This window comes from Streptomyces sp. NPDC002133, assembly GCF_040296405.1.
Taxonomy (GTDB): Bacteria; Actinomycetota; Actinomycetes; order Streptomycetales; family Streptomycetaceae; genus Streptomyces.
In genome coordinates, this window is record NZ_JBEOXF010000004.1 from 226656 (window position 1) to 283502 (window position 56847).

The window sequence follows — 56847 nt, forward strand, 5'->3', positions numbered from 1 at the left end:
GTGGCGCCGCGCCCGCTCACCGCCCGGTGCGACTGCTCGTCGGCGACGAGCGTGGCCAGCCAGACCCCGAGCGCCGTCACGGCCACGGTGAGTGCCGCCTCGAGGTGGTCGGGTTCGTCCGTCTCGGCGAGCGCGACCACGACGGCGGTCAGGGTGATGGTCGCGTAGATCCGTTCCTTGAGCCGTGCGGCTGCGGTGTCACCGGCCCGAGCCGCCGTTGCGGCGGTGCTCGGCTGCGAGGTCATACATGCGCCCTTCCGCGGCAATGCCACTGTGCCGGAGCGTCCACTCCAGCGAGCCGGACCGCCCACTCCAGTGACACAACGTAGCCGAACGGACACATGGATGCCGTCGTCGGCTTGACGGCTTCCCACCGTGTCCGCCCGGCGCCACCCTTGCGGCATCAGCGTGCGCGCTGTCGCCTCTGCCCTCGGGGAACCGGGCGACGATCATGGACGCCGTTCGCCCGCATGCCGCCGGTTCCACCTCGTTCACATCCGCGTGGAGGAGACGAAGACGCGGATACGCCTGCGCCGCCCCGACGACGGGCTGTCGCTCACCACGTTGACAGCGGACTGACGGACTCAGCGGGCGCCGACGCCATGGGTGCGGTGCTCGCCGCCATCGCCGGCGCGCACATGGCGTACCGGCAGGGGGACGCCGGGGTCGCCGCCGTCCGCTCAGCTCATCACTGCACCGAAACGATCAGGCCGGAGGGCCGCAGCCCAACCGTCGGACCATGGTCCGGGACGCTGCGGCCGGCGCGCCGGGCCCCGGTGGCAGAGCCGCAGGGGCCCGGCCCGTACGCTCCGCTCGCCGACCGCAGCGGCTCGGATAGGGTGTTTTGATAAGAAATGCACCCGGTCAAACGCGTCGCCCGGGAGCGGCCGTCGGGCACAGCGCCCCGGGGTTAGGTCGTTGCGTTGGACACACACAAGCCGACGAGCGATGTGCCGGACCAGCCCTTGTCGGTGGTCGGGTACGCGGGAGTGCTCAGCGAGCTGCTTCCCATCGCGCTGTGGCGAGTCGACGCGCAGGGGCGCATCGCGGAGTGGTCGCTCGCCGCCCAGGACCTGCTCGGCTGGTCACCGGACCAGGTGCTGGGCAGGGACGCGCTCGCGGTACTGGTGCCCGAGGCCAACTGGCACCTGGCCGACGAGCTGAAGGAGCAGGTCCTGGCCGGCGAGGCGGTCGTCGGAACCCTCCCGGCGCGGCACCGCGACGGGCACCCGGTGCACATGGAGATGTGGATCTGCCCGGCTCCCGGTGCGCAGGGCGACAAGGGGATGCTCATCATCGCCGTGGAGACCTCCGCGGTGATGCGCATGCGGGATTCGCTGGCCGCCCTGGAGGGCCTGTTCACCCAGTCCCCCATCGGTCTGGCCATGGTGGACCCCGATCTGCGGTTCATCCGGGTCAACGACGCGCTGGCACGGATGAACCGGGTGCCGGCCGCCGGGCACATCGGCAAGCGCCCCACGGAGGTCGCGCCCGGCGTCAACGCCGTGGCGCTGGAGGCGGTGATGCACCAGGTCATGGAGGGCGGTGAGGCAGTCGTCGACGTACGCCGCGCGAGTCGTCCCCGTTCCGGTCCCGGATCCCGATCGGGTGTCGCCCCGGAGCCCGATTCCGACCGGACCTGGTCCTGCTCGTGCGCTCCGCTCGTCGACCGCACCGGGCGGCGGCTGGGGCTGATCACCTCCCTGATCGACATCACCGACCGAGAGCAGGCGCAGACCGCCGCCGAAGAGGCGCGGCGGCGCTTCGCCCTGCTGGCCGAGGCGGGCACCCGTATCGGAACCACCCTGGACCTGCGGCAGACGGCCGAGGAGGTGGTGCAGGTGCTGGTGCCCCGGGTGGCCGACTCGGCCGATGTGCAGGTGCTGGCGGAGGTGCTCGATCCCGACGAGGCCACCGCTTCGGCACAGGGCGTGGTGCGCCGTCTGGCGGCCACCTTCCCCGATCCGTCCGCACCCACCGCACAGCTCGTGGCCGGCCAGACCTTCCAGGTCCCGCTCGGCTCCGTGTACGAGCGGGTCATCGCCGAAGGGCTGCCGATGAACCTCTCCCTGACCGACCTTCCGGCACTGATGCCCGGGCCGAACGCCGAGCCGCTGCGCGATTACCTGGGTGCCCGCATGAGCTGCGGGCGACTGGTGCCGCTCGTCGCCCGCGGCAGGGTGCTCGGCGCCGTGATGCTGGCGCGTACCCGCGGCCGCGAGCCGTTCGACGAGCAGGACTTCGTGCTCATCGACGAGCTCGTCGCCCGCGCGGCGCTGAACATCGACAACGCGCGCATGTACACCGGCCAGCGAGCCGCGGCCCTGACCCTGCAACGCAGCCTGTCGGACAATCTGCTGCCCGACGTGAGCGGCCTGGAACTCACCGGACGCTACCTCCCCGCCAGCGACCACGAGGTCGGCGGCGACTGGTTCGATGCCATCGCTCTGCCCGGTGGCCGCACCGGGCTGGTCATCGGTGATGTGATGGGGCACGGGATCCATGCGGCAGCCGTCATGGGTCAGCTGCGCACAGCGGTCCGCACGCTGGCACGTCACGACGTCCCCCCGGACCGGATGCTGCACTCCCTCGACGCCGCCGTGGCCGACCTGGGCGAGGACGAAATGGCGACGTGCGTGTACGCGGTCCACGACCCGGCCGCGGGCCGCTGTCTGCTCGCCAGGGCCGGCCATCCGCCCCCGGCCGTCGCCGACGCCCGGGGGACGATCGCCTTCCTGGACGGCCCCTCGGGGACACCGCTGGGAGCGGGCGGTCAGGACTTCCTGACCGAGCAGGTGCCGCTGCCCCCCGGCAGTCTCCTGGTGCTGTACACCGACGGCCTCATCGAGACACGTCACCGTGACCTCGACCAGGGCATGCAGGAACTCGCCCAGGCACTGCGGCACCTCGACCGCCCGCTGGAGGAGATCTGCGACCGCGTCCTCGACAGGCTGCTGCCCGCCACGGCGCGGGACGACGTGGCCGTGCTGCTCGCCAGAGCCCTGCCCCTTCCGGGCTCGGTCGCGACCCATCCCGGGCGGCGGAATCCGCACGGTCCCGCCCGGAACGCGCAAGGGCAACGGTGGTAACCATGGGCGCACCCCTGACGGCGTTCCACGAGAGCCCGGACGACCCGTTCGCGGTGGAGCGGGCGGCCTCGGCGGTGCTGGACGACCGCGGGAACATCGTCGGCTGGAGCGAGCGGGCCGAGGCGCTGTTCGGCTACCCGCCCGAGCAGGCGCTCGGGCGTCCGGCGTGCGGTTTCCTGGTCCATCCCCGCGACCGCGGCATCGTCATGGATGCGGTTGCCGCCTGCAGGCACGGCCGCGGGTGGTTCGGAGTCGTCCCCGTGCGGCACCGCGACGGCCACCGGATCGCGGTGGGCTGCCGGGCCCGGGTGCTCACGAAGGGCGGCTCCCGGGGCTCGCACGACTCGTACCAGGAGTGGTATCTCGTCGCCGCGCCCGCCGAAGAGGTGATCCAGTGGGAGACGGACCGCTCCGTACTCGACGGAGTGTTCAGCCGCTGCCCGATCGGCGTGGCCGTCCACGCGCCGGACCTGACCATCCTGCGGGTCAACCGGGCGCTCGCCCGCTTCAGCGGGCTCCCGGTCGAGAAGCACCGCGGACTGCGCATCGGCGACTTCCTGATCCCGGAGGACACCGAAACGGTGGAGCGGGAACTGCGGAAGGTACTGGAGACGGGCCGGTCCTCGGTCTTCGCCGAACAGCACTGCCGTACGCGACATGATCCCGTCCAGGACCTGTTCGTCTCGGTGTCGGCGTTCCGGATGGAGGACGCCTCAGGACGGATCCTCGGCGTGACCGAGACGATCGTGGACGTGACCGAACGCCATCGGGCGAGGCGCCGGCTCGCCCTGCTCAACAAGGCCAGCGCCCACATCGGGACCACGCTGGACGTGGGGAGAACCGCGAGGGAGCTGACCGAGGTGGCGGTCCCGGACCTGGCCGACTGTGTCTCCGTGGATCTGCAGGAGCCGGTGATCCGCGGTGAGGAGCCGGTGCAGGGCCCGTTCACCACGGTGCAGCGGGCGGCGGTCCTCAGCATCCTGCCGGACGGCGGGGGCATGATGTACCCGGTGGGCCGCACGATCGACATCCCGCCGGAGAGCACGCAGGCGCGCAGCCTGGCCGCACGGCGTCCGGTCCTCGACACAGAGATCGAAGGCATCGTGAGGTGGCTGTCCGGCGACCCGGAGCGGGCCGTGCGCGTCCGGTGCCTCCTCGGTACTCCTTCGCTGATGGTGGTGCCGCTGATCGCGCGTGGACTCGTGCTCGGCGTCCTGAGTCTGTGGCGGTGGCACCGGACCGAGCCGTTCGAGGAGGACGACCTCAGGCTCGCCGAGGAGTTCGCGTCCCGTGCCGCGGTCTGCATCGACAACGCACGCCGCTACACCCAGCAGCAGTTGGCGGCCCTCACTCTGCAGCACAGCCTGCTCCCGCACGAGGTGCCGGGGCACCCCGCGGTCGAGGTCGCCCACCGCTACGTGCCGGCCGATGCCACGACGGGCGTCGGCGGTGACTGGTTCGACGTCATCCCGCTCTCCGGGCTGCGCGTCGCGCTCGTGGTCGGCGATGTGGTCGGCCGCGGCATCCACGCCGCCGCCACCATGGGCCGGCTGCGCACCGCCGTGCACACCCTGGCCAATCTCGACCTCGCGCCGGACGAGGTCCTCTCGCACCTCGACGATCTCGTGGACCGCCTGGCCGCCGAGCAGGAGCCCGCCGACGGGGCCGAGGAGCCCGACGGCTCCGGCCCACGCCGTCCCCAGATCGTGGGCGCGACCTGTCTGTACGCGGTGTACGACCCGGTCTCGCGGAACTGCTCCCTGGCCCGCGCCGGGCATCCGCCGCCGGTCGTGGTGACCCCGGACGGAGAGGTGCACCTCCTCGACGTGCCCGCGGGTCCGCCGCTGGGGCTGGGCGGGCTGCCGTTCGAGACCGCGGAGCTGGAGCTGGCGGAAGGCAGCCTCCTGGCCCTCTACACCGACGGACTCATCCAGGCCCGCAAGCGGGACGTCGACGAGAGCCTGGCGGATCTGTGCGGCGCACTGGCCATGCCCGCGGACTCGCTGGAGGACACCTGCAGGACGGTGGAGGGCAGGTTGCTGCACGACCGGCCGACCGACGACGTCGCCGACGACGTGGCCCTGCTCCTCGCCCGAACGCGCGTGCTGGCGCGGGAGAAGGTGGCCGTGTGGGAGCTGCCCGTGGAGGCCACCGCCGCTGCCGAGGCCCGGACGCTGGCGGCCGCCCAACTGGCCGAGTGGGGGCTGGAGGAACTGGTCTTCACCACCGAACTGATCGTCAGTGAGCTCGTCACCAACGCCATCCGGTACGGCGGCGGCCCGATCGGTCTGCGGCTCGTCCGCGACCGCCGGCTGATCTGCGAGGTGTCCGATGGCAGCAGCACCTCCCCGCACCTGCGCCGGGCCCGGACCACGGACGAGGGCGGCCGCGGGCTCTTCCTGGTGGCACAGCTCACCGAGCGCTGGGGCACCCGGTACACGCGCGACGGCAAGACCATCTGGGCCGAACAGCCCCTGGAATCCCCGTAGGTCCCGGTCCCGCCCCGGCGACCGGACGGGAGCCGACGGGACAGAAGTCGTCATACGGCGGCCGGTCGGTCGACGCATCGATCCTGCGGGAGCCGATCCGGCGGGATCAGTCGCTACTCCCCCGTATCAGCGCCTCTCCCACACTCGTGCGCGCATAGAGCACCACCCGCCCCGTGCGGTGGGCGCGCACGAGACCCGCCGCACGCAGTGCCGTGAGGTGCTGGGACACGCCTCCCGGGGAGTGGTCGATGCGGCGGGCCAGGTCTGTGGTGGAGGCGGGGGCGGCCAGCTCGGCGAGCAGCAGGGCGCGGGTGCGGCCGAGCACGCCGGACAGGGCGTCGGAGCACGGCTGCGCACGCTGCTCCCACAGCGTGCCGACGCCGCGTGGCGGGTAGCGCAGAGTGGGCTGCCAGTCCGGGCTGCCCAGCGTCGAGAAGATCCGCGGCCAGGTGAAGGCCGAGGGCACGAGCAGCAGCCCCCGGCCGTCCAGCCGGCGCACGCCGCCGGTGCAGCCGTGGTTCATCTGCAGGGTGCCCGACTCCCAGGCCAGCTGCGGGTCGAGGTCGTCGAAGAGGCGCCGGGCGCCGCCCTCGGCGAAGTGTCCGGCGCGGTGCAGGATGTCGCCCTCGAAGAGGGTGAGGATGCGCGGCCAGTACGGCGCGAGCGCCACCTCCCAGTACGAGCTGATCACGTCCGCGAGCCGGCCGAGTCCGCGCTCCGGGTCCTCGCGCAGCGCAGCGACAGCGGCCTCGGCGCCGGGAGAGGTCGTACGGAGCAGAGCGTGGGGTGTGGCCCGCAGCGCGGCGAGTTCCACGTCGAGCGAGGGCTGCGGGGTGGTCGGAGGCGGCACCAGGAATCCGGGGATGCCCACGGTCGGCACGGCGATCAGTCCGAACAGCGGCGCAAGGTCCAGCTTCGCCGCCGCGAGCCGCGGGCGCACCTGCTCGGCCCAGCGCCGGTGCATTCCCTGCAGGTCGGCGCCCTTGAGCACCCGCACGCTCGCCACCACCTCCCACAGCGGGGAGACGGCGAAGCGCGTGCGGGCCACGTCCTCGGCGGAGAACTCGATTTCCACCAGCATTCGGCCGAGGCTAAATCATTGGTACGCGGGGTGCGCCCGCGGCACCGTACCGATCATGCCCACGCAGAGCCCCTGGCGGACACCCGGCTTCCGCACCCTGTTCACGGCCACCGCGCTCAGCCAGCTGGGCACCAACATCGGTTACGTCGCCGTCCCGTTGATCGCCGTCTCCGCTCTCGACGCGAGCCCGGCCCAGGTGGGGCTGCTGGCCACCCTCAGCACGGTGGCCTTCCTCGTCATCGGCCTGCCGGCCGGGGCCTGGGTGGACCGGATGCGCCATCGCCGGGTGCTGATCGCCGCGGAGCTGGCAAGGGCCGGGGTCTTCGCTTCCGTGCCGGTGGCCTCGTCGCTGGACGCACTGACACTCGGTCAGTTGTACGCGGTCGTCCTGCTGAACGGCTGCGCCACGGTCTTCTTCGACGTGGGCTCACAGAGCGTGCTGCCGGAGCTGGTCGGCCGCCGAGGGCTGGTGCGGGCGAACACCGCGGTGGTGAGCCTCCAGGCGGCCGGCAACGTGGCCGGCAGGGGCGCGGGCGGCGGACTCGTGCAGCTGCTGACGGCACCGGTGGCCGTGGTGGGCGTGGGCGTGCTCCATCTCGCCTCGGCGCTTCGGCTCGGCGGGGTCGGCCGGGCTCGGCCGGCATCGGCGGGGTCCGGGCCCGCGCGGCCGCCGGCCGGGCTGAGGGCGCAGATCGCCGAAGGGCTACGTCATGTCCTCGGCAACAGGGAGCTGCGGGCGCTCGCGCTCACCGCGTCCCTGAACAACCTCGGCGCGCAGCTCGTCAACACCCTGCTTCCCCTGCTGTTCACCCGTGAACTGGGGCTGTCCGCAGGCGTGCTGGGCCTGTACTGGGCTTTCGGCGGGGTCGGTATCTTCCTCGGCGCGCGCTGCGCCCGCCGCGTCGCCCGCCGACTGGGTCACGGCCGCGCGCTCGGCCTGGTCGGTCTGTGCATGGCTCCGGTGGCACTGGTCGTCCCGCTCGTCGACCGGGGCCCGTGGCTCTGGCTCGCGGCGGCCGGCTGGATGCTCGCCACCTTCAAGATGGGCATCGACAACGTGCTCGGGGTCAGCCTGCGCCAGGGCCTGACGCCCGATCCGCTCCTCGGCCGTATGAACGCGACCTTCCGCTTCATGCTCACCGGTGCGCTGGCGGTCGGCTCGGCCCTGGCCGGCCTGATCGGTGAGTTCGCCGGAGTGCGCACCGCGCTGTGGGTGGGCGGCGGCTGTCTGACGCTCGCCTTCGTGCCCGTCTTCCTCTCCCCGGTACGCACGCGGCGCGAGCTGCCGCGGCAGCCGTCCCCCTCGCCCGGTGTCGACGGTGCGGCAGTGGCACAGGCCTGAGGCGTCGTCGCCTCCGGGTGCACGGCGCGGCGGAGGGCCCCCGACACCCGAGCGCGGGCACTGAAGAGCTCATGCGCGGGCCGGACCGAGCAAGCGTCACGGGCTTCCTTCCGCTCTGTTGCCGGTCGTGGCCGACGCGTTGCGGTGGCGTGAAATCGTCGGTGTCCGGATCGCAGGCTTCGGCCGGTCCTGGGCTTGTCGCGGCGCGCAGTGGTCCTGACCGGTGAAGTCTCAGGTCAGGGACCGTTCGACAGCCCTGGGAGCAGCACCGCGAGGCCGGCGGCACCGGCCCCGATTCCACCAGTGGCGACCCACCGGACCGGCCTCCGACCGCCCTTGACCGGCGCGGCGGGCCGCTGCCACGCTCCGGGCCATGTCCGCGACGAGCATTCCCGTTGCGCGGCTCCACGACCTGTGCCGACGCCCTGCGTCGGAGGCGTGTACGAGCCGCTGTACGGCCATGCCGCGCGTCTGAGCACCGCGCCCCGCCGGTCCGGCTTCGCCTGCTGCGCACTGCGGAACGCTCCCGGACCGCATGACTCCCCTGTAACGAACCCATCCCCCGTCCTGCAGCACCCCCCTTCCCGTCGCCCCGGGCAGCGCCCGGCAGGCCGGCACGGAGGGGGGTGAGTGAGGAGCACACCATGACTTCAGCGACGACCACCGACGTCCGCACCACCCGGGGACCGGCCGTGGAGAAGGTCGGCGGCCGGCTCGGCGCCGTGATTTCCGGGGTCCGCCTCGGTCCTGACCTCGCTGCCGAGACGGTCGCGGCCGTGCGGGCCGCGCTGCTCGCCCACAAGGTCGTCTTCTTCCGCGGCCAGGATCACCTCGACGAGGAGAGCCACGAGGGGTTCGCACGCCCGCTGGGCACCCCGGTCGCCCACCCCACCGTGCCGTCCGCCGACGGGCGTTACTCCCTGGGCATCGACTCCGACCACGGCGGGCGGGCCAACCAGTGGCACACCGACGTCACGTTCGTGCCCGCCTACCCGGCGTTCTCCATCCTGCGGGCCGTGACGATCCCGCCCTACGGAGGCGACACCCTGTGGGCCAACACGGCGACCGCGTACGAGAACCTCCCCGCCCCCTGCGCACGCTCGCCGACAGCCTGCGCGCCGTGCACTCCAACGACTACGACTACGTGGCGCTGCGTCCCGACGCGCTGCCCGAGGCGCTCGCGCAGTACCGCGAGGTCTTCACGTCCACCACGTTCCGCACCGAGCACCCGGTCGTCCGGGTCCACCCGGAGACCGGCGAACGCACCCTGCTGCTCGGCAACTTCGTGCAGCGCATCAGCGGTCTTCCCGGCATCGACTCGCGGGCCCTCCTGGCCCTCTTCCAGTCGCACATCGAACGCCCTGAGAACACCGTGCGCTGGCAGTGGCGGGAAGGCGACGTCGCCATCTGGGACAACCGTGCCACCCAGCACTACGGCGTGGACGACTCCGACGACCACGAGCGCAAGCTGCGCCGCGTGACCATCGACGGCGACGTCCCGGTCGGGGCCGACGGCCGCGCCTCGCAACTGCTGGAGCCGGAGCGCGTGCCGGAGCCGGCCTTCGGCGTCCCGTCGGGCGCGTCGCACGGCGTCTGACCGAACGCGGGCCGGTGCCGCGGCACCGGCCCTCCGCGATCCGCTTCACCCACACACCGAACGCCCGTTGAAGGAGACCGCGTTGTCCAGGCTGCTCGCCATTTCCGGAAGCCCGTCCGCCACCTCACGCACCGCCCTGGTGCTGGAGCACATCGTCCGGCGGCTGTCGCGCGCCGGGCTCGACGCAGCACACCTGGCCGTACGGGACCTTCCGCCGGCGGAGCTGCTGGCGGGCCGGACCGGCCACGCCGCGCTGTGCCGGGCGCTGCACGACGTGGAGGCCGCCGACGGCCTCATCATCGCCACACCGGTCTACAAGGCCTCGTACACAGGCCTGCTCAAGGCGTTCCTGGACCTGCTGCCGCAGGCCGGGCTCGCCGGCAAGACGGTGCTCCCCCTCGCGACCGGCGGCAGTCCGGCTCACGTCCTGACCATCGACTACGCCCTGCGCCCGGTGCTGTCCGCCCTCGGTGCACGGCACGTCGTCGCCGGCCGGTTCCTGCTCGACACGGCGATCGAGCGCCGGCCCGGCGGTGGCGTCCGTGTCCAGCCCGAGGCGGAGGGGGAACTGTTGCGGGCGGTCGAGGACTTCGTCGACGCGCTGCCCGCCGACTCCAGCCTCGGCGCCGTTTCCGCACCCGGCGCCGGTTCAACCCTCGGCGCCGCTTCCGCCCTCAGCGCCGCCTCCTAGCACGGCACGAACCCGCCGCGCTCCCGCCCCGCCTCGAAAAGGGAACCACCCATGCCCACGTTGACAGCGACATCCCGACGCCAGTTCCTCACCCTGCTCGGCATCTCGGCAGCCGCGGTGAGCTGCGGCCGGGCGACCGCCGGGGACGCCGCCGGCTCGGCTCGGACGAAGACCCTGCGGTACCAGGGAGCGGCAGGCCAGGTCACACTGCCGGAACTGGCCGAGGACCTCGGATTCCTCGGGGACGTGACACTCCGGTGGATCGGTAACACGATCAGCGGCCCGCAGGACATCCAGTCCGCCGCCACCGGCCAGACCGACTTCGGCGGGGCGTTCAACGGCGCGGTCGTCAAACTGGCCGCGAGCAAGGCCCCCATCAAGGCCGTCGTCAGCTACTACGGATCCGACCGCCACGCGTACAGCGGCTACTACGTCCTGGACGACAGCCCGATCCGTTCGGCCCGTGATCTGATCGGCAGGAAGGTCGGGATGAACACGCTCGGGGCCCATGCCGAGGCGATGCTCACCATCTATCTGCAACGCAACGGACTGTCCCCGGCGGACATCGACAAGGTCGAGCCGCTCGTGGTGCCGCCCGTCAACACCGAACAGTCCCTGCGCAGGCGGCAGATCGACGTCGCCGTCCTCGGTGGCATCCTGCGCGACAGGGCCCTGGCGACGGGGGGCATCCGCCCGCTGTTCACCGACCATCAGCTGCTCGGCGCCTTCAGCGCGGGGACGTACGTCATGACCGACCGCTTCATCGAGCGCAACCCCGACACGGCCCGGACCTTCGTCACCGCCGTGGCCAGGGCGATCGAGTGGGCCCGCACCACGCCGCGCGAGGAGGTGGTGGCCCGGATGACGGAGATCGTGAACAAGCGGGGCCGCAACGAGGACACGGCAACGCTGAAGTACTGGCGCTCCTACGGCGTCGCCGAGACGGCAGGGCGGATCACGGACGAGCAGTTCCAGCTGTGGATCGACTGGCTCGGCGAGCGCGGCGACATCGCCAGGGGCCGGATCAGGGCGTCCGACCTCTACACCAACGAGTTCAACGCGTACGGCAAGGGAAGCGGGAGCTGAGGGCATGAGCGGGTCCACCACACCGAAGATCGTGTTCGAGCGTGTGCGCAAGACGTTTCCCCTCAAGGACCGTACGGGCGCGCGGCAGACCACCGGGTTCACTGCGCTCGACGGCATCGACCTGCGGATCGGGGCAGGCGAGTTCGTGGTCGTCGTCGGCCCCAGCGGCTGCGGCAAGTCGACGCTGCTGGATCTCCTGGGCGGCCTGACTCCGGTCACGTCCGGGCGGATCCTGCTGGACGGTGTGCCGGTCACCGGACCCGGCGTCGACCGGGGCATCGTCTTCCAGCAGTACGCGCTGCTGCCCTGGCGCACGGCACAGGGCAACGTGGAGTTCGGGCTGGAGGCGACGGGCGTGCCGCGCCGTGAGCGCGCGGAGCGGGCGAGGGCCCATCTGGAGCTCGTGGGCCTGTCCGGCTTCGAGGACCGGCATCCGCACGAGCTGTCGGGCGGCATGCGTCAGCGGGTCGCCATCGCCCGCAGTCTCGCGTACGACCCCGATGTGCTGCTGATGGACGAGCCGTTCGCGGCCCTGGACGCCCAGACCAGGGAGTCCCTGCAGGACGAGCTGCTGCGGATCTGGCAGCGCACCGGCAAGACGATCGTGTTCATCACCCATGGCATCGAGGAGGCCGTTTATCTGGGTCAGCGGGTGGCGGTCCTGACCTCCCGGCCGGGGCGCGTCAAGGAGGTCGTACCCATCTCGTTCGCCTCCCGCGGCGCGACGGACGATCTGCGGTCGAGCCCGGAGTTCGCGCACTACCGGCACACGATCTGGGAGCTGCTGCACGACGAGGTGGCCAGGGCCCAGCAGTTGGAGAAGGAAGGCGTTGCCGTATGAGTCCCGTGAGTCCCGTGAGTCCCGTGAGTCCCGTGAGTCCCGTGAGTCCCGTGAGTCCCGCAGCCGACACGCGTACGGCGCCGCGAGGTGCCACCGCAACCGCTGCCACCACCGCGAACCCTGCCACCACCGCGACGACCGCGCCGGAGAAGTCCGCGGAGCGGCCGTCCGACGTCATCGCTGCGTCACCCGGCGGATCGGGGCGCCGTGCCGACCGGATCCCCCGTCCCCTGCGCCGGCCGCTCCGGCTGATGCTGTCCGCCGCCACCAGGTCGGCCGCGGTCGTGGCACTGCTCCTCGTGTGGGAGACCGCGCCCAGGCTCGGGCTCGTCGACGCGACCTTCCTCCCGCCGTTCAGCGACGTGGCCGTCGCCTGGTGGGAGCTGCTGGCCGACGGGCAGCTCGCCGACGACGTACGGGCCAGCCTGGTGCGCTCGTTCAGCGGATTCGGCCTGGCGGTAGCCGTCGCCGTACCGCTGGGGCTGCTGATCGGCTGGTACCGGCCGGTGGCGGATCTGCTGGGGCCGCTGCTGGAGGTGTTCCGCAACACCGCGGCGCTGGCTCTGCTGCCGGTCTTCGTCCTGCTGCTGGGAATCGGGGAGACCTCCAAGATCTCCATCGTGGTGTACGCGTGCACCTGGCCGATCCTGCTCAACACGATCAGCGCGGTCCGCAACGCCGATCCGACGCTGGTGAAGCTGGCGAGGTCGATGGATCTGTCCGCGCCCCGGCTGTTCCAGAAGGTGATCCTGCCGTCATCCGTGCCCGCGATCTTCACCGGCATCCGGCTGGCCGGGGCGGTGTCCATCCTGGTGCTGGTGGCCGCCGAGATGATCGGCGCCAAGGCGGGGCTCGGCCATCTGATCAACGCCTCGCAGTACAACTTCGCGATCCCGCAGATGTACGCGGGCATCATCACGATCTCCGCGATCGGAGTGATCTTCAACCAGGTACTGGTGGCCCTCGAACGGCGGCTCAGCTCCTGGCGCGTGCCCGCCTCTGGCTGATCCCGTGCCGCCCGCCGGCTCCGGACCGACTTCGGGGCCTGACTTCTCCACCCCCTTCCGTCTCCGCTCCTGCCGAGGAATCCCATGCCGTCGCACCCCCGTCACCTGCATCTCAACGCCTTCCTGATGAACACCGGTCACCATGACGCCGCCTGGCGGCACCCCCGTACCCAGCCCGAACGGGTCACCGATCTGCGTTACTTCCAGGAGCTCGCGCGCACCGCCGAGCGCGGCAAACTCGACTCGATCTTCCTGGCCGACGGCCTCGCCCTGTGGGGCAAGGTCCGGCACAACGCGCTCGGCGGCTTCGAACCGCTCACCCTGCTGTCCGCGCTGGCCGCCGTGACCGAGCACGTTGGCCTGATCGCCACCGTCTCCACCACCTTCAACGAGCCCTTCCACACCGCCCGCAAGTTCGCCTCCCTGGACCATCTCAGCGGCGGACGGTCAGGCTGGAACATCGTCACCTCCGGCACCGTCGACGAGGCCCGCAACTTCGGGCAGGAGGAGCATCTGGAGCACAGCCTGCGCTACCGGCGGGCGCGCGAGTTCGTCGAGGTGGCGACGAAGCTGTGGGACAGCTGGGAGGACGACGCCGTCGTGCTCGACCGGGCGGGCGGCATCTACGCCGACACCGAGAAGGTGCGGCGGATCGACCACCGCGGCGAGTACTTCGGCGTACGAGGGCCGCTGAACGTGCCGCGCGCGCCGCAGGGCCATCCGCTGCTGGTGCAGGCCGGCTCCTCCGAGGACGGCAAGGAGTTCGCCGCGGAGTACGCCGAGGCCGTCTTCACCGCCCAGCAGAGCCTCGCCGGCGGCCAGGCCTTCTACAAGGACCTCAAGTCCCGGCTGGCCAGGTACGGCCGGACCGAGGACGAGCTGAAGATCCTTCCCGGGATATGCCCGGTGATCGGCTCCACGGAGACCGAGGCCCGCGCCCTGGAGGCGGAACTGACCGAGCTCCAGGTACCGGAGTACGGGATCGCGCAGCTGTCCGGCATGCTCGGCGTGGACCTCGGCGGGCTGCCGCTGGACGGCCCGCTGCCCGAGCTGCCCGACGAGCGGGACATCAACGGCAACAAGAGCCGCTTCACCCTGGTCGCCGAGCTCGCGCGCCGCGACGGCCTCACCCTCCGGCAGCTCATCGCCCGGCTCGGCGGCGGCCGTGGCCATCGTGTCTTCGCGGGCACACCGGAGCAGATCGCCGACCAGTTGGAGGAGTGGTTCACACAGGGCGCCGCCGACGGCTTCAACATCATGCCGCCGCTGCTGCCCAGCGGGCTCGTGCACTTCGTGGACCAGGTGGTACCGGAGCTGCAGCGCCGGCGCCTCTTCCGTACCGACTACACCGGACGCACCCTGCGCGAGCACTACGGCCTGGCCAGACCCGCGAACCGGTTCGGCAGGACACCGGTCGGCGTGCGGGGTCGCGCCGGTTGACCGGGGCGCGGGTCGTCCGGTTCACGCCCAGCCCCGGCGGGCGGCGTGCCGGCCCAGCTGGACCCGTGTGTCGATCGGCCTCAGGTCGAGGTCCCCCACGGCGTCAGTCCCCAGCGGAGCACGTGCCGGGAGCCGGGGTCGAGGGCGGCGACCGCCGTGCCGCTGCGGAAGGCGTCCGGCGGGCAGGACATGGCCTCGACGGCGACGCTGCGGCGGCGCTCGGCCTCCGGAAGCGTGTCCCCGGTGAACACCTGCACGTACTCGGCGCCTTCACCGAGCCACAGCTCGACGCCGTGCTGACCGGAGGGATGCGCCAGCCGGACGGCGACCCGGCCGGAGGAGTCGCGGTCGAGCCCCGCGAACGCCGTGTCCAGGGCCAGGTCGCCGATGGGCCTGGCGGTACGGAAGTCGTAGGACGTGCCCTCGACCGGCTCGCCGGCGACCGGCAGGCCCCGCTCGTCGGTGCGCAGCCACTGTCGTGCGGGCACGGTCAGCACCGCCTCGTCCACCAGGTCGGTGCCGACCGTGAGATAGGGGTGCTGACCCGCTCCGTACGGCGCCACGGTCTCCCCCAGGTTCGTCGCGGTGACGGTGACGGCGAGTCCTCCGGGGCCGAGCCGGTACTCGGCGGTGATGCGGAGAAGGAAGGGGTAGCCGGGCTGGGGGAAGAGCGTGGTGCCGGCTCGCACCACGTCCTCACCGTGCTCCAGCAGGTTCCAGGGGGTCCAGCGGAGCAGGCCGTGGATGGCGTTGCTCCTCGTCGGCTCCGTCAGGGGGAGTTGGAGGTCCAGGCCGTTCCAGGTGTAGCGGCCGCCGCCCACTCTGTTGGGCCAGGGTACGAGGAGTTGGCCGCGGCCGCCGGTGATCGGTGTGTGGGCGTCGAAGCCGGCCAGCACGGGCCGCCCGCCCACCGAGTAGTGCCGCAGGGCGCTTCCCAGCTGTGCCACGACGGCCGTGTGGGGGCCGTGGCGCAGTTCCCACTGCTCGCCGGTGGCGTACGCCGCGGCCTGGCCCAGGAGCGGGACGACGGCTTCGACGACGGCCTCCGGCGGCCGGTCCACCGGCACCACCCACACATCTTCGTCGGGGGTGGGCTCCTCGAGGTCGGCGAACTGGCTGTCCAGCAGTTCGGCGGGGAAGAAGTGGCCGTGCCTGGCGGCCAGGCGGGAGCGCAGGAGTTCCCGCGAACCCTTCAGGTACACCAAGCGTGTGCGGGGGCGGCCGGTGAGCAGGTAGTCCCGGTAGGCGCGTTTGAGCGCGGAGCATGTCACCACGACGGGGCGACGCGCGGCGACCGCCTCGTCGATCCGCCCGGCAATGGTGTGGAGCCATGGCCGGCGGTCCTCGTCGGTGAGCGGCACGCCGGCAGCCATCTTGGCCCGGTTCGGCGGGGGATGGAGGTCGTCCCCCTCCAGGAACGACCACCGGAGCCGGTCCGCGAGCATGCGCCCGACGGTGGACTTTCCCGATCCCGACACACCGACGACGAGAAGCGCGAGGGGTGGCGTCACGGCGTTCGGTGTCAGGTGCCCGACGGGCGCGGAGCCGCACAGAGCGCCCAGATGATGAAGGCGTCGACCGCGATGAGGACGAGGGCCCAGAACGGCGTGTAGGGCAGCCACATGAAGTTCGCGAGCATGGCGAGTCCGGCGAGCACGACACCGACGGCCCTCGCCCAGGTGGCGCCCTTGAACAGCGCGAGCCCCGCGACGATGAGGACGATCCCGAGGATCAGATGGATCCAGCCCCAGCTCGTCAGGTTGAACCTGAAGACGTAGTTGCGGGTGGCGAAGAACACATCGTCGTTGGCGATGGCCGATATGCCCGCGAAGAGGGCCATGAAGCCGCCGAAGACCATCAGGACCGCGGCGAACACCATCCACCCCGTCGCGAAGCCGTTCCCGCGGGCAGTGGGCGCTGCGCTGCCTTGTTGGCTTCCGCTCACATGACTGGCCATGGTCGCTCCTTCCGCGCGTCCCGCCGGTTGCCGGCGGGACGCGAGCGGACGTTCGGTTACCTCCAATCTCGGCCACGGCGGCGCGGATCGCACCTCGAGCACCGCCCTGACGTACCGAACGTGATCAGCCGGCTTCGAAGGGCAGCGCCGCAATCACCTTGCCCAGCGCGGGCGGCGGCGCCGGGTCGCCGGTCACGACCTCACGGCCGCCGTGGCTGATCGCGTACACGCGCCCGTCCGGGACCGGCTCGCCCATCGCGATCCGGGGCAGATGCGGGAAGTCGGCGTCCGCCAGCGCCGCGCGGAGCGCGGCGAGTTCGACCGGTTCCATGCGGCCGGACGCCACGGTCTTGCCGCGGATCAAGCGGGTGTACGAGCCGTCACCGCTCACGATGACACTTTCGTGGCGGCCGTCGATGCCGCCCGTCAGGGTCGCGGCGACCAGTTGCTCCTCCTTGCCGGTGAGCGCGGCGGTGGGCGAAGGGGACACCGACGGCGGCTCGGACGACGGAGGCCGGGACGGAGGCGGCGGCGGGGACGTGGTCGCCGGCGGACTGCTCGCGGTGCCGTGCCCTTCGTCCGTCGCCGCGTCCGTCCAACTGCACCCCGACAGCAGCAGAACCGCTGTCAGGAGCCCGGTGGCGCCCGGCCTACGTCTCATGCCCCCACCCTGCTTCCCTGTACCGCATCGACGGTCACGCGCCGCTTCCGCAACGCGCGCTTTCCGCAACGAGGATGCCCGAGCATGCGTTCGTGCAGGAAGCGATTCGGCAGGCGCCGTCAGCCGGAGACGTAGGCGATCAGTTTGGCCATGTTCCCGGTGAAGGCCGAGGAGGTGATCCCGAGCGCGCTCTCCTGCGGCTGGTAAGGCGCCTCGCCGGCGAAGTCGTGGATGTAGTTCCAGCCGCCGATGGGCAGTTGGGCGTCGACGAGGGCGAGACCGGTGCGCTCCGCCGCGCGGTAGAACGCCTCGTCGCCGGTGGCGTGGTAGGCGTCGAGCATGCTGTGGCCGACGGTCGGGGTACCGGGCGGCTGGACCCAGCACATGGTGCGCCGGGCCTCCATCTCGCCCCAGGTGGTGGAGAGATCGGACAGGTAGCTCCACACGTACGCACCCCGGTACGACACGTGCTCGTCCATGAAGACGGCCGCGCGCCTCATGGCGGCCGGGACGGTGCCGGTGGCGGCACTGGCGGAGCCCGACTGCCGCAGCTCCGCGGCCTGCGCCTGGCCGGACTGCAGGCCGCCGGCCAGGGAGGCGAGGACGGGCGCTGCGGCGAGCCGGGCGAAGGTGCGGCGGGACATGGCGGTGCCGGTCGGGCCGGCGGATCCAGCGGTTCCGGTAGGTCTCAAGGAGGTCGCCTCCAGGCATGACGGAACGGTTCGCGGGGGGTGGGATCGGCGCCGGGCTCAGGCCTATCACCCGTCGTTCGCGGGACTCAAGGGTTCGCACAGATGAATCTTGTTCAGATAGCTGATCCATGTGAACCGTATGACCGATCCAAAGCAACCGCGGTTCATGTACCTGAACCGAGAGGGGCTCCGAAGCGCACCTCCCGAACCCGGCCCGACCTGCCGCGAGGCGGCCACTACGATGCCGACGGGGCCGGCCCCGGAGACCGGAGGCTGCGAGCCCGCAGGACAGTCGAGGGTGGGAGCGAGCGGATGGACGGTGACGTCGGCCGGGGGGCGCGTGCTGGTCGTGGACGACGATCCGGCGATCCGGCGTTCGCTGGAGCGAGGGCTCCGGCTGGCCGGTTTCGCCGTTTCGCTCGCCGAAGGAGGAGGGCCCGCCCTGGCCCACGTACGGCACCGGCAGGCCGATGTCCTCGTCCTGGACGTCTCCATGCCGGACATCGACGGCATCCAGGTGTGCCGAACCCTGCGTGACGACGGCAACGACGTGCCTGTCCTGATGCTGTCCGCACTGGATGAGACAGCGGACCGGATCGCGGGACTGCAGGCAGGTGGCGACGACTATCTGGTCAAGCCGTTCGCGTTGCAGGAGCTGGTGCTGCGACTGGAGGCGCTGCTCCGTCGGCGGCCGGCGAGGGACACGGACGTGGTGCGTGTCGGTCCGCTCGTGCTCGATCCGGCGGCCCGCGAGGCCCGCCTGGGCGGGGAGCTGCTGTCGCTGACCCGACGGGAGTTCGAGCTGCTCGAGGTCCTCGCGCGCAATGCGGGGATCGTGCTCACCAGGGACCAGCTGCTCGACCGCGTCTGGGGATACGACTTCGGGGTGCGCACGGACGCCGTCGACACCTTCGTCAGTTATCTGCGGCGCAAGCTGGAGAGCGGCGACCGTCCACGGTGCCTCCGCACGGTGCGCGGAGTCGGTTTCGTCCTGCGCTGGGACGACAGGGGGCAGGGCTCATGAAACTGTCCACCCGTATCGCGCTCGCCGTCGGCATCACCGTGCCGCTGCTGGTCCTCGCGGCCGGCTGGGTGCTGCTCCAGCTGGTCGCGCGCGATCTGCATGCGGAGCAGGACGCCCATCTGCGGGAGCGGGCGGCGCACGTCGCGGCGGATGCCCGCCGGCTGCTGCGGGTCACCGCGGCCGACCGGTCCGCGGCGGTCGCGCAGGCGCGCGAGCGGCAGCTGTACGCCTCCGCGCTGGACGTCGGCATCCGGCTGACCGGGCCGCAGGGAACCGTGTCGGGCGGCCCTCAGCCCAGCGCTTCCGTACCCCTCCCGGCCGGCGCAACCGGGCCGGTCACCGTGGAGGACGGGAACGACGGCTGGCGCGTCCTGTCGCTCCGCGTACGCGGAGCCCGGCCGGGCGTCGACGGCACGCTGTGGCTGTTCTCACCCGACACCGCGAGCCGGGCCCAGCTGACACTCGTCCGGAGGCGCGTGGTGACCGTGGCCCTGCTGGCCGCTCCCGTGGCAGGGCTGCTGGGCCTGGCGGTCGCCTCCCGCGCGACCCGCCCGCTGCGCCGGCTGCAGCAGCGCACCAGCGGACTCGACCCGACGGCCGATGCGGCGAGGCTCGAGCACGCTCGGACCGGTGTCACCGAGGTCGACGACCTCGCCAGGACCCTGCAGACGGTGCTCGCCCGGTACGACGAGCAGGCCGCCAGAACCACGGGCGCTCTGGCCACAGCCAGGTCGTTCGCCGCCGCCGCCGCGCACGAGCTGCGCACCCCCCTGATGAGCATGCAGACGAACCTGGAGATCCTGACCGAGCACCCGGACCTCGGAGCGTCGGAACGGACGGAGGTACTGGCGGATCTGCACAGCGAGCACACGCGGATGCTGGGCCTGCTGGTGATGCTGCGCGAACTCGGACGGGGCGACCTGGTCGAGGCCGATGCCTTCGGCCCGGTGGACCTCGCGGAGGTGATCGACGCAGCGGTGGCCGACGCCCGGCGCAGGCATCCCGAGGCGGAGATCGTGATCCCGGACGCGCCGCGACCGAGCGTGCACGGATGGGAGCCCGGGCTGCGTACGCTCGTCGACAACCTCCTGGCCAATGCCCTGGTCCACGGGCGGAGCGCCGACGGTCGGGCGCGCATCGAGCTGGGGCTGAGAGCGGGCGGGCACCCTTCGCAACCGGTCGCCGTCCTGACGGTGGACGACCGCGGCCCCGGCATCCCGCCCTCGCGGCGCGAGGCGGTGTTCCACCGCTTCACACGCGGACCGGACAGCCCGGGCTCCGGACTCGGCCTCACCCTCGTCGCACAGCAGACGGCCCTGCACCGCGGCAGCGTCCGGGTTCAGGACCGGCCGTCCGGCGACGGCACCCGGTTCGAGGTCAGGCTCCCGGTACGCGGGCAAACCGTGCCGTCGCTCCCGGCCGATCGGGACTGGCTGATCGGAACGGCTCAGCACCCACAAGGTTTCCACAAAATCGGCTCCTAACTTCTGGCCGGGCGGCGGGCACAAGGGCTTCGCCGCCGTTTCAGAAGGGAGACCGCCATGACGACCGCAAAGACCGCTGCCACTCTGGCCTTCACCGCCGTCGCGGCCCTGCTCGCCACCACGGGAGCGGCCTCGGCCGACACCGGGACACCGGCGCCGGCGAGCACGCCGACCGGCGATGGAGCGAAGGCGCTGTGCAAGCGGGTGCCGAAGATCGACAAGCGGCTGGAGCGGGCCCTGGACCGGCTGGGCGGCGACGCGACGCAGCGCGGTTCCATCAGCCGGCTGGAGAAGCGCGTCGAGAACGCCGGGAAGGCCGGTCACACCGAGATCGAGACCTACCTCAACGACAAGCTCACCTTCCGCCGTGCGCTCGTCCCGACGCTGGAGAAGCGCCGGAAGGACCTGGCCGCGGTGAAGTCCTGGTGCGAGGCGAACAGCGACGGAGCCGGGAAGTGACGGCCGTCCGGCGCACCGCCGTCGCCGTGGCGGCTGCCGCCGTCTGTCTCACCGGCCTCATGGGCATCACCGGCTGCGAGCAGGGTGGCGACGGAAAGAGCAGCGGGCCGGCCGGTGATTCGGCGACCACCCATCCGGCCGAGGTCGCGGAGATGCAGGAACTGGTGGATGCCGCGGAATCGGCCGCCGCCGCTGCGGAATCCGCAGCGCGCGATGACGACTGAGAAATCGGATTCAGGAAATTCCGCTCAGGGGATAACTCGGGACCGCGTGTTCGAGGATCGTCGCAAACTTTGCAGGAATTTTCCTGCCGGAGTCGACAACGGCGGGGAATAGCGGTCCCGAATTCGTCGTTGATCATGGTTGTATGCATGCTGGTCGGCATCAGTCCCGGGTTACTCCCGGGTCGGCCCCCACGCCGCCGGACGCTCTCTGCCGGGGCGTCCGGCCCAGGCGGGCGCCCCGGGCGCGGGCGACAGCCACCCCATCACCCGTACGATCGAGTTCGAGTGGCAACCCGACGGTGGACGACGGAGACTGGAGATCGTCGTTTTGTGACCCAACAAGGGCTCACGACCTCGCGGCTTCGGGATTACCGGCTCCGCCCGCCGCCGGAGCGCGAGGACACCGGATGCCGGCCTTGCCGGACGACGGTGGCCGACATCTCCTCAAGGAGCTCGCATGGCGGAAAAATCTGTCGAGGTGGTGACGCCGGGGCCGGATGAACCCGCGATTGCGGATCGCGGATATGCGGGCCCTGCGACGAGCACCGAGAAGAATCTTGCCGAGGTGCTGGCTGACGTCGTGGCTGTGAAGCGAGTGTCGGTCAACAGCGACTTCTTCGAGGACCTGTGTGCTAACTCGCTGGTAATGGCCCAATTCTGTGCACGGGTCAGGAAGCGGGACGACCTGCCGTCGGTGTCGATCAAGGACATCTATCACCACCCGACGATCCGGAGCCTGGCGACAGCCCTCGTCGACACGGCCGCCACGTCGGTGGACTCACAGGTGCCGACGCCTGCCGAGGAAGTGCCACCGGGCAGCACCGTGCGGTTCGTCCTCTGCGGAGCGGCACAGTTCGCGATTTTTCTCGGCTATTGCTCCCTCGCCGGAGTTGTCGCAGACCAGGGCTACGCGTGGGTATCCGAAGCGACAGGTCCGGTCGACACCTACTTGCGGACGGTTGTTTTCGGCGGCACCGGCTTCGTGGCCATGTGCGTCTTCCCGATCACGGCCAAATGGGTCCTGATCGGCCGGTGGCAGACTCGTGAATTCCCGGTCTGGGGTCTCACCTATATGCGCTTCTGGACCGTCAAGGTACTCATCCACGCCAACCCGATGATCTTCTTCCCCGGAAATCCGCTGTACGTCCTGTACCTGCGGGCTCTCGGGGCGCGGATCGGCGAGGGTGTCACGATCCTCTCCCGCACCGTTCCTGTCTGTACCGATCTGCTCACGATCGGCGCCGGCACGGTGATCCGCAAAGAGGCGCACTTCCTGTGCTACCGGGCGCACGCCGGACGTATCCAGACCGGCCGGGTCACGCTCGGCCGGGATGTCTTCGTCGGCGAGAAGACCGTGCTCGACATCCACTCGTCCATGGGCGACGGTTCCCAACTCGGCCACACGTCCGCGCTGTACAGCGGTCAGACGGTGCCGGCCGGTGAGCGCTGGCACGGTTCCCCGGCCCAGCCCGCGGACGTCGACTACGTGCGGGTCGCACCCGCGCAGTGCGGCACGCTGCGGCGGGCGGGCTACGGCCTGGTGACCGTGCTCCAACTGTTCGTGTTCTACCTGCCGCTGACCATCGGGGGCGCCTACATGGTGCTGACCGAGATTCCGGCCCTCAAAAGGGTACTGGGCCCGGGAATGGTGGAATTCACGGCGGCCGGAATCTATGTGGACGCGCTGGCCCTGTCCTTCGTACTGTTCTTCGGCTCCCTCCTTCTGGGCCTCGCCGTGCTGCTCACCGTTCCGCGCCTCATGCATGTGGCGATCAAGCCGGACAAGGCCTATCCGCTGTACGGCCTGCAGTACTCGCTGCACCGGGCCGTTTCCCGTATGACCAACGTCAAGATCTTCATATGGCTCTTCGGTGACAGTTCCTACATCATCCATTATTTGCAGGCTCTCGGATACGATCTGTCCCGGGTCGAACAGACCGGATCAAATTTCGGTTCCAGGGTTCTGCAGGAGTCGCCGTACCTGAGTGCGGTCGGCAGCGGGACGATGGTGGCCGACGGGCTGTCCATCATGAATGCCGACTTCTCGAGCACATCCTTCCGGATTTCTCGGGCATCGATCGGTCCGCACAATTTTCTCGGGAACAACATTGCCTATCCTTCGGGAGGCAGGACCGGCGAGAACTGTCTGCTCGCCACGAAGGTGATGATTCCGCTCGACGGCGACGTACGCGAGAATGTGGGCCTGCTCGGCTCGCCGTGCTTCGAGATCCCCCGATCGGTGGAGCGCGACTCCCGTTTCGACCATCTCAGGTCAGGGGGTGAACAGCACCGCCATCTCGCCGCCAAGAACCGTTACAACATCCGCACGATGGGATTCTGGCTGTTCGTGCGCTGGATGCACGTCTTCGGACTCACGCTGCTCGGCCTCGCCACCGTCGATATGTATGGAGTATTCGGGTTGCTGATGATCGCCTTCTACCTGGCAATAGCCCTTGCCTTCACCGCGGTCTACTTCACCCTGGTGGAGCGCCTCATCACGGGGTTCCGTCGGCTCGAACCGCAGTTGTGCTCCATCTACGATCCGTACTTCTGGTGGCACGAGCGCCTCTGGAAGGTTCCTGACGAATACCTCGCCGCATTCAACGGAACCCCGTTCAAAAACATCGTCTGGCGAATGCTGGGAGTCCGGCTCGGCAAGCGTGTCTTCGACGACGGATGCGCTCTGACGGAACGTACGCTCACCACGATCGGGGACGACTGCACCCTGAATCTGTCGAGCAAGGTCCAGTGCCACTCGCAGGAGGACGGCACGTTCAAGTCCGAATACAGCACGATCGGTGCGGGCTGCACCCTCGGCGTACAGGCACACGTCCATTACGGCGTGACGATGGGCGACGGCTCGGTACTCGCCGCGGACTCCTTCCTCATGAAGGGCGAGGAAATGCCCCAGCACGCACGGTGGGGCGGAAACCCGGCCACGGAATTGCGAGATGCCCCCTATCAGCCTGCAGTGGCAGAGCGGTGAGAAAGGGGTGGATCCGATGGGAGCGTATGTGAGCGGTTTGGATGCGGGCCGGGAGTTCTGGCGTGGTGTGCTGATGGGTGGGGGTTCCGCGCCGGTGCCGCGGTGGACGGTTGATCCGGTTCCGGGTAGTGCGGTGTATGAGGTGCAGGTGCCGGGTGATGTGGTGGCGGCGTTGCACGGGGTGGCGGATGAGCTGGCGGTGCCGCCGAGTTCGGTGTTGCTGGCGGCGCACGCGAAGGTTCTTGCGGCACTGGTCGGCGAGAGCGAGGTCACGACGGGCTACGCCGCCACCGCGGGTGGCGGGCCTTTGCCGTGCCGGCTGACCACCGCTCCGGCTTCGTGGCGGGGGCTGGTGCGGGGTGCCGGTCGTGTCGTGTCCGAGTTGCTGGTTCACCAGGATTTTCCGGTGGGTGGTCTCGCGGGTGAGCTGGGTTTGACGGGGCCGTTGTTCGAGACGGTCTTTGACGCATCCGGCGCCGGTACGGATGTCGTGGGGGATGAACACACTGCGTTGTGGGTGGGATTCACTCGGTGTGTCGACGGGCTCGTGTTGCGGTTGCGGTATCGGACGGACGTACTGGACGGCGACTGTGCGGCCCGGATTGCCGGGTATCACGTCGCTGCGCTGGGGTTGATCGCTGCTGATCCGGATGCCGAGCATGGGCGGTTGAGTCTGCTGTCCGCCGAGGAGCACCGTTTCCAGGTGGAGGGGCTGGCGGGGCCGCGTCGGGAGCTGCCGGATGTGCGGGTGCACGAGTTGTTCGAGGAGCGGGTGCGGGTGTGTCCGGGTGCGGTCGCTGCGGTGCATGGGGGCCGTGAGTGGACGTATGACGAGTTGAATGCGCGGGCGAATCGGTTGGCGCGGGCGCTGGTGGGGCGGGGGCTCGGGCGCGAGGGTGTGGTCGCGGTCGTGATGGAGCGGAATCTGGACTGGCTGGCGGCGGTGCTGGCGGTGTTCAAGGCGGGTGGGGTGTATCTGCCGGTCGAGCCGCATTTCCCGGCCGGGCGTATCGCCACGACCCTTGCGCGTGCCGGCTGTGGTCTGGTGCTGACCGAGCGGGGCAGTACGGCCACTCTTGACCAGGCTCTTGTTTCGTTGCCGGGTGCCCGGAAGGTGCTGGTCGATGCGGCCTTCGAGGAGGAGCACCCCGACAGTGATCTGGGAGTCGACGTCGCCGCGGGTCAGTTGGCTTACATCTATTTCACGTCGGGTTCGACGGGTGAGCCGAAGGGGGCGATGTGTGAGCACGCGGGGATGCTGAACCATCTCTTCGCCAAGATCGATGATCTGGGTATCGGTGAGGGGCAGGTGGTGGCGCAGACCGCGCCGCAGTGTTTCGACATCTCTCTGTGGCAGTTGGTGGCGGGGTTGTTGGTGGGTGGGCGGACGCTGCTGGTGGAGCAGGACGCGATCTTGGATGTTCCCCGGTTCCTGGACACGGTGGTCCGTGGCCGGGTGGGGGTGTTGCAGGTGGTGCCGTCGTATCTGGAGGCGGTGCTTGCCGAGCTGGAGCGGCATCCGCGCCCTTTGGCGGATCTCCGGTGCGTGTCGGTGACGGGTGAGGCGCTGAAGCGGGAGCTGGCGGACCGGTGGTTCGCGGCTCAGCCGCAAATCAGGCTGGTCAACGCCTACGGGCTGACCGAGACGTCGGACGACACGAACCATGAGGTGATGGACCGGGCGCCGGAGAAGGTGTTGCTGGGCCGGCCGGTGCGGAACGTGCATGTGTATGTGGTGGACGAGCAGCTGGCTCCGGTGCCGCTGGGTGCTCCGGGTGAGATCGTGTTCTCCGGGGTGTGTGTGGGCCGGGGGTATGTGAATGATCCCGGGCGGACGAACGCGGCGTTCCTGCCGGATCCGCACCGTGCGGGTGAGCGGTTGTATCGCAGTGGTGATCACGGGCGCTGGCAGCCCGGGGGGAAGCTGGAGTTCCTGGGGCGCCGCGATGCGCAGGTGAAGATCCGTGGGTTCCGGATCGAGATCGGCGAGATCGAGAACACCCTGCTGCGTGTCCCCGGGGTGCGTGATGGTGCGGTGGTGGTCGCCGAGCGGGCCGATCACAGTCAGCACCTGGTGGCCTTCTACACCGGGCCGCGGCTGCTGGAACCGCAGGTGCTGCGTGACGGGCTGGCCGGGTCGCTGCCGGGTTACATGATTCCGGCGGTCTTCCACTGGCGCGAGAGCCTGCCGCTGACCGCGAACAGCAAGATCGACAAGAAGGCGCTGGGCACGCTCGCCGCGCAACTCGACACCGCCGACACCCGCAGCGCCGACGGCGGGAACGAGGGCCGGCTGCGTGATGCTCCCTCGACCCCGGCCGAGCAGCGCCTCGCGGCCGCCTGGGCCGAGGTCCTCGGCATCCCGGCGGAACAGGTCGGTCGCGGAGACCACTTCTTCGACCGCGGCGGTACCTCACTCTCCGCGGTCAAGCTGGCCATCGCCCTCGACCGGGCCGTCTCCCTCAAAGACATCACCCGCCACCCCCGCCTCTCCGACCTCGCCCAACTCCTCGACAACACGGCCGAGCAGCGCTCCGGACTGCTCCAGCTGCTGTCGTCGTCGGACGGCGCGCAGACCGGTGCCTCCCTCGTGTGCTTCCCCTACGCCGGAGGCAACGCCGCGAACTTCCAGCAGATGGCCAGGGCACTGCCGGGTGGTGGGCCGGCGGTCTATGCGGTCGAACTACCGGGCCACGACCTGGCCGTCGGCACCGAGAGCGAGCCCTTCGCCCCGATGTCACAGGTGGTCGAACAGGTCGTCGACGAGATCGCGCGGCTCGGCCCGACCAGGGTCCTGCTGTGGGGCCACTCCTCGGGCACCGCGTTCGCCGTGGCGACGGCGAGGAATCTGCAGGAGCGCGGGGTGGACGTCGAGCGGGTGTTCCTCGCCGCGCAGCTGCTCGGTGACGCCTCCGACCGACGCGCCGCCATCACCGAACTGAACGGGCGGAGCAACGCGGAGATCGCGGCAGAGCTGAGCGCAGACAGCGGCTACACCGAACTCGGTGAGCTGGTGACGCAGCACGCCGCGCACATCGGCGCCGCCTACCGACACGACTGTGTGTCCGCACACCACTACTTCGCCGACGTCCTTGATGCACCACCGGCGGTGAAACTGTCGGCGCCGGTGACCGTGGTCGTCGCCCCCGATGATCCGTACACGGCCGCGTACCCCGTCCGACACCGCGACTGGCAGCTCCTGGCCGAGCACATCGACCTCCACGAGCTCGCCGACGGCGGCCACTACTTCCTTCGTACCCGTCCGACCGAGGCGGCCAAAGCCGTGCTGAGCGCCGCCGAATGGCCGGCACCCTCCTGAGCCGCGACTGAAAGGAACAACGAGATGTCGTCCTCATCCTCGGCATCACTGCTCGACGTGGAGTCCGAACCCGGGAAGCCACCGGTGCTGCGGGTCGAGACCCCCGTCGACGCGACCGCCTGGGCGGCAGAGCAGCGGGACGCTCTGCGCGCCGTGGTCGCCGAGTACGGTTCGGTCCTGGTCCGTGGTTTGGGTTTGTCCGATGCGGGCGTGGTGGGTGGGGTCTTTCGCCGGCTGGCCACGGGTCTGATGGCCGACCGGGAGGCGTTCGCGCCTCGTCAGTCGTACGCCGAGGGCGTGTACTCCTCATCGACGTGGCCGCCGAACCAGCCGATGTGCATGCACCACGAACTGAGCTACACCCTCCAGCCCCCCGGCCTCATGCTGTTCGCGTGTCTGACCGCACCCACCACCGGCGGGGCCACCGCCGTGGCGGACGCCCCCACCGTGCTCCAGGCACTGCCCGCGGAGCTGGTGGCACGGTTCGAACGGGAAGGCTGGCTGCTGACACGCTCGTACAACGACGAGATCGGCGCATCGGTGGCAGAGGCATTCGGCACCGACGACCGGCCCACGGTCGAGGACTACTGCCGCACCAACGGCATCGAATACGCCTGGCAGCCCGACGGCAGCCTGCACACCCGCCAACGCAGGAGTGCCGTGGTGGCCCACCCGGCCACCGGACAGCGGTGCTGGTTCAACCAGATCGCCTTCCTCAACGAGTGGACCATCTCACCCGAGGTCCGCGAATACCTGATCGAGATGTACGGCGCCGACGGCCTGCCCTTCAACACCCGCTACGGCAACGGCGACCCGATCGCCGAGGACACCGTCCAACTCCTCAACAAGGTGTACGAGGAGAACACGGCACGCGAACCGTGGCAGAGCGGCGACCTCCTGCTCGTCGACAACCTGCGCACCGCACACAGCAGAGAGCCCTACGAAGGACCACGCGAGGTACTCGTCGCGATGGCCGACCCGGTACACCTGGCCGACACGGCACCCACACTCCAGGGAGGTGCGGCATGACCACCGCCCACTCCACCTCCACCGCAAGGGAGTCCGCCATGGCCCAGCCGGTCACCGTGCCCCCGTTCGCCGTGATCTCCGGCGCCCAGGTGCAGAACGTCCTCGCCGGCCGCGAGAAGGACATCGTCGAACTGATCGAGGCCACCTACCACCTGCACGCCGCGGGCGACTCGGTCAACCCGCCCTCCTACTTCCTGCGCTTCCCCGACCGCCCCTCCTCCCGCATCATCGCCCTGCCCGCATCCATCGGCGGACAGGTACGCGTCGACGGCCTGAAATGGATCTCCAGCTTCCCCAACAACGTCCAGGCAGGCATCCCCAGAGCCTCCGCCGTCCTGATCCTCAACGACCACGACACCGGCTACCCCTTCGCCTGCATGGAAAGCTCCATCATCAGCGCCACCCGCACCGCCGCCTCCGCCGCCCTCGCCGCAGACCGGCTCTCCCACGGCCGTCCCCGCCCCACCCGCATCGGATTCTTCGGCACCGGACTGATCGCCCGCTACATCCACACCTTCCTCACCAGCACCGGCTTCACCTTCGAACAAATCGGCATCCACGACCTGTCCCCCGACAGCGCCGCCGGTTTCCGCACCTACCTCGAACAGACCGGCACCACCGCCACCGTCAGCCTCCACGACAACCCCGAGGAACTCATCCGCGTCAGCGACCTCATCGTCTTCGCCACCATCGCCGGCACCCCCCACGTCACCAACCCGGCATGGTTCGACCACAACCCCCTCGTCCTGCACATCTCCCTGCGCGACCTCGCCCCCGAGATCCTCCTCACCTCAGCCAACATCGTCGACGACGTCGAACACTGCCTCAAAGCCGACACCTCACCCCACCTCGTCGAGCAACTCACCGGCAACCGCGACTTCCTCACCGGCACCCTCGACGACGCCCTCACCGGCCGCCTCACCCTCCCCACCGACCGACCCGTCATCTTCTCCCCCTTCGGCCTCGGCGTCCTCGACCTCGCCGTCGGCAAGTACGTCTACGACGAAGTCGCCCGCACCGGACAACTCCACATCGTCAACGACTTCTTCCACGAACTACGACGCCACGGATGAACGTGCGCAAGCCCTGAACGGGCGAGCACGATTCCGCGACCTCGTTGCCCGATGAAAGGAATGGAGGCTCATGCAGCACTTATCCCTCGCAAGACCGTCGGTCAATTCGCCGCGGGTCAGCACACGACGCCACGGCCGCTGACGCAGGGTTCCCCGTCCCGCCCGACTGGGCGGAGGTTCTCGCCCGCAAGGACGAGAAGCCCGCTGCCACGGTCGTCGGACGTACCGGCAAGTGCCCTGCTGCAGATGAGGAGGCCATCGTGCCAGTCATATCCGTTCCGTATGACTTCAACGAGGACGAGCTGTATGTCGACCTTCAGTCGATATTCGGGCACTCGCTCTTCCTGAAGTGTGAGGGCTTCAACTTCGCGGGCTCGATCAAGTTGAAGGCCGCGATCGAGATGGTGGAGACCGCCGAGCGGGACGGAGTCCTGACGCCGGATTCGATCCTGGTGGAGTCCTCGTCCGGCAACCTCGGCGTGGCACTGAGCATGATCGCGGCGAGCAAGGGCTACCAGTTCCTTTGCGTGACGGACTCCCGCTGCAATCTGTCGACCAGGCTGATGATGGAGGCTCTCGGCAGCCAGGTGCACGTCATCGCCGGACAGGAGGCCAACGGCGGCTTCCTCGGCGCCCGGATCGACTACGTCCGCGCGCTGTGCGCATCGGACGACCGGTACGTCTGGCTCAGCCAGTACACCAATCCGAACAACTGGAAGGCGCACTACCGCAGGACGGCGCCGGAGATCGCCCGCGACTTCCCGGGCCTGGACGTGCTGTTCGTCGGTGCCGGTACCACCGGAACACTGATGGGCTGTGCACGCTACTTCCAGGAATGGCACCGCCCGGTGCGGATAGTCGCACTGGACAGCGTCGGCTCGGTGATCTTCGGTGGTGCGGCAGGCCGCCGGATGATCCCCGGACTGGGCATGAGCATGCGCCCGCCACTCCTCGACGAGGCGTGCGTGGACGAGGTGATCCTGGTCGAGGAGGCGGACACCATCCGCGCCTGCCATCGTCTGGCCAGACACGGATTCCTGTTCGGCGGCTCCACTGGCACGGTGGTCAGCGGAGCGATGGACTGGCTGGACCAGCACGGCCGGCGCGGACTCACCGCGGTGGCCATCGCCCCCGACCTCGGCGAGCGCTACCTCGACACCGTCTACCACACCAACTGGCTGCACGCTCTCTACGGTGAGGACGTGCTCGACGACGTGCTCGACGACGTGCTCGACTACGAGGACGAGCCGTCCACCGACGCCCCGGCACCCGACCCCGCGCCACCGACCCCGTACCCGGGCAGTCGGCAGCAGTAGGCAGTGGTGCAGCGCCCTGGGACGGGCACAGGTCCGTCCCCCCACTACAGCGGGATGTTGATGTCGAACACGCGTCCGACGGCACGAGGGGGCGGTGCGTCCAGGCTCTCCAGGACGTGGAGCATCGGGACGTTGTCCGCGGCGACCGCCGCGGTCAGGGTGTGGTGGCCCGCGCGGCGGGCCACCTCGGCCGCGTGCGCGGCGAGTGCGGTGCCCAGTCCCTTGGACTGCCAGGCGTCCTCGACCAGCACGGCGAGCTCGCCCACGCCCTGCCGGTCGGTCCGCATCACGTTGGTCATGGCGATGATGTGATCCGTGTGCTGCGCCGGGGTGGTCACCAGTGTGGTGCCGCGCTCCGGGTCGGACAGCAACCTCCACCCGGCGGACGAGAGCTCGGGTTTGCCGGCGTGGTAGCGCTGGGCCCGGCTGCCGGGGGAGCAGCGCCGGTGCAGCGCCTGGACCGGTTCGAGGTCGGCGGGGGTCACTTCACGGGTCCGGGTGGCGGTGCCGTCGGTCAGCGTGATCGGGTACACGGCGTCTCGGCCGGCGTCGGGCATGCGACGGTCTCCTGAAAGTGGCATACGGGAGTGGTGTGCCGGCGGACCCCGCGGGACGGGTGTCCGCCTCGGCACACGAGCAGTCTTTTGCCACCTCCCGCCCGACTCAAGGCAGGTTCTCGCCAAAGCGATTACGCTTCGCACTTCAACCATTACTGAGTGGAGTCGATCGCCGGTCCGGATCGCAGGGCCGCGGCCGACCGTCGCCGTTCCCCCGTACGGTGCCCGGGCGGACCGTCCGGCGGCGAGGGTGCGGGACGCCCGCCAGGCTGTGCCTCCGGCGGGGCGTCGTGGACCGGAGGCGGACGACCGCGTTGAGGCCGCCGCCCGGGGCAGGGATGAGGAGGGCCTCGCCGCCGCCGGCGAGGGTGAGGCGCTGTACGAGGGCGAGGCCGAGGCCGGTGCCGCCCTTGGGAGCGTCAGGGGCGCGCCAGAGGCGGTCGAACGCGAGGCGGCGCTGCTCGGCGGTCATCCCTGGCCCCTGGTCCTGGACCTGCACCTCCGCTCCGGTGGCGGTGAGTCGCCGGGAGACAGTCACGGCGCTGCCCTCGGGAGCGCTGCGCAGGGCGTTGGACAGCAGGTTGTCCAGAATCTGCTCCAGGGCCCCGGGCAGCGCGAGGACGGTGGCGCCCGGCTTGCCGATGAGGTCGAGGCGTACGCCCTGGCGCGCGTAGAGGCTGGACCAGGCGACCAGAACGGGGTCCAGGTCGACGGGTTCGGGGGCGTGCGCGGTCTCCTCCATCCGGGCGAGGGCGAGCAGGCCCTCGACCATTCTGGCGAGCCTGTCGGTCTCGGTCGTCGCCGCGGTCAAACTGCCGTGCAATTGAGACGGGATGCCGGGTTCCATGGTGTCCAGGCGCAGCCGCAGCGCGGCGAGCGGGGTCACCAGGACCCGGCCGCCGATGCGCTCCGCGCAGCCGTCGAACCTTCCTCCGGCTGCCGAAGCTGATCGACGCTCTGGAGACGGTCGCCGCCGCCGGGACGCCGAGGATCCGGCTCGATCTGACCGGGGTGGCGCACTGGGACCGTGCCTCGCGCAGCCGGATCGAGGAGTTCGTGGCCCAGCTCCGCGGCTCGGACGTGCGGGTGGAACTGCTGCGCCCGAGTCTCGGCGGTCCCGCCGTCGGGCCTATTGACGGACATCCGGGGCCGGTTCGAGAATGACACGTCATTCCGCCTTCCGTGTTCCGCCGACGTAAGAGGTGTCCCCGTGCCCAGAGGCGTGGTCGACAAGCGGGACGCGATCCTGCACGCCGCGGGGAAGGTCTTCGCCGAGCGCGGCTACCACGCGACCGGGATCTCCGACATCGCGCGCGAACTCGGCGCCGGACACGGCACGTTCTACCGTTACTTCAAGAACAAGGAGGACATCGCCCGGAGCGTGGTGGCGCGAGCGCTCGGCCGGGTGTCCGACGCCCTGTCCGACGAGGATCCCGGCTCCTGCGAGACCCTGCCGCAGTACCGGGAGCAGGTCAGGCGGATCGGCCACAAGCTGTTCGACCTCGTCGCAGCGGAACCGGAGTTGTGCCGCATTCTGTTCTACGACGCGATTGCGATCGACCGGTCCGAGCCCTCCGTCGCCGGCCGGGCGATGGAGGCGGCGGCCGCGTACACCGCCGCCTTCATCCGCAACGGACAGGACCGCGGCTTCCTGCGCCGCGATCTCGACGCGCACGTGGTCGGGCTCGCGGTGAACGGGATGATCGTGACCGGGGCCGTGCGGCTGCTGCATGTGCAGAACCCCGGGGCCCTGCGTGACCCGTGGATCCACACGGTGGAGTCCCTCATGTTCGACGGCCTCGGCTCCTCCTGAGCCGCAGGCTCGCAACGACCGTTCATTTCTTCTGCCCTCGAAGCGGAATGACGTGTCATTCCGGAAGGGAGAGCACGATGGTCCAGGTCGACGTCTTCTGGTCGTACGGCATCGGCGCGAGCTTCGCCACCGCCGCCGCCTACCGGCTCGGCAGCGACGCCGGCGCCCCCGGCCGCCGCGCCTTTCGATGGTCGGACCCGTATCTGATGGTCACGGTCCTCTACTGTGCGGTGCTGTTCGCGCCGAGCGGTGCATGGCTGCTGTGGGACTTCCCGGACTGGGAGACCATGCAGGTGGCGCACGGGCACGGATCGCTGCCCGCCTGGCTGGTCGCGCTGTTCGCCGCGACCAATGTGAGCCAGGGCGTGCTCGGTTACCGGGTCGCGGCGAGGCTCATCGAGGCCGGCCGTGTGTACGCCGCCTATCTCCAGGCCGGAGTGGGGTATTTCGGCATGTTCTTCATCCTCGTCCACGGCTGGGACGGACGGGGCTACCAGCGGTTCTTCTCCGCGGACCGGGAGACCTTCGCACACTGGCCGGAGAGTCCCGGCCCGGGAGAAGCCCTGTCCCGCGTGGGCGACTGGCTGGTCTCGCCGGTCGCGCTGACGCTCTACGGGATGGGAGCGGTGCTCGTACCCGTGATGCTGGCCGTGATGGCCTCGTGGCTCCGCTCGGGACGGAGTGAGTCGGGCACCGGTGCGGCACCGGGTCGACTCCGCATCGTGGGCGGGGTGCTGGGTGCCGTCTTCGGAGTGGCGCTGGGCAGTGCCGTGGCCTCCAGCGTCCTCGTCCATCTGCTCGGCTGGTGGCTCGGCGTCCCCGCCGCGGCGGCCCTTGTCGCCGTGCTCGTCGTGCGCCGCGGCACGGGTGCGGCCCACCGCACCTTCGGGCTGCTGGCGCTGCCCGACCGGGCCGGCGGCCGCCCGCGGAGCGTGCCGGCAGCGGGCTGACGACGGTGCCCCGTCAAGGCTTCCGGGGCTCGTCGAAGCCGGCGTAGTGGGCGGCGGCCACGTCTTCGCGGCCATGGCCCCGTGCGGTCGGCAGCGCGACCGAGGACGTCGCCCGGGGCCGCGAACGCCTCGTCCATGCCGCCCGCAGATGGTGAGACCCCCACTTAATGTGCATGCGCGATGCGCATTTGATAGCGTAAACTCGTGAGGTTGACGAAGTTCAGCGATCTGGCGTTGCGCGCGGTCATGCGTCTGGCGGTCGTCCGGGACGGCGAGTCCCTGACGACGCGCGAGGTGGCCGAGGCGATGGATGTGCCGTACGCGCACATGGCCAAGGCCGTGGCACGGCTCCAGCACCTCGGTGTCCTGGAGGCCCGGCGCGGCCGGGGCGGCGGACTGGAGCTCACCGGCTTCGGACGCGGCGCCTCGGTCGGCTGGCTGCTGCGCGAACTGGAGGGCGAGGAAGAGGTGGTCGCCTGCGAGGGTGACACCCCGTGCCCGCTGCGTGGCGCCTGCCGGCTCCGGAGCGCTCTGCGCGCCGCCCAGCAGGCGTTCTACAGCACCCTCGACCCCCTGACCGTGTCGGACGTCGTGACCTCCCCCACCGGGCCGGTCCTGCTCACCCTCACCGGGCGGGACACCGCCTGAGTTTCCCCGACCACCGGTCCCGGATCAGCGGGACCGCACACCCTATAATACGCAGATCACTTACCACTTTGGAGGGGTGTACTCTCCGAGCAGTCCGGCCCGTCGAAGCCGTCGAGGAGCCCTCCGGCGTCAGCGGCGTACCCGCACCGGCCGCCGGTGGACACCGGTAGCACCGCCGGGCGGGTGCGCGGACGACGACCCCCTGCTGCCCGAGCGGCAGGTCCCTCAGCGCACGACGACCCGTTCCACGAGCAGTTTCACCGCCGCCGCAATCGACTCCGCGTCGATGCCCGAGGCATGCAACTGCTCCTCCGGCGTCGCGGACGCCGGCATGTTGCGCACGGCCAGCCGGACGAGCCGCGGTACGGGGCGACCGTCCGAGAACGCCTCCGCCACGGCGTCGCCGATCCCGCCCTCCGGATGGTGGTCCTCCACGGTGAGGAGGCATGCTGTCGCCCCGGCCGCGTCGTTGAGCGTGTCCACGTCCACGGGCTTCACCGAGTACAGGTCGATCACCCGGATCTGGACCCCGTCCGCCGCGAGCGCGTCCGCGGCGCGCAGCGCCTCATGGACCGTGACCCCGGCGGCTACGACCGTCGCCCGGTCGTGGTCGCTGCGGCGCAGCACCTTGCTGCCGCCGACCGGGAACTCCTCGTCGGGCCCGTAGATCACGGGCGTCTCGCCGCGGGTCGTCCGCAGATAGCGGACGCCCTCCAGCTCCGCCATGGCGGCCACCAGCCGCGCCGTCTGGTTGGCGTCGCACGGGTACAGGACCGTCGACCCGTGGACGGCGCGGAGCATGGCCAGGTCCTCCAGGCCCATCTGGGAGGGACCGTCCTGGCCGATCGCCACACCCGCGTGCGAGCCCACGAGATTGATCCCGGCCCGGCTCACCGCGGCCATGCGGATGAAGTCGTGGGCCCGGGTGAGGAACGCGGCGAAGGTCGACGCGTACGGCAACCAGCCGCGCGCCTGCAGGCCGACCGCCGCAGCGACGAGTTGCTGCTCGGCGATGTAGCACTCGAAGAACCGGTCCGGATGCTCCTTCTTGAAGTACTCCGCCCGGGTGGAGTCGCTCACCTCGCCGTCGAGCGCGACCACGTCGCCCCGTGCCGAGCCTAGGGCCGCCAGGGCACGCCCGAAGGCCGTGCGCGTGGCCTCCTTCGTACCCGGATCGAAGCGGGGAAGCTCGACCCGCCCACGGCCCTGGGGCTGCTGGGGCCGCTCGGCCGGCGGGGCCTGGACCTCGACCCGTATGTGGCGGGGACCGCCGAGTTCCTCGATCGCCGCCTGCGCGTCCGGCAGCGGCTTGCCGTGCTTGCCCTCCTGGTCCTCCACGGCGGCGACACCGCGTCCCTTGCGGGTGGCGGCGATGACGGCGACCGGTCGCTCCCGCACCTCCACGGCCTCGGTGAAGGCCTTGTCGACGGCTTCGACGTCATGGCCGTCGACCTCGAGCGTGTGCCAGCCGAAGGCCCGGAGCCGGCGCGCGTACGCGTCCAGGTCGTGCTGGTGCCGGGTCGGACCGCGTTGTCCGAGCCGGTTGACGTCGACGATCAGCGTCAGATTGGCCAGCTTCTCGTACGAGGCGTGCTCGACGGCCTCCCAGACGGAGCCCTCCGCCATCTCGCTGTCCCCGGACAGCACCCATACCCGGTACGGGATCCGGTCGAGGTACTTGCCGGCGAGGGCCATCCCGACGCCGACCGGAAGCCCCTGGCCGAGTGAGCCGGTGGCGACGTCCACCCAGGGCAGCCGCGGCGTGGGATGCCCCTCGAGACGGCTGCCCAGCCGGCGGTACGTCAGCAGTTCCTCCTCGCCGACCGCTCCGGCCGCCTTGTAGAGGGCGTGGAGCAGGGGCGAGGCGTGCCCCTTGGAGAAGATCAGCCGGTCGTTCGCCGGGTTGTCGGGGTGGTCGAAGTCGTAGCGCAGATGGTGGGCGAGGAGCACGGCGGCGAGATCCGCCGCGGACATCGACGAGGTCGGGTGTCCCGAGCCCGCCCCGTCGGCCACCCGTACGGAGTCCACCCGCAACTGCTGGGCCAGTTCGCTCAGTTCTTCGTAGCGCATGTCACTCCTCTCGCATGTCACTCCGTGGGCGGTGCGCCGGGGAATCTGGCCAGTTCGGGGGAGGCCGTGTCCAGCGGCACGGACCAGGGGTGGACCAGGCCGAGCTGCACCGCCTGGCGCGGCAGCGCCGTGTCCAGCAGCCAGTCGGCCGCCACCCGCACCCGGTTGCCGGGCATCGCCGCGAGGTGGTAGCCGCGGGTCACCGCGCCCGCGAGCGGTCCGGACAGCGGTACGCCCAGCGGGTTCGCGGCCGCCTGCACGCCGCCCAGGTCCACGGCGAACCCGAGATCGTGGTGCCGGTAAGCACGAGCGGTGCCGTGTCCGAGGGATGCGGCGACGTTGCGGGCGGCGACATCGCCCTGACGGGTCGCGTGCTGCGCGGTCATGGGGGTCAGTTCGAAGCCGCCGTCGCCGTTCCCGGAGCGCGGCCGGGTCAGGTCGGGCACGGCGGCGGCGTCGCCGCAGGCGAACACCTCAGGGTGCCCCGGTACGTCGAGCCGTGGTGTGACGCACAGCCTGCCGCGATCGACGGGCAGGCCTAGGTCGGCGACGAGCGGATCGGGCCGTACCCCGACGCACCAGACGAGCGTCCTGGTCGCGACGAACTCGCCGTTGTCCAGCCACACACCCTCCGGGGTGGCCTCCTTGACGGACGTACGGGTGCGTATTTCCACCCCCCGGCCGCGCAGCACCCGGTCGGCGGTCCGGGACAGGCGCGGGTCGAGTCCGGGCAGCACGCGCGGCGCGATGTCGAGGAGCAGCCAGCGCGGGCGGGTGTCCGGCGAGCGCCAGGCCGTGCTCTGGGGCGGCCTCGGCCGGGCCATCTGGGAGTGGAGCGCGTCCGTGAACAGCTTGCCCTGGGCAGCGACCTCCGTCCCCGTGTACCCGGCGCCCACCACCACGAAGGTGCACCGCGCCGCGCACTCGCCGGCCTCGCCCGCGGACGCCGCCAGCTCGGTCTGCCGGGTGATGTGGTCGCGCAGAAAGAGCGCTTCGGGCAGCCCGCGAAAACCGTGGGCGTGCTCGCTCACTCCGGGTACAGGCAGAAGTTTGTTCACACTGCCGACCGCGAGCACGAGCCGGTCGTACGCCAGCTCCCCGGGCCCGCCCTCCGGGTCCGTGTAGTGAACGCGGCGCTGCGACAGGTCGACGTCTGTCGCCTCACCGAGCACGAGCCGCACCCGGGGAAGGGTGTGCACGAGTGACACGGTCACCCTCCGTGGCTCGAGGACTCCGGCGGACACCTGAGGCAGCAGAGGAAGATACAGAAAGTAGTCGGTGGGGTTGAGCAGAACGATCTCCACCCGTTCCCGGGCCAGCAGCCGGGAGAGCGTCCGAGCGGTCCGGTGGCCGGCGAATCCGGCTCCCACGACGACGACCCGGGGCACGGGGTCCCGCGCCGGCTTCCGGGACGTGGGCTCGGTCTGTGCGGACTGGGTCTGTGTGGGTTGCGTCGGTGTGGGCCGGCCCTGTGTGGGCAGGGCCTGCGCGGACGGTGCCAGGTCTTCGGCATGCACGACGAATCGCCTCCCATGGGGACAAGGGCGTGCGACGGACGGGCCAGACGTTCCGGGTGCCCGACCGCCGCCGTCGCAAACGCCTCCGTCGGCGTCCTCGTCGACGCCGTCGTCAACGCCCTCGTGAACCCAGCGTCCCTCTGTCGAACTGTCGCGGCCACACGAGATGCGATGCCGTCGGTGTGGTCACTCGAACCGCGCGGTGTCGCCTGCCCCTCGGCGGACGACCTCGGGTTCGCCGCCGGAGAAGTCGATGACCGTGGTCGGCTCGGTGCCGCAGTCGCCGGAGTCGACCACGATGTCCACCACGTGCTCGAGCCGTTCCTTGATCTCCCAGCCCTGTGTCATCGGCTCGTCGTCGTCGGGCAGGAGCAGCGTGCTGGAGAGCAGCGGCTCACCGAGCTCGGCGACCAGGGCCTGGGCGACGGCATGGTCGGGAATCCTGACGCCGACCGTCTTCTTCTTCGGGTGCAGGAGCCGGCGCGGCACTTCCTTCGTCGCGGGGAGGATGAAGGTGTAACTGCCGGGCGTTGCCGCCTTGATCGCGCGGAACACGTCGTTGTCGACGTACACGAACTGTCCCAGCTGCGCGAAGTTCTGGCACACCAGGGTGAAGTGGTGGCGTTCGTCGAGGTTCCTGATCGACCGGATCCGTTCGATGCCGTCACGACTGCCCAGCTGACACCCCAGCGCGAAGCAGGAGTCCGTGGGGTACGCGACGAGCGCGCCGGATCGGATGTTCTCGGCCACGTCACTGATGACGCGCCGCTGTGGATTCTCCGGGTGGACGTCGAAGTACTTCGCCATCCGCCGAGTCTAGGTGATCTGGGCATCCGCGCGAGCCACATGCCGTCACTCACCGTAATGACTTCGGCCTTCGGCATGCATGGTCGGACGTGACGGAGCTGCGCGGTCAGACCGGCCGCGGGCCCCTCGACGGCTCCATGCCGTCGCCGCTCGCCCGCAGCAGGCGCAGGAAGGCCTTGACGCCCGCGATGATCTCCTGGTTGTCGGTGAGGCGAGTCACGGTCGACTCGAACTCCCTGCCCATCGCCCCGATCTTCCGATCGGCCTCGTCGGCCCGCTCGCACGACGCCATGCCCAACGCGTCCACCGTGCGCCGCAGTTCGGCGAGCGCGTGGTACTGCTCCTCCGCCTTGTCCTCCAGGACCTTCATCCCGGCCTCGGCGCCGTGGACCCGCGCACGCAGCTCCACCACGTCGTCGCGCGGATACGTCACGTCCTTGAGCAACGTGCCCAGGCGCCGGCGGAGCTGTGCGAAGCAGGCGCCCGCCGGCCGGAAGAGAGTGCTCAGCAGGAAGAACCCGGCGAACCAGTAGCCCGTCACGCGCCCGGTCGCCAGGGCGACCAGCACCGCGGCACCCGCTGTCAGCACGTGTCCCGCCACGGCGACCCGCCGCATCATCCGCGCGATGCGCGCGGCCTCGGTGTCGCGCGCCTTCGGGACCTCCAGCCCTTTGTCCCGGCTCACTGCGATCTCGGCGATCACCGCATGCGCCCGGAAGTACAGGTTCCACGGCACGGTCAGCAGCACCAGCAGCCACAGGAGGGCGAGCACCCCGGCAGCCGCCCCCAGCACCACCTCCGGTGGCGCCCCTGCCGCACAGGCCGGAATCACAGCCGCGGCGGTCCCCACGACCACCAGTGCCGCTCCGAGGAACTTCCCCATGCCATCCCCCACATGAGAGTCCGAGGCGCGGCCGGTGCCACGCTGTGCCCCATGGTCCTGCCGCAGCCGGAGGCCGACATGAGTACGCATACTCAGCAAAGTGCCGCGGAGTCGCCGTGCGCGCCGGGACGGGCCGCGCCGGAAGCCCCGGCGGCCTCAGGGCACCGGCACCTCGAACCAGATGCGCTTCCCTGCCCCGAGGGGCTCCGCGCCCCAGGCCTGCGTCAGTGTTGCTCCACGATGACCAGGCCCCGGCTGCCGGGCGTCATTTACCAACGGAGTCCTGAAGGCCGGGGCCTCCTTGGAGAAATCAGGTGAACTTCTGAGCGACGTCTGCCGACAGCCCGTCAAGGTGCTGCCGCCTCCGCGCATGGGGACGCCTCTGGCCATCCCGAGAAGGGGCGACCGACGGTTCGCGGCATCATGTCGTGCATGACCTCTACGACTGCCCCAGAGCGTGTCCCTGTCGGCGGCGACCAGATCAAGGTCTGGTACCGGTTCGTGGCGCGCGAGGACTGGCTGCCCTACGACACCGAGGGTCTGTGGGCCACGCGGCTGAGCGCGGACACCGCCCGTGTGGCGAGCGTGCCCTTTCTGCAGGACGGGGTCGCCGAGGGCGAGGTCGTACGGTTCATCACGGACGCGGACGGTCACCACTGGGCCAGGGAACGGGTGGAGGCGTCGGGCAACTGCACCGTCCGGGTGCTGCCGGTCCCCGGCGGCCCGCTGGGGCGAAGCGCACAGGCCGTGCACGAACGGCTCGCACCGTTCGGCCTGGGCGGGGAGAGCTTCAGCAGGGAATTCCCCCTGGTCGCGTTGACCGTGCCGGCCGATGCCGACATCGAGGGAATCAAGGCACTGCTGATCCGGGGCCAGGAGGAGGGCTGGTGGCACTTCGAAGTTGCCTGTGTCACCGACGCCTGGCGAGCGGCGTAGCGTGCGGTTACCGATCACAGCACCGCCTGCGGGGCCGGCGGCGCGCCGGCTGTCACGCTCCCCCGCCACGTCCCGTGCCCGGTTTCGAGGGCCCTTGGAGAGCCGTCCTGGTGCCCTGGAGGCGTGTACAGGGCAGCGGCCGGCGGTGCGGCACGGATGAGGGCAGCAACCTGGTCGCGGGGCGCGTCGGGCTCCGCGGAGGCCGGTCGAAGGGTCTCCCGTCGAAGGGGCTCGGGCCGCGTCACGGGTGATCGGCCCTGCGTCGGGGCGGACATGCGCAGGCCCGTGCGAGCAGGCGGTCGACCTGCCCACCGATCTCGGCGGCCGTGCGCAGCGGATCGGGGAACAGGATGCGGACGTCCCGGTGTCCACGGGTGTACTCGCAGCGCAGCGTGAATCTGGGAAGCCCCCACGCCGCGGCCGTCCACGTCCGGACCTGCTTCGCGTCGAGACCGGGCGATCCGCACGGCCGTCGGGCAGCCGGCCCACGTCGATGCCGACGGGCAGGACAAGCTCGTGCTGCTCCTCAAGGGCATCGGTGACGAGATGTGCGCTCCCGGGTTCCGCGGCTGCGCCTTCCTGGGCACGGGTGCAACGTCCGGGAACGCATGAGCCTCCCGGCCCGGGCCGAGCGGTCCGCGCACGACCGGGGTCCAAGTGCCGGTGGCGGAAAGGTGACTTGGCGCAGGCTGGACAGGCTCGGATGCTGGCTGGCCCGCGCCTGTGCCGCCAATCTTTGCCCCCATGGGATCAACGAACAGACGGTGGTGGCAGGTGACCCTCGCACCGCACCAACGCTCGGTGGCCATCGCCACCCTCACAGCGGTTCTGATGGGCATCGCCGCACCGGGCGTCGCTCAAGAGCCCGGACATTCCCGTTCCACGGACGGGTCGCGCCCGTCCGTTCACACCGTCACGTTGATCACGGGGGACCGTGTCACGGTGAGCCGTTACGCGGACGGCCGGCAGGTGGCCGGTGTCCGTCCGGCACGTGGACAGGAGGGCGGCGGGTTCAGCACCCGGGAGATCGACGGCCGCATCCACGTCACACCGTTGGCCGCCGTTCCCTACCTCTCCTCGGGTCAGCTGGACGCCGCGCTCTTCGACGTCACGGGCCTCATCGAGCAGGGGTACGACGACACCCGCGCCAAGGAACTGCCGCTGGTGCTGCGTTACGGCTCGGCGGCCGCGGCGTCCGCGCGGAAAGCGCCGACCGGGGCGGAGCGCCGGAGGGTGCTCGACAGCGTCGACGGCGTGGCGGTCGATGCCTCCAAGGGCGAGCTGGACCACTTCTGGGACACCGTCAGCGGTTCTCCGGACAGTGCCTCACGGCAGGCGGGCGCACGCGTCGCGCAGCAGGCCCACAAGGCCGCTCCCCGTCTGACCGGCAGCCTGGAGAAGATCTGGCTCGACCGGAAGATACGGGTCTCGCTCGACCGCAGCGTGGCGCAGATCGGTGCCCCTGAGGTCTGGAAGACCGGAGCGACCGGCAAGGGCGTCAAGGTCGCCGTGCTGGACACCGGCATCGACACGGCCCACCCCGACCTCGCCGGCCGCCTGGGCGAGATACGCAACTTCAGCACGAGCGACAGCACCCGCGACCTCGTCGGCCACGGCACGCACGTGGCGGCGACCATCGCGGGATCGGGCGCCGCGGCGAACGGCACCCGCAAGGGTGTCGCGCCCGACGCCGAACTGATCGTCGGCAAGGTGCTGGACGACTCCGGTTCCGGCTCGTACTCCGACGTCCTGGCCGGCATGGAGTGGGCGGCCCGCTCGGGCGCCCGAGTCGTCAACATGAGCCTCGGCGGCCCGGCGTCCGACGACGACCCGCTGGTCACGGCGGTGGAGGAACTGACGACCGAAACCGGCACCCTGTTCGTCGTCGCGGCGGGGAACGAGGGCCCGGGCACGCAGACCGTCGGCTCGCCGGGCACGGCCCCGAGCGCCCTGACCGTCGGTGCCGTCGACCGCGACGACTCGCTCGCCGCGTTCTCCAGCCGCGGACCCGTCGGCGCGGCCGACGCGGTCAAGCCGGATCTGACCGCGCCGGGCGTCGGGATCGTCGCCGCGCGGGCCGCGGGCACGCAGATGGGCAGCCCGGAGAACGACCACTACACCGCCGCTTCGGGTACCTCGATGGCGACGCCGCACGTCGCCGGGGCGGCCGCACTGCTGGCGCAGCGCCACCCGAACTGGACTCCCCAGGCCATCAAGAACGCGCTCGTGGGCTCGTCGCAGGTGGTCACGGGTCAGGGCGTGGACGAACAGGGCGGCGGTCGCGTGGACGTGGCCGGCGCCGTCACCCGCAGCGTCGTCGCCACCGGCACGCTGAGCCTGGGTGCCCAGCAACCCGACAGCGCAGGCACGACGCGGGAGATCGCGTACACCAATGTCTCCGCGCGGCCGGTGAAGCTGGCGCTCTCGCTGGAGATGAAGCATGCCGACGGCACGCCCGCACCGGCCGGCGTTCTCACGACCGGCTCGTCGTCGGTCACCGTCGCCGCGGGCGAGACCGTGCAGGTGCCGGTCACCGCGCGTCCGGCCGGGGTGCCACTCGGCCGCTGGTCCGGCTATCTGACGGCGACCCCGGACGACGGCACGACCGCCGTGCACACCGCCGTCGCCATGACGGTCCGAGGCGCCATGCGGACCCTGACGATGCGTTTCGTCGACCGCGAAGGCCGTCCCGGGGTGGTGCCGGTCCTCGAGCTGTACGGCTCCGACCAGCGTTACGACGTGCTGGCACACGTCGCTCCGTGGATGAACGGCACGGCCCGGGTGACGGTCCCGGAGGACACCTACTTCCTCAAGGCGCTGGTGCCGGGCCAGGAGGTCAAGGGCTGGCACCTCACCCAGGTGATGCGGCCCGAGCTGAAGCTGAGCTCCGACATGGAGATCGTCCTCGACGCCCGTACGGCAAAGCCCATCGAGGTGCGTACACCCAAGGCGTCCGAACAGCAGGGGATGATCCACTTCGGTGCCTACCGGGCCTTCGGTTCCCGGAAGATCGCCAGTACGACCGTCGACTTCGACGCGGTCCGCACCGTGTTCGCCACGCCGACCGCCCGGGTCGCGAAGGGGGACTTCGAGTTCTACTCCCGGTGGCGGATGGTCGCGCCCCGGCTGCGGGCCCGGGCCCTGGGGGCCGAGGCTCCCGCGCTGACCCCCGTGCTGTTCAACTACTCGCCCGCCGTGGACGGCAAGCGCAGGCTCCCGCTGGTCTTCGTCGAGCCGGACTCACTTGCCGGGAAGGACCTGCGCGGCAAGGCCGTACTGATGCGCACCGACGGAGGACTCTTCGAGCAGGTGGCCGCCGTGGCGAAGACCGGGGCCGCGGCCCTGATGATCATCAACGAGTTCGCGGGTCCGGTGTGGCAGCCGTGGGTCCCCGCGGGTGAACGCGACCCGCTCATCACCATGCACGTACCGCAGGAACAGGGCGAAGCGCTCGCGGCCTGGCTGAAGCAACAGCGGACGGGCACGCTGGAGCTGTCGGGCACCTCGTCCAGCCCGTACCTGTACGACCTGGCGCTCGTCGAGAAGGACGTCGTACCGGCCCGTCTGTCCTACACGGTGAAGTCGTCCGGAACCGCGACGGTGGAGTCCCGCTACCACCGGCCCGGAACCGATGCCTGGTCCAGCGAGCAGCGTTTCGCCTGGCGCCCCTGGCAGGGCACGTCGTTCACCCTGGACAACCAGTCCTTCGTGAAGCTGCCCTCGACCCGGACGGAGACGATCAGCGCGGGCGACACGCTGTGGCTGGAAAGGGTCACGCACAAGTCCCCGTGGAACACCATGTTCTCCCTCGGTGGCGGCATGACGGGCGGTGTACACCAGTACGCCGCCGGCCAGCGGCTGCGTGAGGACTGGTACGGGTCGGTCGTCCGCCCGACCGCGCCGGCCGGGAACTCCGCCTTCCGCTCGGTGCGCACAGGCGACACCTTCGCACTGCGGCTCGCGGAGCTGACCGACGGCGAGGGCCGTCACTACGGATTCGCCGGCGACGACGAGACCGACCAGGTACGCACCCGGCTGTACCGCGACGGCACCCAGGTCGCCGACGAGCGGGCGCCGTGGGGCAGCTTCCCGGCCGCAGAGGGCGATGGCTCCTACCGGCTGCGGGTGGAGACCTCCCGCAACTCGCCCGCCTGGGTGTTCTCGACGAACACCGACACGTCCTGGTCGTTCCGGTCCTCGTCGCCCGCTGCGGGCCAGGAGGCGCTGCTGCCTCTGGTGCTGCTCGACTACGACGTCCCGGTGGACACCCTCAACCAGGTGGACGGTTCGTCCTCCACGAACCTGCGACTGACGGCCCGTCACCAGGACGGATGGGCGGGTGCACGCATCGCGGGCATGCGCGTCCAGGCGTCGACCGACGACGGCGGGCGCTGGACGTCCGTCCCCGTCTCGGCTCGCGGGAACGGCACGTTCGACGTGCGGCTGGACCGTGCCATGACGCGCCACGCGGACTTCGTGTCACTGCGCGTCGAGGCCTGGGACAGCGCGGGCAACAAGGTCGAGCAGACGGTGGTCCGCGCGTTCGGCGTGCGGTAGCCGAGAGCCCCGGGCGGTGTGGGTGACGCGATCACCCGCGTGGGGGTGGGGATCGCGGCATCGCCCGGAAAGGGGTGCGGCCGGCGGAGTACGCCGGCCGCACCTTCGCACCTCCGTGGTCAGATCCAGTTCCGGCGCGCGGCCTGCCATCCGAGCTGCATCCGGGTCGCGACCCCGGCGAGGTTCATCAGGCCCTGGATACGCCGCTGGACGGTGCGCTTGCTCACGCCGAGCTGGCCGGCGATGGACTCGTCGGTGATGCCCGCGACCATCAGCGACAGAAGGTGCTGGTCCTCGGGAGTCAGCGAGGCGGTGTCGGCCGTCAGTCCGGTCCCGCCGATCTGGCCCTCCGGTGTCACCCGCAGCGGTGCCCCGACCTCCCAGTAGCGCTCGAACAAAGCGAGCAGCGCCTCGAACAGGCTGCTGCCGCGGATGACGGCCGTCGTCACGTCCCGCGGGTTGCCGGCCGGGCCGGCGGGTGCAAGAGGGCAGATGGCGACGGACCGGTCGGCGATCGCCATCCGCAGCGGCAGTGCGGGGACGGCGCGCGCGGCCTCCCCGGCCCGTACGGCCCTGACTACGTTGTCGACGGAGCCGGAGTCGTCGAAGAAGGCCTGCTCGTACAGGACGCGGTAGCCGACACCGCGAGCCAGGGCGTCGAACTCGGCCTGGTTCGTCCCCGACGGCATCGCGACGTACTGCGCTCTGCAGAACCACAAGAGCTCGTGGCGGGCACTGTCCTGGACCTGCCGCAGCCGCTGGCGCAGGGCCTCGGCCCCGGTGACGATCTCTATCGCGTCGCCCGCGTCACGGTTCCAGGCGCTGCGGCGGTAAGCCTCCATGAGCTCGGACACGGCGACGCGGGCCTTCTCGAGGTCGTCGGCGCGGCGTTCGAGCCGTGGCAGCAGAGTCATGTCCGGCGGGTTCGCGGCGAACCGCCCGGGCTCTCCCTCCACACCGCGCGCCAGGCCCGTCTTCTCCAGGGCGCCGAGCAGCCGCCCCGTGGTTTCCTCGTCGAGACCCGTTGTCGCGGACAGCTCCTGCGCCGACGCCGTGACGGCGACGACGAGCGCGCGGTACACCTCGGTCTCGGCGGCCGAAAAGCCCACCGTCTCCAGCATGCTGTGTCCCTCTCCCATCACCTGCCGACGTGTCGGCGCACATCCTCGTTCGCCCCGCAAACTTCGACAACGCGGACCGGCACTCCATTCCCCGGCAGTGTGACTCACGCCTCCGGGAGCCCGGCGGCGCTGTTGACGGGACGCCCTGGCGTGCTGCTGAAGCCGTGGCCCGCGTCGTGCCCCGTGGACGCCCCCATGCCACGCGCGCCGATCGCGACGTACGGGTACGGAATGCCGACGAGACGGGTTTCACGCCTCGAGTGCCGGTAACACGATGACCACGGTGCGTGCTGCCGGTGGGGGCCGCATCGCCGCCTCCTTCTTCGCTTTCGTACACGACGCCGAAGCTGCGATCAGTGCGTGGAGCCACGGTGCGGAGAGACTACTCGGGTACCAGGCGCATGAAGCACTGGGGCGCGGTGGGCACCGTCCTCCGGACCAGGGGACGACGGTCCGGGCGGGCGGAGCTGCCTCCCGGCTCCTCCCGAGGGAGCTGGAGCGGTGGGGCTCGGCGGTCGGGGCGTACCTGTCCGCGCGGGGCTACTCGAGGCCGTACGGTATCGACGCCCTCATCGACGCGGACGGCATGCCGTACGCCACGGAGAGCAACGTCCGCCGGACCGCCACCACCACTCCACAGGCCATGATCGACCGTCTCGCCCGCGCCGCGGGGGTACCCGGCCCAGCCCGGCTGCTCGCCTCAGGACCGTCGCGCTCGGCCCGCACGTTCACCGACTTCCTGCGGCTGCTGCGGGCGGAGCGTCTGGCCTGGGACACGGGCCGGGGCGAGGGAGCCCTGCTCTACGGGGACGCGCCCGCCGACGGCCGCACCTGGCGGTGTGCCGTGATCGGCGCCGACCTGGCGCGGGTGGCGGAGCTGAGAACGGCCCCGTCGAGCGTCATGGCGCTTCCTGTGTGAGCGCCCGACTCAGCCCGTCGCATCACTTCGTCCGGGCGTGATTCCGGTCATCCGGGCTTGATGCGGCCTCGCCACCCTCCGGACTCGTCGCCACGGTGCTCGACGAACTCCTTGAAGCGCCGCATGTCGCCCTTGACCCGGCGGTCGATGATTCCGGTCATGGCGGCGGTCTTCTCCACGGCGCCGGTCGGTTCGACGTCCATCACGAGTTCCACCCGGGTGTGGGTGTCGTCCAGGCGCTGGAACCTGACCATCCCCTTCTGCTTGGTGTCCCCACCGGTGGTCCGCCAGGTGATGCGCTCGTCAGGGAACTGGTCGACGATCTCGGTGTCGAACTCCCGGCGTACGCCGCCGATCTTGGTGGTCCAGTGGGTGTGACGGTCGTCGAGTTGCCTGACCTCCTCGACACCCTCCATGAAGTTCGGGAACTCCTCGAACTGCGTCCACTGGTTGTAGGCAGTGCTGACGGGGACCTCGACCTCAACCGATTCCTTCACCGTGCTCATTGTGCGCCTCCACTCCGTAACTGCCGTACGAGCGGACTGCCGTACGGTCCGGGCACAGGCCAGCGGGTACCCCGATCCGTCGGGATCACCGCCTCTCCTGAGGATTCACGGATCATTCCGGCCGCCATCGCCGCAAGCGTCACTCTTCGTCCTCGTACTCGTCTTCTTCTTCGCCGTCCTCCACGGCCTCTTCCGCCTCGTCTTCGGGCTCCTCGTCGTATTCCTCCTCCTCGTCCCCCTCTTCCTCTTCCTCGCCCGTCTCCCCGCGGTATTCGCCCTCCTCCTCCGCTTCCGCTGCTTCCTCTTCTTCCAGCGCCTCTTCATGGCTGCGGACGACTTCGCCGTCGCGGATCTCTCCGCGCCACCCTTCGGGTTCCTCGTCGGCGAACGTGACGTGTCGCTGGAAGTGTTTGAAGTCCAGCCGCAGACGTCGTCCTTGAGCCCGCCAGAGATTTCCTGTCTTCTCGAAGAAGCCCGAGGGGTAGTACTCGACGACGAGAACGATGCGGGTGAGATCGGGCGTCAACTCGTGGAAGCTGACACAGCCGCGCGTGGTGCCTTTGGCTCCCTCGGAGGTCCAGATGATCCGCTCGTCGGGCACCTGTTCCTGCACCGTGGCCTTCCAGCTCCGTGCCGAGGGACCGACCTTCACCTTCCAGCCACTGTGGGTCTCGTCTTCCTGGGACACACTGCGCACGCCCTTGGCGAAGTCGCTGAACCGCTCGTACTCCGTCCAGTGGTTGTACACCGTGCGGATCGGCAGGCCCACATCGAGGACCTCCACGATGTTCATGGACTTGCCGCCGCCGGACTTGCGGCCGCCCCCGCCGAAGAGTTTCTTCGTCTTGTCCAGCACGCTGTCCTTGATGCCTTTGACCTTGCCGCCGATGCCACCGATGAGGGATTTCACCGCTCCGCCGGGAAGCGGCCCTCCGCTCTCGGCGGAATCGAGCAGTTGGTCGGTAAGATCGGCCAATCTGTCGCCGGCCTTGTCGGCGAGATTCTCGATCTGGGCACCGAGATAGTCCATCAGCTCGTCACGCAGCAGGTCCAGGCCCGAGGCTTCGTCGCTGGTGGCACGATCTGTCTTGGCCATGGCCCTACCTCCGCCGTCCGGCCGTCTTCTTCGCGGCCGTCTTGCGCGCCGTCGACTTCCGTGGCGCCGCTTTCTTGGCAGGTGCCTTCTTCGCGGCGGTCTTCTTCGCGGGTGCGCTCTTGGCGGCCGTCTTCTTCGCGGGCGCCTTCTTCGCGGCCGTCTTCTTCGCAGGTGCCTTCTTCGCGGCCGCCTTCGCAGGTGCCTTCGTCGCCGCCGTCTTCTTCGCAGGCGCCTTCTTCGCGGCCGCCTTCGCAGGTGCCTTCGTCGCGGCCGTCTTCTTCGCAGGCGCCTTCTTGGCAGGTGCCTTCTTTGCCGCACTCTTCTTCGCGGGCTCCCTGGCGGCCCTCTTGGCGACCCGCTCCCGCGGAGCGGGCTTCCTGGCGCCTCGCGCGGCTGCCCGGCGGCGTGGCGGTGGTTTCTCCTCTTCCTCCTCTTCTTCCGCTTCTTCCGGCTCTACCTCTTCTTCCGGCTCTTCCTCCTCCTCAGGCTCTTCTTCCGCTTCTTCCGGCTCTACCTCTTCTTCCGGCTCTTCCTCCGCCTCCGGCTCTCCCTCTTCTTCCGGTTCCTCCGCCTCCGGCTCTCCCTCTTCTTCCGGTTCTACCTCTTCTTCCGGTTCTACCTCCGGCTCCTCCTCTTCCTCCTCCTCGTACTCTTCCTCCTCACCCTTGCCCTTCCCCCCGAGGCGGAGCGTGCGCTCATGGAGGGAGTCCGCGAGATCGGCGAGCCGTCGGTCCGCCGCGGCAGTAAGGGCCTTGCGCCCCGCCTCCACCAACTCGCCCCGTATCTGTTCGTTCAGATCCGCGACTTGTGGCACGTCCTTCAGCTTGCGCAGGCCTTCCGTGGCCAGCTGCTGAGGATCGAGCCCGAAGCGGCGCCCCGCGATATAGGTCGCCATGGCGAAGGCGAGTCGCCCCTTCTTCGCGCGTCCTAGCACGTACCCACCCGCGACCGCAGCCGCGAGTGCGATCTTGGTCATGTCATTCATGAACTGACCCCTTCGCAAAGGGCGTTGGGAAAGCGGGCCTTCGCGACACAGGAAGGCTGCCCGCGCAGATGGCGAGCACGTCCCTATATGATGAAATTGTAGGTTCATGCCCGGCATGCGGCTTCCGTTCCGCTCCTCGGAGAACGACCATGGCCCCAGCAGAGCCCGCCAAGCGGCGGCGCAAGGACAAGGCCGCGTGGGTCATGCGCTCCGCGGCACAGCAGCTGGAGCTGTTGCTCGGCCGGCCGCCGGAATCGGTCTCGGCCCTGAAACCGACCGATGACGGTTGGGAGGCCCATGTGGAGGTAGTCGAACTGGAGAGGATCCCCGAGACCACCAGCGTGATGGCCAGCTACCGGGTGACTCTGGACAACGAAGGTGACTTGGTCGCCTACGAACGGATACGCAGATACACCCGGGGGCAGATCGACCGCAGGCTGTGACATACGGGCTCGGTCGGCGAAGGGAGGCACCGTGACCGTGGTGCCGCAAGGCGGAGGCACCGCTTCCAGGGGCGGTGGCACCAGCAGCCTGTACGACGTCCTGGAACTCATTCTTGATCGCGGACTCGTCATCGACGTCTTCGTCCGTGTGTCCATCGTCGGGATCGAGATTCTGAAGATCGATGCCCGCATCGTCGTGGCCAGCGTGGACACCTACCTGCGCTTCGCCGAAGCCTGCAACCGCCTCGATCTCGAGGCCGGCCGCAAGGCACCGGCGCAGCTGACCGACATCGTCGGCGACACCGTCGAGAGCGGAGCCCGCGGCAAGTCCAAGGGCGCGCTCACGGGCGCCGTGGACGCCGTCACCGAGACCCTCAAGGGCGGCGGACAGGAGGACGAAGCGGACGAGGACGACGAGGACGAGAAGGAGGAGCAACCTGTGGAGAGGCGGCGGCGAACGCCTCGGCGGACTTCCCGGCGTGCGCGGGAACACGAGGAGGAGTGAGACATGGCTGTGTACGTCTACTCCATCGCCGACAAACAGCATCCACTCCGGCTCGACGGTGTCACCGGGGTCGGGGAACCGCCCGCGAAGTTGCGTACGGTGAATGCCGGGCCACTGACAGCGGTGGTCAGCGACGCACCTGAGGGCCTGCGTCCCAAGCGCCGCGATCTCACCGCGCATCAGGCGGTCCAGGACAGACTCATGGCCGACGGCACGGTGCTGCCGCTGAAATTCGGTCTCACGGCGCCGGACGACGAGGCCGTCCGCACCGCCCTGGAGGAACGGGAGACGGAGTACACGGACAAGCTCCAGGCGCTGGATGACTGTGCGGAGTACCACCTGAAGGTGAAGCAGGACGAGGACGCACTTCTCCGCCAGATCCTGGAGGAATCGAGCGTCGCCCGGGAGCTCAACAACTCCATCCGCAACGGGACGGCCGGTCCCGACGCGTCTCTCGCGCTCGGCGAACTGGTCGCCGGGGAGGTGGACGCACGCCAGCAATCCCTGGCCGCAGGCGTCATCGAGGCATTGCGCTCCTTCGCCCGGGACGTGGAGCCCTCCCAGCCGACCGGCGAGGACTTCCTCAGCGTTTCCTTCCTGGTGCCCCATGACCAGGAGGAGCTCTTCCTCACCACCGAGCTGAGTCTCGCCGGCCAGATGGGGGACGACTTCGAGTTCCGGCTCAACGGCCCGCTTCCCCCGTACAGCTTTGTCTGAAGGTGATCCCATGGGCCTGCTCACCCAGATCGTGACCCTGCCCCTGGCACCCGTGCGCGGCGTCGGCTGGGTGATGGACCGCGTGCTGGAAGCCGCCGAGAACGAGTACTACGACCCTGAACCCGTGCAGCGGGAACTGGCGAAGCTCGAAGCCCTCCTGCTCGCCGGGCAGATCGACGAGGAGACGTTCGACCGGCGGGAGGACGAACTGCTCGACCGGCTGGAGGAGATCAGGGCGTTCCGGCAGGAAGGCCGCCGTCGTGAATGAACCGCTGGCCAACCGGCTGGGCTCCTATCCCTCCCGGGCCGCGCCGCCGTACGGCCAGGGCTCTTCGGCCAACCTGGCCGACATCCTGGAGCGCGTGCTCGACAAGGGCATCGTCATCGCGGGCGACATCCAGATCAACCTGCTCGACATCGAGCTGTTGACCATCAAACTCCGACTGCTGGTCGCCTCCGTCGACAAGGCCAAGGAAATGGGGATCGACTGGTGGGAACACGATCCCGCACTGTCGTCCCGCGCCCACGGAGAGCGGTCGCTCGCGGACGAGAACCGGCGGCTGCGTGCGGAGATCGAGGCGATGCGCAGGGGCGAGGCCCTGCCCAGGGGCTCCCACCGCGACGAGACGGCCCGCGAGGAAGAGCCCGGGCAGGCGGAGAGGCCCGGACCGGTCCGTCGCACAAGGAAGTCGCGCGATGACTGACCGCGTCACCTATGTGTACGCCGTGGCCCGTGAGGCGGGCGGGCTGGCGGACGCCGTCGCCGCGCTCACCGGCGTCGGCGGCGCCCCCGTACGTCTGCTGGCCCTCGCCCAGGGCAGCGGCCTGGTGCTCGTGGTGAGCCCGGTGCCGTCGCGGGACTTCCTCGAGGACGCCCTCAAGAGGCATCTCGAGGACCTGGAGTGGCTGGAGTCGGTCGCCCGCGCCCACCACGGCGTGATCGAGGCCGTGTCCGCCCGCACCACGGCCCTTCCCCTGCGCCTCGCGACCGTGTACCTCGACGACGACCGGGCGCGTGGCGTTCTGGACGCCCAGCGGGAGACCTTCGCGGAGCAGCTCTCGCGCCTCGCCTCGCACGTCGAGTGGGGCGTCAAGATCTACGTCGAGCCGTCGGGTGCGCCTGGCCCCGCCGAGGCGGAGTCACCGGCCGAGGACCTCAGCCCCGGACGCGCCTATCTGCGCACCCGCAGGGCGCAGCGAAGCGTGCGCGACACCGCCTACCGGTCGGCGCAGACGGCGGCGGAGCGGGTGGAGGCAGCGGGACGCAGGCACGCCGTCGACCGCGCACGCCACCGTGTGCAACAGGGCGAGCTCGCCACCGCACCGGGCGAGAACGTGGCCAACGACGCGTATCTCGTGCCTCGCGAACACGCGGAGGAGTTCCGGGACGAGGCGAGCCGTGCCGCGGAGGGACTCGAGGGGGTACGGGTCGAGGTCACCGGCCCGTGGGCGCCGTACTCCTTCGCCACCCCCCGGGAGACCTCCGCCGACACCGCGCAAGGAGCGAGCCCGTGACGGCGTCCGACCCGGTCCCGGCGCTCCCGTTCCGGACGCAGGAGGCGGCCGGCGCGACCGAGCCCCTGCCGGAGCGCCAGGTCGCCCTCATCGATCTGCTGGACCGGCTGCTCAGCGGTGGTGTCGTCCTGACCGGCGATGTGGTGCTGTCCATCGCCGACATCGACCTCGTGCGCGTATCCCTGCGGGCCCTGATCATGTCCATTCGCTCCTCGCCCGGTGAAGACGATGTCCGCTGAGGAGGCGGAACACCGGAACCGCCGCCTCGACCGCCTCGACGAGGTCGCGGATGCCGCTTCGCGCGCCTTCCGTCTGCTGCCTGCCGCTCCCGAGGACCTGCCCATGACCGGCAGGAGTTCGTCCGCACCGGCACGGAGAATCAGCTCCGATCCCGACACCGTCGAGCGCGACCTGGTCAGGCTCGTGCTCACCCTCGTCGAGCTCCTGCGCCAGCTGATGGAGCGACAGGCGCTGCACCGGGTCGACCAGGGAGACCTCACGGAGGAGCAGGAGGAGCGACTGGGCGCGACGCTGATGGTCCTGCACGACCGGATGAGCGACTTGTGCGCCCAGTACGGCCTGACCATGGAGGACCTCAACCTCGATCTCGGGCCGCTGGGCACCCTGTTGCCGCCCCCCGATTGAGTCGCCCGGGTGCGCTGTCGGCCCGCGCCGACGACGGCACGTGCCGGAGTTCAGCCGACAATCCGTGCGCCCGGCGCGAGCGGCGCGGTGTCCATGCCTGCGCGTGCGCGCAGTCCTTCGAGGAACTCCTGGATCGCCTCCACGGCGGTGTACCGCGGCTCCCAGTCGAGCTCGGCCCGGGCCCGGGAGCTGTCCATCAGCGGGAGACGCAGTAGGGCGTCGAACAGACCGGGTGAGGCGGACACCAGCCGCAACCGCCAGGCCGCCGAGAGCGCGGCCCGTACCGGTGACACGGGAATCCGCAGTTGGCGGGCCTCCAGGATCCCGGCGAGCCGAGCGGCGTCCAGGGGCGGGTCGGCAGCGAGGTTGAACGCGCCGCGGACCGGCCGCACGACGGCCTCGCAGTACGCGGCAGCAGCGTCGTCGGTGTGCAGGGCCTGGAATTTCAGACCCGGCAGATCGGGGACCGCGGGGAGCGTCCCCGGCCTGATCAGGTGCAGGGGCAGGAGGGGGCCGGCGAAGATGCGGCGCTGCTGGGACGCGGACTCCCGTTTGAAGAGGAAAGCCGGTCGCATGCGGACGACCCGCACGGCCGGATGAGTCTGTTCGAACGCGTCCAGATACCGCTCCACATAGGCCTTCTCGCGGCAGTAGGCCGCCTGCGGCCAGCCGTGGGTCGGCCAGGACTCGTCGACCGGGGATTCCTTGGGCCCCGGAGAATACGCGGCGACCGACGATGCGTGGATCAACACCGGTACCCCGGCCTCTGCCGCTGATTCGAATACTCGGATGCCGCCCAGCACATTCGTGCGCCACGTCGTCACCGGGTCGTGGGTGGGCTGGAACTTCCAGGCCAGATGGACGACGGCGTCCGCTCCGGTGAAGTGGTGGACGAGGTCCGCGCGGCCGGGGTCGATGTCGGCGGCCGCCCAGGTCGTTCTGTCGGGCTGCCATTCGGGGATCCGGCGGGCGATGCCGAGGATCGCCCCGATTCCCGGATGGCCGGAAAGGGTCTGCACCACGCTCGTCCCGACGTTGCCGGTCGCGCCTACGACCACGACCCGCAGCCTCGCTGCGCTCCCTGCCTTTTCGTGCGTCCTGTCGATCATGTCGGTCGCCTTTCACGTGAGGGGACTTCCGGCATCCGTGGAGTACCCGGACCGCTGCCCGATATGCACCGGTTTACGGCGCCCACGGGTGGGTGCACGATGAACTGAGGTGCCGGAGCATCTCTGAGCCCTTGGCACCTCGCCGATACCGAGAGGACAGCGATTCCCGATGAGCAAAGGCAAGTCGAAAACGACACAGCTGAAGGGCAAGATGAAGGAGACCTTCGGCAAGGCCACGGGCGACAAGCACACGGTGCGGGAGGGCCGGGGCGACATGCTGCGCGGCAAGGCACACGAGATGGCGGAGAAGGCAGCCGACCAGATCCGGAAGATGACCAAGCACTGACCGTGTGATGCCGTCGGCGGGGCGGTCCGCGCCGACGCCGGTGGAGGACGGTGGTCGCGGAGCGGTCCAGGGCGCGACCACCGTCGTACGCCGGATGTCGGTGCCGGACGGCAAAGACGGTCAACACCCCCGCAGTTACCTGTCGCAGGGGTCGGGAACGCCTTCACCTGGGGGTGGGCGGTGGGTGGAACCCTCCTGCCGTCCGGTCACGAAGATTTCCTTGACCAGAGGGGGGCCTTCCGTGCTCTGCGGTGGGTCCTCCGTCGTGAAACCGGCATGCGCGAGGGTGGCGAGGACCGCGGCATGGAGAGCCCTGTCGATCCCCGCATGCCCGCCGGTCCCGTCGCGCCCGTGACCGCGCCCGTCACCGTGCGCGCGGACGCTCGGCGCGAGCAGTTCCGCCGGTGCCTGCCAGGCGACGACGACTCCATGGGGGCGCGCCCGAACCGTCAGCCCCGTCGCGGCCCCGGTGTGCTGGAAAGAGGCGGGAAGACCGACGGCGACAAGAGCCCGGCAGACATCTGCGGCCAGCGACGACGCTCGGCTCTGCGCGTCTTGGGCACGCGGTGGCACACCGTCGGAACCGCGGCCGAGGAGCGCCGTGGTGCCGGTCGTCTCCATGAGTCGGCGGATCTCACGGCCGGCATTCACCACGGCCACGGTCCGTCCCGAGGCATGCCCCAGGGCACGGATCTCCATGAGAACGTCCAGTCCCGCCGAGTCGCAGAGGGAGACGCCCGCGAGGTCGAGGTCCAGCCCTTTCCCGCATGTGAGGGCCGCGGCGAGAGTCCGGCGCAGCTCGGCGGCGCCGCCCATGTCCATCTCACCGGCGACGACGGCGAGCGATCGGTCCCGACCGTCGGAACTGACGGTCACGCTGAGTCGTGCGCCGTCCTGCCGGGGCGTGGCCCGGCCGCGAGAACGAGAGGTCATGAGCGGACCCCCTCACTCCTGAGCAATCCGTCCGCTGGAGCAAACCTGCTCCCATGTTCGTACGACACCAAAGACACGTCAAGAGATGCATGAAATCCGATTCGGGCTTTGAAAAGCCTGTATCGATCGCCGTACGATCCCCTTATGGATTCGCCCATCCCGCGACGCAGCACATGGACCTTCTTGACCAACCACACCCGTGTGCTCTCGGCCATCGCGCGCGATCCCTGGGTCCGGATCCGTGATCTCGCCTCGATGCTCCAGTTGACCGAAAGAACCGTGCAGGCCCTGGTTGCCGATCTCGAAGAGGCGGGTTACCTCACGCACACACGCGAAGGGCGCCGGAACAAGTACCAGGTGATCACGGGCGGCAAGTTCCGCC

The 56847-nt window shown here is 70.3% G+C and carries 51 protein-coding genes and 1 pseudogene (2 of these 52 running past the window's edge); 34 read left to right on the forward strand and 18 right to left on the reverse strand.

What is annotated here, in order from left to right:
* Positions 1-245 carry the 5' end (the start) of a hypothetical protein gene (locus ABT078_RS07450; protein ID WP_351224812.1) on the reverse strand. The gene continues 277 nt to the left of window position 1, outside the view, so the window shows 245 of its 522 coding nt (coding positions 1-245); the start codon lies at positions 243-245; the stop codon falls past the left edge of the window.
* A 678-nt stretch (positions 246-923) separates the two neighbouring features.
* Between ABT078_RS07450 and ABT078_RS07455 the strand changes: the two genes are divergently transcribed.
* Both ABT078_RS07455 and ABT078_RS07460 read left to right on the forward strand, forming a co-directional pair.
* The gene (locus ABT078_RS07455) at positions 924-3089 is read left to right on the forward strand and encodes a SpoIIE family protein phosphatase (RefSeq protein WP_351224814.1); all 2166 of its coding nucleotides are present in this window, start codon (positions 924-926) and stop codon (positions 3087-3089) included.
* Between the two features lie 2 nt (positions 3090-3091).
* On the forward strand, positions 3092-5578 hold the full coding sequence (locus ABT078_RS07460; protein ID WP_351224816.1) for a SpoIIE family protein phosphatase: 2487 nt from the start codon (positions 3092-3094) through the stop codon (positions 5576-5578).
* Positions 5579-5684: 106 nt separating this feature from the next.
* Here ABT078_RS07460 and ABT078_RS07465 read toward each other — a convergent pair whose 3' ends face one another.
* A complete protein-coding gene (locus tag ABT078_RS07465) occupies positions 5685-6659 on the reverse strand; it encodes an ArsR/SmtB family transcription factor (RefSeq protein ID WP_351224818.1) in 975 nt (324 codons plus the stop codon).
* A 55-nt stretch (positions 6660-6714) separates the two neighbouring features.
* On the opposite strand from ABT078_RS07465, the gene ABT078_RS07470 reads away from it, so the two are divergent.
* The 7 genes and pseudogenes from ABT078_RS07470 (at position 6715) to ABT078_RS07500 (ending at position 14663) form a co-directional block, all read left to right on the forward strand.
* Positions 6715-8001, forward strand: a complete 1287-nt coding sequence (locus ABT078_RS07470; protein ID WP_351224820.1) for an MFS transporter — start codon at positions 6715-6717, stop codon at positions 7999-8001.
* 644 nt (positions 8002-8645) lie between these two features.
* A pseudogene (locus ABT078_RS07475) lies at positions 8646-9598 on the forward strand (TauD/TfdA dioxygenase family protein).
* An 82-nt stretch (positions 9599-9680) separates the two neighbouring features.
* Positions 9681-10289, forward strand: coding sequence for an NADPH-dependent FMN reductase (gene ssuE / locus ABT078_RS07480; protein WP_351224822.1), 609 nt, complete (start codon positions 9681-9683; stop codon positions 10287-10289).
* A 51-nt stretch (positions 10290-10340) separates the two neighbouring features.
* On the forward strand, positions 10341-11375 hold the full coding sequence (locus ABT078_RS07485) for an ABC transporter substrate-binding protein (protein WP_351224824.1): 1035 nt from the start codon (positions 10341-10343) through the stop codon (positions 11373-11375).
* Between the two features lie 4 nt (positions 11376-11379).
* Positions 11380-12216: an ABC transporter ATP-binding protein gene (locus ABT078_RS07490; RefSeq protein ID WP_351224826.1), complete on the forward strand. Its 837-nt coding sequence runs from the start codon at positions 11380-11382 to the stop codon at positions 12214-12216.
* Positions 12217-12467: 251 nt separating this feature from the next.
* On the forward strand, positions 12468-13223 hold the full coding sequence (locus ABT078_RS07495; protein WP_351225071.1) for an ABC transporter permease: 756 nt from the start codon (positions 12468-12470) through the stop codon (positions 13221-13223).
* An 84-nt stretch (positions 13224-13307) separates the two neighbouring features.
* Positions 13308-14663 (forward strand): LLM class flavin-dependent oxidoreductase, encoded by a 1356-nt coding sequence (locus ABT078_RS07500; RefSeq protein ID WP_351224828.1) that lies wholly within the window; start codon positions 13308-13310, stop codon positions 14661-14663.
* Between the two features lie 80 nt (positions 14664-14743).
* Here ABT078_RS07500 and ABT078_RS07505 read toward each other — a convergent pair whose 3' ends face one another.
* The 4 genes from ABT078_RS07505 to ABT078_RS07520 form a co-directional block, all read right to left on the reverse strand.
* Positions 14744-16174 (reverse strand): gluconokinase, GntK/IdnK-type, encoded by a 1431-nt coding sequence (locus ABT078_RS07505; RefSeq protein WP_351224830.1) that lies wholly within the window; start codon positions 16172-16174, stop codon positions 14744-14746.
* A gap of 11 nt (positions 16175-16185) precedes the next feature.
* Entirely contained in the window at positions 16186-16620 is a 435-nt protein-coding gene (locus ABT078_RS07510; RefSeq protein WP_351224832.1) for a DUF7144 family membrane protein, read from the reverse strand.
* Between the two features lie 124 nt (positions 16621-16744).
* Positions 16745-17281, reverse strand: coding sequence for a hypothetical protein (locus tag ABT078_RS07515; protein WP_351224834.1), 537 nt, complete (start codon positions 17279-17281; stop codon positions 16745-16747).
* Between the two features lie 119 nt (positions 17282-17400).
* Positions 17401-17925: a hypothetical protein gene (locus ABT078_RS07520; RefSeq protein ID WP_351224836.1), complete on the reverse strand. Its 525-nt coding sequence runs from the start codon at positions 17923-17925 to the stop codon at positions 17401-17403.
* A gap of 346 nt (positions 17926-18271) precedes the next feature.
* Here ABT078_RS07520 and ABT078_RS07525 point away from each other — a divergent pair, with 346 nt between their 5' ends.
* The 9 genes from ABT078_RS07525 (at position 18272) to sbnA (ending at position 30887) form a co-directional block, all read left to right on the forward strand.
* Positions 18272-18997 (forward strand): response regulator transcription factor, encoded by a 726-nt coding sequence (locus ABT078_RS07525; RefSeq protein WP_351224838.1) that lies wholly within the window; start codon positions 18272-18274, stop codon positions 18995-18997.
* Entirely contained in the window at positions 18994-20481 is a 1488-nt protein-coding gene (locus ABT078_RS07530) for a sensor histidine kinase (RefSeq protein WP_351224840.1), read from the forward strand. Before ABT078_RS07525 ends, ABT078_RS07530 begins: the two co-directional genes overlap by 4 nt.
* Before the next feature lie 57 nt (positions 20482-20538).
* Positions 20539-20940, forward strand: a complete 402-nt coding sequence (locus ABT078_RS07535) for a hypothetical protein (RefSeq protein ID WP_351224842.1) — start codon at positions 20539-20541, stop codon at positions 20938-20940.
* Complete coding sequence (locus ABT078_RS07540; protein ID WP_351224844.1) at positions 20937-21164, forward strand: hypothetical protein; 228 nt, start codon at positions 20937-20939, stop codon at positions 21162-21164. Before ABT078_RS07535 ends, ABT078_RS07540 begins: the two co-directional genes overlap by 4 nt.
* 457 nt (positions 21165-21621) lie before the next feature.
* Positions 21622-24150 (forward strand): Pls/PosA family non-ribosomal peptide synthetase, encoded by a 2529-nt coding sequence (locus ABT078_RS07545; protein ID WP_351224846.1) that lies wholly within the window; start codon positions 21622-21624, stop codon positions 24148-24150.
* Positions 24151-24166: 16 nt separating this feature from the next.
* Positions 24167-27469 carry a non-ribosomal peptide synthetase gene (locus ABT078_RS07550; RefSeq protein WP_351224848.1) on the forward strand — a complete coding sequence of 1101 codons (3303 nt, stop codon included), beginning with the start codon at positions 24167-24169 and terminating at the stop codon, positions 27467-27469.
* A gap of 24 nt (positions 27470-27493) precedes the next feature.
* Positions 27494-28498: a TauD/TfdA family dioxygenase gene (locus ABT078_RS07555; RefSeq protein ID WP_351224850.1), complete on the forward strand. Its 1005-nt coding sequence runs from the start codon at positions 27494-27496 to the stop codon at positions 28496-28498.
* Positions 28495-29571, forward strand: coding sequence for a 2,3-diaminopropionate biosynthesis protein SbnB (sbnB, locus tag ABT078_RS07560; RefSeq protein WP_351224852.1), 1077 nt, complete (start codon positions 28495-28497; stop codon positions 29569-29571). Before ABT078_RS07555 ends, sbnB begins: the two co-directional genes overlap by 4 nt.
* A 260-nt stretch (positions 29572-29831) precedes the next feature.
* Positions 29832-30887, forward strand: coding sequence for a 2,3-diaminopropionate biosynthesis protein SbnA (sbnA, locus tag ABT078_RS07565; RefSeq protein WP_351224854.1), 1056 nt, complete (start codon positions 29832-29834; stop codon positions 30885-30887).
* A 44-nt stretch (positions 30888-30931) separates the two neighbouring features.
* On the opposite strand, the gene ABT078_RS07570 is transcribed toward sbnA, so the two are convergent.
* Complete coding sequence (locus ABT078_RS07570) at positions 30932-31444, reverse strand: GNAT family N-acetyltransferase (protein ID WP_351224856.1); 513 nt, start codon at positions 31442-31444, stop codon at positions 30932-30934.
* Positions 31445-31589: 145 nt separating this feature from the next.
* The gene (locus ABT078_RS07575; RefSeq protein ID WP_351224858.1) at positions 31590-32330 is read right to left on the reverse strand and encodes a sensor histidine kinase; all 741 of its coding nucleotides are present in this window, start codon (positions 32328-32330) and stop codon (positions 31590-31592) included.
* Positions 32331-32654: 324 nt separating this feature from the next.
* Here ABT078_RS07575 and ABT078_RS07585 point away from each other — a divergent pair, with 324 nt between their 5' ends.
* The 3 genes from ABT078_RS07585 (at position 32655) to ABT078_RS07595 (ending at position 34855) form a co-directional block, all read left to right on the forward strand.
* Positions 32655-33257 (forward strand): TetR/AcrR family transcriptional regulator, encoded by a 603-nt coding sequence (locus ABT078_RS07585; RefSeq protein ID WP_351224860.1) that lies wholly within the window; start codon positions 32655-32657, stop codon positions 33255-33257.
* Positions 33258-33334: 77 nt separating this feature from the next.
* Entirely contained in the window at positions 33335-34207 is an 873-nt protein-coding gene (locus ABT078_RS07590; RefSeq protein ID WP_351224862.1) for a hypothetical protein, read from the forward strand.
* 204 nt (positions 34208-34411) lie between these two features.
* Positions 34412-34855 (forward strand): RrF2 family transcriptional regulator, encoded by a 444-nt coding sequence (locus ABT078_RS07595; protein WP_351224864.1) that lies wholly within the window; start codon positions 34412-34414, stop codon positions 34853-34855.
* Between the two features lie 225 nt (positions 34856-35080).
* Here the strand turns inward: ABT078_RS07595 and ABT078_RS07600 are convergent, their stop codons facing one another.
* The 4 genes from ABT078_RS07600 to ABT078_RS07615 form a co-directional block, all read right to left on the reverse strand.
* Positions 35081-36925, reverse strand: coding sequence for a transketolase (locus ABT078_RS07600; protein ID WP_351224865.1), 1845 nt, complete (start codon positions 36923-36925; stop codon positions 35081-35083).
* A 17-nt stretch (positions 36926-36942) separates the two neighbouring features.
* On the reverse strand, positions 36943-38313 hold the full coding sequence (locus tag ABT078_RS07605) for an NAD(P)/FAD-dependent oxidoreductase (RefSeq protein WP_351225073.1): 1371 nt from the start codon (positions 38311-38313) through the stop codon (positions 36943-36945).
* A 315-nt stretch (positions 38314-38628) separates the two neighbouring features.
* Positions 38629-39249, reverse strand: a complete 621-nt coding sequence (locus tag ABT078_RS07610) for an L-threonylcarbamoyladenylate synthase (protein WP_351224867.1) — start codon at positions 39247-39249, stop codon at positions 38629-38631.
* 106 nt (positions 39250-39355) lie between these two features.
* A complete protein-coding gene (locus ABT078_RS07615; protein WP_351224869.1) occupies positions 39356-40132 on the reverse strand; it encodes a hypothetical protein in 777 nt (258 codons plus the stop codon).
* A 432-nt stretch (positions 40133-40564) separates the two neighbouring features.
* Here ABT078_RS07615 and ABT078_RS07620 point away from each other — a divergent pair, with 432 nt between their 5' ends.
* Positions 40565-41068 (forward strand): DUF4265 domain-containing protein, encoded by a 504-nt coding sequence (locus ABT078_RS07620; protein ID WP_351224871.1) that lies wholly within the window; start codon positions 40565-40567, stop codon positions 41066-41068.
* Between the two features lie 774 nt (positions 41069-41842).
* Positions 41843-45625, forward strand: coding sequence for a S8 family peptidase (locus tag ABT078_RS07625; protein ID WP_351224873.1), 3783 nt, complete (start codon positions 41843-41845; stop codon positions 45623-45625).
* A 119-nt stretch (positions 45626-45744) separates the two neighbouring features.
* On the opposite strand, the gene ABT078_RS07630 is transcribed toward ABT078_RS07625, so the two are convergent.
* The gene (locus tag ABT078_RS07630; RefSeq protein ID WP_351224875.1) at positions 45745-46746 is read right to left on the reverse strand and encodes a helix-turn-helix domain-containing protein; all 1002 of its coding nucleotides are present in this window, start codon (positions 46744-46746) and stop codon (positions 45745-45747) included.
* A 274-nt stretch (positions 46747-47020) separates the two neighbouring features.
* Here ABT078_RS07630 and ABT078_RS07635 point away from each other — a divergent pair, with 274 nt between their 5' ends.
* The gene (locus ABT078_RS07635) at positions 47021-47665 is read left to right on the forward strand and encodes a peptide ligase PGM1-related protein (protein ID WP_351224877.1); all 645 of its coding nucleotides are present in this window, start codon (positions 47021-47023) and stop codon (positions 47663-47665) included.
* Positions 47666-47712: 47 nt separating this feature from the next.
* On the opposite strand, the gene ABT078_RS07640 is transcribed toward ABT078_RS07635, so the two are convergent.
* From ABT078_RS07640 to ABT078_RS07650, 3 genes are all read right to left on the reverse strand, one after another.
* A complete protein-coding gene (locus ABT078_RS07640) occupies positions 47713-48171 on the reverse strand; it encodes an SRPBCC family protein (RefSeq protein WP_351224879.1) in 459 nt (152 codons plus the stop codon).
* 139 nt (positions 48172-48310) lie between these two features.
* Positions 48311-49267 carry an SRPBCC family protein gene (locus ABT078_RS07645; RefSeq protein ID WP_351224881.1) on the reverse strand — a complete coding sequence of 319 codons (957 nt, stop codon included), beginning with the start codon at positions 49265-49267 and terminating at the stop codon, positions 48311-48313.
* Positions 49268-49271: 4 nt separating this feature from the next.
* Entirely contained in the window at positions 49272-50252 is a 981-nt protein-coding gene (locus ABT078_RS07650) for a histone H1-like repetitive region-containing protein (RefSeq protein ID WP_351224883.1), read from the reverse strand.
* Positions 50253-50401: 149 nt separating this feature from the next.
* Between ABT078_RS07650 and ABT078_RS07655 the strand changes: the two genes are divergently transcribed.
* The 8 genes from ABT078_RS07655 (at position 50402) to ABT078_RS07690 (ending at position 54077) form a co-directional block, all read left to right on the forward strand.
* The gene (locus ABT078_RS07655) at positions 50402-50695 is read left to right on the forward strand and encodes a gas vesicle protein GvpO (RefSeq protein ID WP_351224885.1); all 294 of its coding nucleotides are present in this window, start codon (positions 50402-50404) and stop codon (positions 50693-50695) included.
* Between the two features lie 31 nt (positions 50696-50726).
* On the forward strand, positions 50727-51200 hold the full coding sequence (locus ABT078_RS07660; RefSeq protein WP_351224887.1) for a gas vesicle structural protein GvpA: 474 nt from the start codon (positions 50727-50729) through the stop codon (positions 51198-51200).
* Between the two features lie 3 nt (positions 51201-51203).
* Entirely contained in the window at positions 51204-51917 is a 714-nt protein-coding gene (locus ABT078_RS07665) for a GvpL/GvpF family gas vesicle protein (protein ID WP_351224889.1), read from the forward strand.
* A gap of 10 nt (positions 51918-51927) precedes the next feature.
* Complete coding sequence (locus ABT078_RS07670) at positions 51928-52185, forward strand: gas vesicle protein GvpG (RefSeq protein WP_351224891.1); 258 nt, start codon at positions 51928-51930, stop codon at positions 52183-52185.
* Positions 52178-52621 (forward strand): gas vesicle protein, encoded by a 444-nt coding sequence (locus tag ABT078_RS07675; protein ID WP_351224893.1) that lies wholly within the window; start codon positions 52178-52180, stop codon positions 52619-52621. Before ABT078_RS07670 ends, ABT078_RS07675 begins: the two co-directional genes overlap by 8 nt.
* Positions 52614-53432 carry a GvpL/GvpF family gas vesicle protein gene (locus ABT078_RS07680; RefSeq protein ID WP_351224895.1) on the forward strand — a complete coding sequence of 273 codons (819 nt, stop codon included), beginning with the start codon at positions 52614-52616 and terminating at the stop codon, positions 53430-53432. Before ABT078_RS07675 ends, ABT078_RS07680 begins: the two co-directional genes overlap by 8 nt.
* A gap of 65 nt (positions 53433-53497) precedes the next feature.
* Positions 53498-53671, forward strand: coding sequence for a gas vesicle protein (locus ABT078_RS07685; protein ID WP_451081542.1), 174 nt, complete (start codon positions 53498-53500; stop codon positions 53669-53671).
* Entirely contained in the window at positions 53661-54077 is a 417-nt protein-coding gene (locus ABT078_RS07690; protein ID WP_351224899.1) for a gas vesicle protein K, read from the forward strand. Before ABT078_RS07685 ends, ABT078_RS07690 begins: the two co-directional genes overlap by 11 nt.
* Positions 54078-54127: 50 nt before the next feature.
* Here ABT078_RS07690 and ABT078_RS07695 read toward each other — a convergent pair whose 3' ends face one another.
* Entirely contained in the window at positions 54128-55186 is a 1059-nt protein-coding gene (locus tag ABT078_RS07695; protein WP_351224901.1) for an NAD-dependent epimerase/dehydratase family protein, read from the reverse strand.
* 169 nt (positions 55187-55355) lie between these two features.
* Between ABT078_RS07695 and ABT078_RS07700 the strand changes: the two genes are divergently transcribed.
* A complete protein-coding gene (locus ABT078_RS07700) occupies positions 55356-55532 on the forward strand; it encodes a CsbD family protein (RefSeq protein WP_351224903.1) in 177 nt (58 codons plus the stop codon).
* A 135-nt stretch (positions 55533-55667) separates the two neighbouring features.
* On the opposite strand, the gene ABT078_RS07705 is transcribed toward ABT078_RS07700, so the two are convergent.
* A complete protein-coding gene (locus tag ABT078_RS07705; RefSeq protein ID WP_351224905.1) occupies positions 55668-56465 on the reverse strand; it encodes an STAS domain-containing protein in 798 nt (265 codons plus the stop codon).
* Between the two features lie 144 nt (positions 56466-56609).
* On the opposite strand from ABT078_RS07705, the gene ABT078_RS07710 reads away from it, so the two are divergent.
* Positions 56610-56847, forward strand: the 5' portion of a protein-coding gene (locus ABT078_RS07710; RefSeq protein ID WP_351224907.1) for a helix-turn-helix transcriptional regulator. Its footprint extends 128 nt past the window's final position; only the first 238 of its 366 coding nucleotides appear in the window; its start codon is at positions 56610-56612; the stop codon falls past the right edge of the window.

Excerpts from the sequence above, each read along its gene's own strand:
- ABT078_RS07495 (WP_351225071.1), top strand. The coding sequence starts at position 12,468 with ATGCTGTCCGCCGCCACCAGGTCGGCCGCGGTCGTGGCACTGCTCCTC.
- ABT078_RS07600 (WP_351224865.1), bottom strand. The coding sequence starts at position 36,925 with ATGCGCTACGAAGAACTGAGCGAACTGGCCCAGCAGTTGCGGGTGGAC.
- ABT078_RS07700 (WP_351224903.1), top strand. The coding sequence starts at position 55,356 with ATGAGCAAAGGCAAGTCGAAAACGACACAGCTGAAGGGCAAGATGAAG.
- ABT078_RS07500 (WP_351224828.1), top strand. The coding sequence starts at position 13,308 with ATGCCGTCGCACCCCCGTCACCTGCATCTCAACGCCTTCCTGATGAAC.
- ABT078_RS07535 (WP_351224842.1), top strand. The coding sequence starts at position 20,539 with ATGACGACCGCAAAGACCGCTGCCACTCTGGCCTTCACCGCCGTCGCG.
- ABT078_RS07690 (WP_351224899.1), top strand. The coding sequence starts at position 53,661 with ATGTCCGCTGAGGAGGCGGAACACCGGAACCGCCGCCTCGACCGCCTC.
- ABT078_RS07650 (WP_351224883.1), bottom strand. The coding sequence starts at position 50,252 with ATGAATGACATGACCAAGATCGCACTCGCGGCTGCGGTCGCGGGTGGG.
- ABT078_RS07655 (WP_351224885.1), top strand. The coding sequence starts at position 50,402 with ATGGCCCCAGCAGAGCCCGCCAAGCGGCGGCGCAAGGACAAGGCCGCG.
- ABT078_RS07545 (WP_351224846.1), top strand. The coding sequence starts at position 21,622 with ATGGCGGAAAAATCTGTCGAGGTGGTGACGCCGGGGCCGGATGAACCC.
- ABT078_RS07665 (WP_351224889.1), top strand. The coding sequence starts at position 51,204 with ATGGCTGTGTACGTCTACTCCATCGCCGACAAACAGCATCCACTCCGG.
- ABT078_RS07645 (WP_351224881.1), bottom strand. The coding sequence starts at position 49,267 with ATGGCCAAGACAGATCGTGCCACCAGCGACGAAGCCTCGGGCCTGGAC.
- ABT078_RS07680 (WP_351224895.1), top strand. The coding sequence starts at position 52,614 with ATGACTGACCGCGTCACCTATGTGTACGCCGTGGCCCGTGAGGCGGGC.
- ABT078_RS07670 (WP_351224891.1), top strand. The coding sequence starts at position 51,928 with ATGGGCCTGCTCACCCAGATCGTGACCCTGCCCCTGGCACCCGTGCGC.
- ABT078_RS07530 (WP_351224840.1), top strand. The coding sequence starts at position 18,994 with ATGAAACTGTCCACCCGTATCGCGCTCGCCGTCGGCATCACCGTGCCG.
- ABT078_RS07520 (WP_351224836.1), bottom strand. The coding sequence starts at position 17,925 with ATGTCCCGCCGCACCTTCGCCCGGCTCGCCGCAGCGCCCGTCCTCGCC.
- ABT078_RS07630 (WP_351224875.1), bottom strand. The coding sequence starts at position 46,746 with ATGCTGGAGACGGTGGGCTTTTCGGCCGCCGAGACCGAGGTGTACCGC.
- ABT078_RS07515 (WP_351224834.1), bottom strand. The coding sequence starts at position 17,281 with ATGAGACGTAGGCCGGGCGCCACCGGGCTCCTGACAGCGGTTCTGCTG.
- sbnB (WP_351224852.1), top strand. The coding sequence starts at position 28,495 with ATGACCACCGCCCACTCCACCTCCACCGCAAGGGAGTCCGCCATGGCC.
- ABT078_RS07490 (WP_351224826.1), top strand. The coding sequence starts at position 11,380 with ATGAGCGGGTCCACCACACCGAAGATCGTGTTCGAGCGTGTGCGCAAG.
- ABT078_RS07635 (WP_351224877.1), top strand. The coding sequence starts at position 47,021 with ATGACCACGGTGCGTGCTGCCGGTGGGGGCCGCATCGCCGCCTCCTTC.
- ABT078_RS07550 (WP_351224848.1), top strand. The coding sequence starts at position 24,167 with ATGGGAGCGTATGTGAGCGGTTTGGATGCGGGCCGGGAGTTCTGGCGT.
- ABT078_RS07610 (WP_351224867.1), bottom strand. The coding sequence starts at position 39,249 with ATGGCGAAGTACTTCGACGTCCACCCGGAGAATCCACAGCGGCGCGTC.
- ABT078_RS07590 (WP_351224862.1), top strand. The coding sequence starts at position 33,335 with ATGGTCCAGGTCGACGTCTTCTGGTCGTACGGCATCGGCGCGAGCTTC.
- ABT078_RS07485 (WP_351224824.1), top strand. The coding sequence starts at position 10,341 with ATGCCCACGTTGACAGCGACATCCCGACGCCAGTTCCTCACCCTGCTC.
- ABT078_RS07640 (WP_351224879.1), bottom strand. The coding sequence starts at position 48,171 with ATGAGCACGGTGAAGGAATCGGTTGAGGTCGAGGTCCCCGTCAGCACT.
- ABT078_RS07510 (WP_351224832.1), bottom strand. The coding sequence starts at position 16,620 with ATGGCCAGTCATGTGAGCGGAAGCCAACAAGGCAGCGCAGCGCCCACT.
- ABT078_RS07465 (WP_351224818.1), bottom strand. The coding sequence starts at position 6,659 with ATGCTGGTGGAAATCGAGTTCTCCGCCGAGGACGTGGCCCGCACGCGC.
- ABT078_RS07695 (WP_351224901.1), bottom strand. The coding sequence starts at position 55,186 with ATGATCGACAGGACGCACGAAAAGGCAGGGAGCGCAGCGAGGCTGCGG.
- ABT078_RS07570 (WP_351224856.1), bottom strand. The coding sequence starts at position 31,444 with ATGCCCGACGCCGGCCGAGACGCCGTGTACCCGATCACGCTGACCGAC.
- ABT078_RS07470 (WP_351224820.1), top strand. The coding sequence starts at position 6,715 with ATGCCCACGCAGAGCCCCTGGCGGACACCCGGCTTCCGCACCCTGTTC.
- ABT078_RS07705 (WP_351224905.1), bottom strand. The coding sequence starts at position 56,465 with ATGACCTCTCGTTCTCGCGGCCGGGCCACGCCCCGGCAGGACGGCGCA.
- ABT078_RS07615 (WP_351224869.1), bottom strand. The coding sequence starts at position 40,132 with ATGGGGAAGTTCCTCGGAGCGGCACTGGTGGTCGTGGGGACCGCCGCG.
- ABT078_RS07620 (WP_351224871.1), top strand. The coding sequence starts at position 40,565 with ATGACCTCTACGACTGCCCCAGAGCGTGTCCCTGTCGGCGGCGACCAG.
- ABT078_RS07460 (WP_351224816.1), top strand. The coding sequence starts at position 3,092 with ATGGGCGCACCCCTGACGGCGTTCCACGAGAGCCCGGACGACCCGTTC.
- ABT078_RS07555 (WP_351224850.1), top strand. The coding sequence starts at position 27,494 with ATGTCGTCCTCATCCTCGGCATCACTGCTCGACGTGGAGTCCGAACCC.